The organism is Pseudomonas sp. GL93 (assembly GCF_003408955.1).
In the GTDB taxonomy this organism is placed as follows: Bacteria; Pseudomonadota; Gammaproteobacteria; order Pseudomonadales; family Pseudomonadaceae; genus Aquipseudomonas; species Aquipseudomonas paracarnis.
Map to the genome: position 1 here is coordinate 1 of NZ_NKRF01000016.1, position 50,978 is coordinate 50,978.

Genomic DNA, 50,978 nt, shown 5'->3' on the forward strand with positions numbered 1-50,978 from the left:
ACGGGGCCCAGGCTCAGGCGCCACAGGACCAGGCCCAGGGCAAACACCGCCGCGCCGTAGCCCATCCAGGTGCTTGAGGGAATAGGCAGCAAATCGCGGCGCAATACCCGCAGCGGCGGTACCCGCCCCAGTGCGGCCAGGGGCGGGAGGGCGAAGCGCGCGAGGGCGCCCAGCCCGGTGCCAACCCCCGCCACGGCCGGTAGCAACCCGCCCGGCGGTACGTCGGCGGGCAGCAGGTCGTGCAGGAAGTAGAACAGGCCAAATTGCGCCAGCCAGCCGAGCAGGGCGCCAGCCAGGCTCGCCAGCAAGCCCAGTACGCTCAGTTGCAGGCTGAACAGCAGCATGGCTTCACGGCGCGACAAGCCCAGGCAGCGCAACAAAGCGCTGGCATCGAAGCGTCGACTGGCGAAGCGGTTGGCCGACAGTGCCACGGCCACGCCAGCCAGCAGCACGGCCACCAGGCTGGCCATGTTCAGGTAGCGTTCGGCCTTGCCCAGCGCGCCGCCGATCTGTTGGTTGCCATCGCGGGAGTCCTGCAGGCGCTGGTTGGCGGCCAGGCCCGGTTTGACCAGGTCGCGATAGGTTTGCAGCGCTGTGCTGCCTTGTGGCGCACGCCATAGTTCGCGGTAGCTCACCCGACTGCCTGGCTGGACCACACCGGTGGCGTCCAGGTCAGCCAGGTTGATCATGACCCTGGGCGTGAGGCTGTAAAAATTGCCGGCGCGGTCGGGCTCATAGGTCAGGATGCGCGCCAGGCGCAGGGTCTTCATGCCGACATCGATGCTGTCGCCGACTTTCAGGTCCAGCGCTGTCAGCAACCGTGCTTCCACCCAGGCTTCACCAGGTTCGGGGCCACCGCCCGGGGTTTGCGTACCGAAGGGCTCGGCGCTGCTTTTAAGCTCGCCGCGCAAGGGGTACTGCTCGTTGACCGCCTTGATGCTGGAGAGTTGGATGCCGTTATCGGTGGCGATAACGCTGGAGAACTCCACGATGCGAGCGTGATCCAGGCCCAGTTCGGTCCCAGATTTGATTTGCTCGGGACGGGCCGGCGAGCTGCCTTCGAGCACCAGGTCGGCGCCGAGGAATTCGGTGGCGCGCAGCAGCATGGCGCCGTTGAGGCGCGCACCAAAGTAGCCGATGGCGGTGCTGGCGGCCACGGCCACCAGCAGGGCAAAGAACAGCACGCGCAATTCGCCGGCGCGGGCATCGCGCAGTAACTGACGCATGGCAAGACTGAACAGACGCAACAGCGGCAAACGTGCCATCAAGGCTCCAGGGGCGCGACCATCAGGCCGGCTTCAAGGCGGATCAGGCGTCGGCAACGGTGGGCCAGGCGCTCGTCATGGGTGACCAGTACCAGGGTCGTACCGCTCTCTTTATTCAACTCGAACAGCAGATCGCTGATGCGCTCGCCAGTATGGCTGTCGAGGTTGCCGGTGGGCTCGTCGGCAAACAGCACGTCCGGTTCGGCGGCAAACGCGCGGGCAATCGCCACTCGTTGCTGTTCGCCACCGGAGAGTTGGCGGGGCGAGTGGGTCAGGCGTTTGCCGAGACCGACGCGCTCCAGCAGATGGGTAGCGCGCTCGCGGGCATCTTTGCGACCGTCAAGTTCCAGCGGCAGCATGACGTTTTCCAACGCGTTGAGGCTGTCGAGAAGCTGGAAGGATTGGAATACAAATCCCACATGCTCGGCACGGATGCGCGCGCGCTGATCTTCGTCGAGGGTGCTAAGGGCTTGCCCGGCCAGGGTTACTTCGCCGCTGCTGGGCAGGTCGAGGCCGGCCAGCAGGCCCAATAGTGTGGATTTGCCGGAACCGGAGCTGCCGACGATAGCCAGGCTATCGCCCTTGTTCAGTTCCAGGCTCAGTTCGTGCAGGATAGTCAGTTCACCTTCCGCGCTGGGAACCACTTTGCTAAGGTTTCGCGCGGTGAGAATGCTTGCGCCCATGGAGAATCCGATGCGAGTGTGGTTTTTGAGTGCTGGCCTGGCCTTGATGTGCATGGCCCAGAACGCAGCGGCGGGTACAGTCCTGATCGTTGGCGATAGTATCAGTGCCGGTTTCGGCCTGGATACCCGCAAAGGGTGGGTCGCGTTGCTGGAACAACGGCTCAAGCAGGAGGGTTTTGACGACAAAGTGGTCAATGCTTCCATCAGTGGTGACACCAGTGCAGGAGGCCTCGCGCGGCTGCCCGCGGCGCTTGCAACGCACAAACCGGACGTGGTGGTGATCGAGTTGGGCGGCAACGATGGCTTGCGCGGCCAGCCGCCGGCGCAATTGAAACAAAATCTTGCGTCGATGATTGACCAGTCCAAGGCCGGCGGTGCCAAGGTGCTGCTGCTGGGTATGCAGTTGCCACCCAATTACGGGCCTCGATACACCACCGCATTTGCAAAAGTCTATGGTGCATTGGCCGAGGAAAAAGACATTCCTCTGGTGCCGTTTTTCCTCGAGGGCGTGGGCGGTCATCCAGAGCTGATGCAGGCTGATCAATTGCACCCAGCGGTCGCGGCGCAAGGCAAGTTGCTGGAAAATGTCTGGCCAACGCTGAAACCGCTGTTATGACGCTTTTCTACCGGCAGGCTTTCGGCTAAGGTGGCGCCCCCCCGATTTGGAGCCCTCGATGTCGCGCCCTGCCTGGTCCCTGTTTAACTACCAACTGATCGAGCCGGACGAGCAGCTGGACCTGTTCGCCTGCCAGGAAGTGCGAGTGCATTTGGTGGCGCGTCAATTGGAACTGGGCGGCTCGATCGATCGCACGCTCTGCGGCACTTTATTGCCCGCACAGCCACGCTGGTCATCGGTCAACCGCTCGATTTTCCAAGACCAGCGACTCTGCCCGTTATGCCGGGCGATTCTCGAATCGCAAAAGCGCGGCACGCCGCCGATCTGGCCGGAGCTGCGCTTCGAGTTATAGAAGCAGCTGCAAGCTTCAAGCTATAAGCTGTAAGCTAGCGGCTGAAAGCTTGTAGCTGGCTTTTAACCTACCCGTCGTCTTGCGAAGGATTTTCCGGATGTTGTCGCGCCTTTCCGTCGTCACCTGCTGCCTGTCTCTTGCTGCGCTTTGTGCGGCGGGTTCGGCGGCGGCCTTGCAGTTGCCCTTGCCTCCGCCCGGTGAGGACATCGTTGGCCAGGTCCAAGTGATCAAGGCCAAGTACGAAGACACCTTTGCCGACCTTGGCACCACCTACGACCTGGGCTATTCGGAAATGGTTGCGGCCAACCCGGGTGTCGATGCCTGGTTGCCGGGTGCGGGCACCGAGATTGTGCTGCCGACACGCTTTATCCTGCCGCCCGGGCCGCGGGAAGGCATTGTGATCAACCTGGCGGAATACCGGCTCTACTACTATCCAAAAGGCCAAGACGTCGTCTACACCTTCCCCCTGGGCATCGGCCGTGAAGGCTGGGGTTCGCCGATCGCCCATACCAGCATCATCGCCAAGACGCCCAACCCGACCTGGACGCCACCGGCCTCGATCAAGGCCGAGCACGCCGCTAACGGTGACCCGCTGCCCAACGTAGTGCCTGCCGGCCCAGACAACCCACTGGGGCCGTTCAAGTTCACCCTGGGCACGCCGGGTTACCTGATCCACGGCTCCAACATGAAATTCGGGATCGGCACGCGTACCAGCCACGGGTGCTTCCGCATGTTCAATAACAACGTGTTGGAAATGGCAGGCATGGTGCCGGTAGGCACGTCAGTGCGCATCATCAATGACGCGTACAAGTTCGGCAGCAGTGGTGGCAAGGTCTACCTTGAGGCCCACACGCCGTTGAATGATGACGGTACGCCATCGGTGGTCGACAAGCACACCGCGGTTATCAATGCGTTGCTCAAGCGCGAAGACCTGTCCAATAACCTGCGCGTCAACTGGGACCAGGTGCGTGATGTGGTCGCCGCCGAGGATGGCTTGCCGACCGAAATTGGTGTGCCAGGCGGCGCACCTGTGGCGTCCAGCACCCCGCTTGATCTTCAATAATAAGCCTGAGCGAATATCCCTGTGGGAGCGGGCTTGCTCGCGAAGACGTCGGCCCGGCAAACATTGATGTTGACTGATCCACCGCTTTCGCGAGCAAGCCCGCTCCCACATTGCCCGATCATTCCCACGAGCGTGGGAACGACCAACAAGTGGCACGGGCCAAATCAAAGGCAAAAAAAAGCCGACCCATAAATGGATCGGCTTGATAACAACCCCGAAGGATTATTACTTGCGGCTTGCTTTTTCAAGCATGCGCAGAGCGCGCTCGTTAGCTTCGTCAGCAGTCTGTTGTGCTTTTTGAGCAGCAGCCAGAGCTTCATCAGCTTTACGGTAGGCTTCGTCTGCACGAGCCTGGGAGCGAGCTGCTGCGTCTTCAGTTGCAGTCAGACGAGCTTCGGTTTCTTTGGAGACGCTGCTGCAACCGGTAGCCAGAACTGCGGCCAGAGCCAGAGCAGAGAATTTCAGAACGTTGTTCATCGTGTTCCCCTTCAAGGACTTTCAATTTAATGGCTACTTTCTCAGAGTGAGCTAATAGCCGGCGTACATACTACCCATTACTTGTAGTAAGTAAACTGACGTTGCGCAAGAAGCAAAAAAATTTCCTGTGCCGAATCTATTTTGGCTAATCTTTTGGCGGTTTGTATGAAAACTGTCCAATTTTTTGCACCTCGACGGACATTGGATCCAGGCTGAAAGGGCCGGCCCGCATGTGTTAAGCCTTGTAAATAGATGAAATTTTATATAACGAAGCGGGGCACTTTGGTTACGCTTGGCTTTACTGCGGCGGGCATCTTTTGCGCATCTAGAGGTGACTTTAAGAGCGCCAGTTCGTCTCAAGGTTCAACTGCCGGCAATGTTCAGGCTATCGGTCACCGGTTGATCGAGGCCCTTTCTATATCCACCAGCGGTGGGGAATGACGAGTGCGCCTTGAGCAATTTCAGGATTGGTGCCTACTATTCCCTATGTGCTGGTTGTGAGCGCTCACGGTTTTCTCGTTGTCGAAACCGGCACGGGGTGGCGTAGATGTTCCTTCGCCGGAAAAACATCGGTAAGGTAGGGTCGTTAATTCAGACCCGCGAGGAGTAGTGATGAGCGAGGCGTTGTCCATCCACCATGACCAGGCTGGTCATCAGTTCGAGACCAATGTGGACGGTCATCGTGCCTACCTGACCTACATGGACCTCGGGAAGCAGACCCTGGATATCTATCGCACCTTCGTGCCCAACGCACTGCGGGGGCGAGGCATTGCGGCTGCGTTGACCGAGGAAGCCTTGAAGTTTGCCGAAGAGGCTGGCTACACGGTGATCCCGTCGTGCTCCTATGTCGAACGCTATATGGAGCGCCACCAGCGCCATGCCGCGAAGCTGTAACTGACCAGTTGCCAATAAAAAACGCCGGGCTTAGCCCGGCGTTTTTGTGTGCGCGAAACCGGTACAGACTCAGGTGCGCTTGCGCTGGGGCAACACGTCCTTGAGCTTGGCATGCATGCTGCGCAGGGTGGTTTCGGTGGCGGACCAATCGATACAGGCATCGGTGATCGACACGCCGTACTGCAAGTCGGCCAAATCTTTTGGAATCGCCTGGCAACCCCAGTTCAAATGGCTCTCGACCATCAAGCCGATGATCGACTGGTTACCTTCCAGAATCTGGTTGGCAACGTTCTCCATCACCAACGGCTGCAAGGCAGGGTCTTTGTTGGAGTTGGCGTGGCTGCAGTCGACCATGATGTTTGGCTTGATCTTGGCCTTGTTCAACGCCTGTTCGCACAGCGCGACGCTGACCGAATCATAGTTGGGCTTGCCATTGCCGCCACGCAGCACCACGTGACCGTAGGCGTTGCCCTTGGTCGTCACGATGGACACGCCGCCTTCCTGGTTGATACCCAGGAAACGGTGAGGGCTGGAGACCGATTGCAGCGCATTGATCGCCACGGTCAGACCGCCGTCAGTGCCGTTCTTGAAGCCTACGGCCGAAGACAGGCCGGACGCCATTTCGCGGTGGGTCTGGGATTCGGTGGTGCGTGCGCCGATGGCCGACCAGCTGATCAGGTCCTGCAGGTATTGCGGGGAGATCGGGTCGAGGGCTTCGGTTGCGGTGGGCAGGCCCATTTCAGCCAGGTCCAGCAGCAGCTTGCGACCGATGTGCAAGCCGTCCTGGATCTTGAAGGAGTCGTCCAGGTACGGGTCGTTGATCAAGCCTTTCCAGCCGACGGTGGTACGCGGTTTCTCGAAATAGACGCGCATGACCAGGTACAAGGTGTCGGACACCTCTGCCGCCAGCACCTTGAGGCGCTCGGCATATTCGTGGGCGGCCTTGAGGTCGTGGATAGAGCAGGGCCCGATCACCACGAAGAGGCGGTGGTCGGTGCCGTCGAGAATGTCACGGATGACTTCGCGGCCCTTGGTGACGGTCTGCAGGGCAGCGTCGCTCAGGGGGATTTCGCGCTTGAGCTGATCGGGGGTGATCAGGGTCTCGTTGGATTCAACGTTAAGGTCATTGATCGGTAAATCAGCCATCGTGTTACTCGCCAGGGTCACGGGTGCCGGCCGCCAGCTATCCCCGTGCGGCGGGCACAGCATGATTTGAATGCAGGGGGGAGGAACCTTAGCGCGTAACACGGGCCCGCGACAATGGGCAAAGCCCGGTTTAATCCAGCGCTGGCTGCACAACCGCCTCATGGGAGAACTCGCCGGCATGGCGCGATACCCAGTCACGAGCCATGGCTTCAAGTTGTGCAGGCGTTGGCTCGGCGTCTTCGTGCAGGCGGCAGTAACGCTCGATCTGGCACACTTGCTCGCCCATCCGTGCACCGAACAAGGCGTGTTCGTCGGTAAAGCAAATACCAATGCGATAGCCCTGTTCGACTTTGCGGCACCAGGCGACATAGCCTGGATAACGGGCGCTGGGCCCCAGGGAAGGGATATACAGGTCAACCGCCGTGCCGGCGCGCCAGGCACGCGGCCAATTGCAGGCGACGCCGCCGCGGCCGATAGTGTGCAGGCGTTGGCGGGGCAGTGCGGGAGAGGGGCGTTGGATCAACTCGACAGCGACATCATCAGGGTGAGGTAAAAAACGACCCATGTACACGGACTCCGAGCGCCGTCCAGTTGACGGCAATGGCAGCAGTATAGTGAAGGAACTGGAATTGACCGACCTGGATATTGACCAGCAATTGCTGGGATTGCCAGGTATTTCGCTGGTAGTGTTCACCAGTGTCGGTTGTGCCAGTTGCCGCTGGGCACGCCAGCAGTTGCCCGGCTGGCACTTGCCGGTGGACCGCGTGTGCTGGGTGGATGCCGGGCACAACGGCGGTGCGGTGGAACGCTACCAGATCTTTCATTTGCCGGCGTTGTTCCTGGTATGCGAGGGTCAATTCTTTGGGCAATTACAGACACGTCTTACAGCATCCGACCTCGCCGAATGCGTAAACCAGGCGCTCAACCGAACACCAGAGGATTTGCCATGACAGCAGTTGCAGCCCCGTCGCCACGCATTGGCATTATTGGCACCGGTGCCATTGGCGGTTACTACGGACTGATGCTGGCGCGTGCCGGCTTCGATGTGCATTTCCTGTTGCGCAGCGAATATGCCGCGGTGAGCAGGCATGGCCTGCACGTCAACAGTACGGTGCATGGGCAACTGCACCTGCATCCGGTTCAGGCCTATGCCAGCGCCGCCGACATGCCGCCGTGCGACTGGCTATTGGTGGGCACCAAGTCCACCGGTAATGTGGACCTGGCGCCAACCATCGCCCAGGTGGCGGCGCCGAATGCCAAAGTGGTGCTCCTGCAAAACGGCCTCGATGTGGAAGACAGCCTGCGTGAACACCTGCCGCCGTCGCTGCATCTGTTGGGCGGCCTGTGCTACATCGGTGTGCACCGTTCGGCCCCCGGCGTGGTCGAGCATCAGGCGCTGGGCCGGGTCAACCTGGGCTATCACAGCGGCACGGCGGCCAACGACGAGGTGCAGCAACAGGCGATTGTCGAAGCCGGCGCCGGGCTGTTTCATCAAGCCGGCATCGAGTCCCAGGCCATGGCCAATGTGCATCTGGCGCGTTGGCACAAGCTGGTCTGGAACGTGCCGTTCAACGGCCTCTCGGTGTTGCTGGGCACGGGCACCACGGCCATGATGGCCGATGAGTCCAGCCGCGAGTTGATCCAGGCGCTGATGGCCGAGGTGGTGCAGGGCGCTCATGCCTGCGGGCATGAAATTGCTGCCAGCTACGCCGGGCAGATGTTCGCCATGACAGAAACCATGGACGACTACCTGCCCAGCATGTATCACGACCACCTGCACAAGCGACCGTTGGAGCTGGCGGCCATCTACGCCCGTCCCTTGGCCGCTGCCAAAGCGGCCGGTTGCGAACTGCCACGCATGCAGGCGCTGTACCAGGCCTTGAGTTTTATTGATCGGCACAACCGCTGATTGGGGGGAACCATCATGGCGAAGGGATTGGGTGACAAGCTGGTGCTGGCGATTTCCTCACGAGCGCTGTTCGACCTGAGTGACAGCCACAAGGTCTACCTGGCTGAAGGGGTCGAGGCTTACCGCAAATACCAGATCGAGCACGAGGAAGAAACCCTCGAGCCTGGCGATGCCTTCCCGCTGGTCAAGAAGCTGCTGAGCCTGAATGCCAGCCTGGGGCGTGCGCGGGTCGAGGTGGTGTTGGTGTCGCGCAACAGTGCTGATACCGGGTTGCGGGTGTTCAACTCGATTCAGCATTACGGCCTGAATATTTCCCGCGCCGCTTTCGTAGGCGGGCGTAGTCCCTATCCCTATTTGGCCGCCTTCGGTTGTCATCTGTTTCTCTCCACCCACGCTGAAGATGTGCGTAGCGCCCTCGATGCAGGGTTTGCGGCGGCGACGATTCTGTCGGGCGGCGCGCGCCGCGCTTCCAGCGAAGAGCTGCGCATTGCATTCGATGGCGATGCCGTGCTGTTCTCCGATGAGTCCGAGCGCGTCTACCAGGCCGGCGGGCTGGCAGCCTTCCAGGCCAGCGAGCGGGAGTCGGCGCGCCAGCCTTTGCACGGTGGTCCGTTCAAGGGCTTCCTGGCGGCACTGAACCTGTTGCAGCGTGAGTTTGCCGATGAGGCCTGCCCGATTCGCACCGCGCTGGTCACGGCGCGTTCGGCACCGTCCCATGAACGTGTGATCCGCACGTTGCGCGAGTGGGATATCCGCCTGGACGAGTCGCTGTTCCTCGGTGGCCTGGAAAAATCCGCGTTCCTGGAGGCCTTCGCCGCCGATGTGTTTTTCGATGATCAGGCCGGCCATTGCGAGAAAGCCAGGGAGGTGGTGGCCACGGGGCACGTGCCCCATGGCATCAGTAACGAGTTGAGAATCCAGACCGAGAGCTAGCTGCTAAGCTCATTCAATCCCCGCCATCCTGGCAGCCCAGGAGGTTTTATGATTCGTTCGATGCTGTTTGCCACGGACCTCGGTCTGTATGCGCCCTACGTGATGCAACATGCGCTGGCGCTGGCGCGAACGTTCAAGGCTGACTTGTATGTGATCCATGTGGTTGAGCCCATCGGGTTGTTCGCTGAATCGGTGTTGCAGAGCTACCTTGATGAGACTGCCCTGAGCGAATGGCAAAGCAAGGGGTTGAGCACGGTGATGGCGACGATTGAACAACGTGTGCTGGACAGCTTTCGCGAGGAGTGGGGGGAAGGGGAGCAGGACCTGCAATGGATTCGCTCGGTCAAGGTGATCCAGGGGGACCCTTGCGAGGTGATTCTCGACCAGTTGCGAAAACTGTCCGTCGACTTGCTGGTCGTAGGCAGTCATAGCCAGGCAACCGGTGTGGCCGTCCCCCTTGGACGTACCGCCGCACGGGTGTTGCAGTTGTCCCCCGTGCCGGTTTACCTGGTGCCGTCGCTGCAGCGGCGGCGCAGTGACGATAGTTGATCGGTAAAAACGATAAAAAGTTCTAGATTTATCCGTCAAACCTTTAATATAGTTATATACCGTCGCTGATACCCGTGGCGTCTATCTGCTTTGAGGGATTCATATGAAGCTTCAACAACTGCGCTACATCTGGGAAGTGGCGCACCACGACCTCAACGTTTCCGCTACCGCTCAAAGCCTCTATACCTCGCAACCTGGTATCAGCAAGCAGATCCGCCTGCTCGAAGACGAGTTGGGCGTCGAAGTCTTCGCACGCAGCGGCAAACACCTGACTCGCGTCACTCCAGCTGGCGAGCGCATCATCACCACCGCCGGCGAGATCCTGCGTAAAGTCGAAAGCATCAAGCAGATCGCCCAGGAATTCTCCAACGAGAAGAAAGGCACCTTGTCGATCGCCACCACTCACACCCAGGCGCGCTATGCATTGCCGCCGGTGATCCGTGATTTCATCAAGCAATACCCGGACGTAGCCCTGCACATGCACCAGGGTTCGCCGATGCAGATTGCCGAGATGGCCGCTGACGGCACCGTCGATTTTGCCATCGCCACCGAGGCCCTGGAATTGTTCGGCGACCTGGTAATGATGCCCTGCTACCGTTGGAACCGCTGTGTGGTTGTGCCCCAGGGGCACCCTTTGGCCAAGCTGCCGAAGCTGACCCTGGAAGCCTTGGCTGAATACCCGATCGTGACCTACGTGTTCGGCTTTACCGGCCGTTCCAAGCTCGACGAAGCGTTCAGCCATCGCGGCCTCACGCCCAAGGTGGTGTTCACCGCTGCCGATGCCGACGTGATCAAGACCTATGTGCGCCTCGGCCTGGGCGTCGGGATCGTCGCCAAGATGGCGGTCGACACCAACCTGGACAAAGACCTGGTGGTGCTGGATGCCAGCGAATTGTTCGAGTCCAGCGTGACCAAGATTGGTTTCCGCCGCGGTACCTTCCTGCGCGGCTTCATGTGCGACTTCATCGAGAAATTCGCACCGCACCTGACCCGCGAAGTAATGGCCAAGGCGATCCAGTGCCACAACAAGCAAGAGCTGGAAGAGTTGTTCGACGGCGTTGAACTGCCCGTCCACTGACCGCGATGACCTTGTAGGAGCGAGCTTGCTCGCGAAGATCGCCAACGTTAACGCGGGGTGCCAGGTTGTATGCGGCGCCCTTGCATTCCTTCGCGAGCAAGCTCGCTCCTACAGGGGCTGTAGGTTATCTGGCCTCGGTCACCGTAAAGAGCTGCCGAGCGCCGGCCACCAGAATCTCCACCTCTTCATCGATACGCTTGCCTAACAGGCCTTTACCCAACGGCGAGCGCGGCGTGATGCCGGTCACCGGTTGCCCGACCACATCCACTTTCAAACCCGCCGCATCCGGCGCCAGGAACAGCCATTGCTGACGACCGTCCTCGTCTTCCAGGCCTACCAGCGTGCCTATCTCTATCCCGCGTTGATCATCGTACGCACGTAGCTGCAGTTGCTGGCACAGCACCAGCGATTGCTTGATCTCCTCCACTCGCCGGGCCTGCCCGGTGGCCAGGTACGAAGCCTCCAGGCCGAGGGTGTCGTATTTGTTTTCGGCAATGTTTTCTTCGTGGGTCGCGGTTTCGTAGGCGGTCTGCGCGGCGCGTTGGACGATGTCGAGGTCGACGGTGAGCTTTTCCAGGATCAACTGGAGCACGGCGTGTTTATTCATGGCGGTATCTGGCATCAATCGCAGAATTGCAGGACATTGGCCCGCGTCTTTTCATTGGGAGCGTTCTGGTCTTGTTGCAGCCAGAACTGGCATTTGGGGTTGGACAGGTTACGCGCGTTGCTTCGGGCCTGTTCCAGAGCCTGTTGTTGTTCCTGTTTATGCAGGTTCTGTTGGTACTGTTCGAACAGGCGGTTCGGTGGCTGCGGCTCAACCATCGCCGGTTGGCCCCATTGTTGAACCGCCTGTGCCACCGGCGCCAGGCTCTGGGGGAATAGGTAGCGAGACGCCAGCCAGGTGGTCAGCGCAATGGCGATAAACCCTAGCCACACGCCTGCGGCAATCGCGATGCAGAGCTTGAACAGCGATAACGGACGGTCAGACATAAGGGCCTCCTGGCAGGCATTGACGGCATGGCGGTGATTGTCGCACAGCCTCCGTGCAGAATAATCGCGATCAAGCCTTCTGCATCCACGCATTTATGCGGACAATCGAACCTTTGATCGATGGAGCCCGGAATGAAAGCCCGCTGGGATATTTTTTGCAGTGTCGTCGACAACTATGGCGACATCGGCGTGACCTGGCGCCTGGCCCGGCAGTTGGTGGTGGAGCATGGCTGTGACGTGCGCTTGTGGGTCGACGACCTGCGGGCTTTTGAGCGCATGTGCCCGGACATTGATGTGCAGGTAAGCCAGCAATGGCAAGAGGGCGTCCAAGTGCGTCACTGGCCGGCCGAATGGCCAGGCGCACACCCAGCGGATGTGGTGATTGCCGCGTTCGCGTGCCAGCTACCGCCTGAGTACATGGACCGCATGGCCGAGTGTGAGCGTGCGCCGTTGTGGATGAACCTGGATTACCTCAGCGCTGAAGACTGGGTGGTGGGCTGTCATCGCTTGCCTTCGGTGAAGTACAAAGGTGTGCAGAAATACTTTTTCTTCCCGGGTTTTCGTCCTGGCACCGGCGGCCTGTTGCGCGAAGCCGGCTTGTTGGAGCGACGCCGGGCATTTCAGCGGGATGATGTTGCGCAGCGACAGTTCCTGCAAAGCCTGGGCGTTGCTCCGACGGCCGGCGCGCGTTTGATGTCGCTGTTTGCCTATGAGAATGACGGGTTGGCCGGCTGGCTGAACGTATTGGCAGCCGATGGACGTGGGACGCACTTGCTGGTGCCGGAAGGGCGCATTCTGGGGGATGTGCAACGCTGGCTGGGGGTGAGCAGTTTGTCGGCGGGAGACATTCGGGTGCGCGGCACGCTGACCGTTCAGGTCATTGCATTCGTGCGTCAGGAGCAATATGACCGATTGCTATGGTGCTGCGAATTCAACGCCGTACGTGGCGAAGACTCGTTCGTGCGTGCCCAGTGGGCGGGGAGGCCATTGCTGTGGCACATCTACCGCCAGGACGAAGACATCCACCTGGACAAGCTCGATGCTTTCCTGGAACTGTACACCGCCGCACTTTCACCGGCCGCCAAAGCTGCCGTCGTCACGCTCTGGCAAGCCTGGAACGCTGATGGCGATATGGCACAGTCCTGGAAAATGCTGCTGGAACATTGGCCCGAGGTCAGCCAACACGCGCAGAACTGGTGTCTGGAACAAGGCTTGCAGGCCGATCTTGCGACGGCGCTGGTACAGTTTTATGAAAGTTGGATATGATACGCCACCTTGATTTTTGTCAATCCCATCCAAATTTCGGATATACGCAATGAAAACTGGTAAAGAACTGAAACCCGGTACAGTGATCCGTCTCGAAAACGACCCTTGGCTGGTTCAGAAAGCTGAGTTCACCAAGTCTGGTCGTAACAGCGCAATCATGAAGACCAAGCTGAAGAACCTGCTGACCGGTTACAAGACCGAAATCGTCTACAGCGCCGATGACAAACTGGACGATGTGATCCTCGACCGCAAAGAAGCGACCCTGTCCTTCATCAGCGGCGACACCTACACGTTCATGGACACCACTGACTACACCATGTACGAGCTGAACGCCGAAGATATCGAAGCCGTTCTGCCGTTCATTGAAGAAGGCATGGAAGACGTCTGCGAAGCTATCTTCTTCGAAGAGCGTCTGGTTTCCGTAGAGCTGCCGACCACCATCGTGCGTAAGGTTGCTTACACCGAAGGCTCCGCTCGCGGCGACACTTCCGGCAAGGTGATGAAGCCTGCCAAGCTGAGCAACGGTACCGAGCTGCAAGTGGCCGATTTCATCGAAATCGACGACCTGATCGAGATCGACACCCGTGAAGGTGGTTCGTACAAAGGTCGCGCCAAGAAGTAATTCTGGCCCCGGCGATACGAAAAAAGCCCGACCTTGAGTCGGGCTTTTTTGTGGGCGTCTACTTGATCACTTCAAGTGTTGTTTCAACTCATCTGATGCTTGCAGTAAGGCCGAACGTACCGCAGGCACCTGGCTGACCACATTGAGCAAGCCGTAGTCGTGGATCATGCCGTTGTAGCGTACGGCCGTCACCGGTACACCGGCCTGATCCAGCTTGCGGGCATAAGCCTCACCTTCGTCACGCAGCACGTCGGCCTCGGCGGTCTGCACCAGCGCAGGCGGCAAGCCTTTGAGCTGCGCAGTTGTAGCCCGCAATGGTGAAGCATAGATCTCGGCGCGCTGAGTGGCATCGGTGGTGTAGTTGTCCCAGAACCATTTCATCATGTTTTTGGTGAGGAAGTGCCCCTCAGCAAACTGGTTGTAGGAGCCTGTGTCGAAGTTGGCGTCCGTCACCGGCCATAGTAGAAGTTGGAACTTGATGGCTGGCGTGCCCTTATCCTTGGCCATCAGGCTGACCACCGCCGCCATATTACCGCCGACGCTATTGCCTGCCACGGCGAGACGTTTGCCATCAACATTGATCTCCTTGCCGTGTTCAGCGACCCACTTGGTTGCACCGTAGGCCTGGTTGATCGCCACTGGGTAATGCGCTTCCGGTGATGGCGTGTAGTTGACGAATACCGCGACCGCCCCCGAGCCCACTACCAGATCACGTACCAGGCGTTCATGGGTCGGGTAATCCCCTAGCACCCAGCCGCCCCCGTGGAAAAACATAAACACCGGCAAAGTGCCCTTGACCCCGGCCGGTCGCACGATGGTCAGGTCAAGTGGCTGGCCGTCGACTTGAATGGTCTTCTGGCTCACATCCGTCTTGGGCAGGGTCAGCTTCACCCCGGCCTGGGCGCCAGTCAGCACCGCGCGCGCCTCTTGGGGCGTCAGTTGTTCCAGCGGCTTGCCGGTACCCGAATTCAATACATCCAGGAAGGCCTGGGTGTTGTGCTCGATATCACCGTTAGCGGCGAAGGCGCTGGTGATAGACAGGGCAAGCAGGGTGCCGGTGAGCATTTTGCCGATCTTTTTCATGTTTCCTCCTGGGGGTGGTAGTGGTCGTTACACGGCTACGTGCAGGCGCACATCAACGTTGCCGCGAGTAGCGTTGGAGTACGGGCAGACTTGGTGGGCGGCGTCGACCAGGCTTTGCGCATCGTCCTGGGCCAGGCCCGGCAGGCTGATGTGCAGGTCGATGTCCAGGCCGAAACCGCCGGGGATCTGCCCGATGCCTACATGGGCAGTGATCGATACGTCATCCGGGATATTGCGTTGGGTCTGGCTGGCGACGAATTTCAGGGCACCGATAAAGCAGGCCGAGTAGCCGGCAGCGAACAGTTGTTCAGGGTTGGTGGCCTGGCCACCGGCGCCGCCCAATTCCTTCGGGGTGGACAGTTTGACGTCAAGGATGTTGTCGCTGGAAACAGCACGGCCATCACGGCCGCCGGTGGCAGTGGCTACGGCGGTATAGAGAGTTTGCATGGGATTTTCCTCGCGGTTGATTTGCGCAAAATATTTGCGCGCTAAGTAATTTGTAGCGAATATATTCCGCTAATATTTTGCGCGCAAGTTAAATTTTAAAAAGCCGAATTTTTCCGACTGCCGCGCTTAGGTTGTAAGAAGAAAGTGCTTTATGACGTGAGCAATACGGCTCGGACTATAGGACTAATCTGAGCCGTTTAACTGGAGAGGGGGAGTGATGGCTCCGGGCGGTATTACAGGCTGTCTTGAAGGTTGCCTCTCAGCGCCAGCAGATCGTTTTGCAGCGTGCGCAGTTGTTCGATGTCCAACCCGCTGGCGCCGAGGATGCATTGGGGAACATCCATGGCCTTCCCTCGCAACGCGCGGCCGGCGTCCGTCAGTTCCACTACGACCACCCGCTCATCTTCGCGGCTGCGGGTGCGGCTGAGCAGGCCCTCAGCTTCCAGACGCTTGAGCAGCGGCGTCAGCGAGCCAGGGTCGGTCAGCAGGCGGCTGCTGATTTCGCCGACGGTCAATCCATCCTCTTCCCACAGCACCATCATGGCCAGGTATTGCGGGTAAGTCAGGCCCAGGGCTTGGAGCAGGGGCTTGTAGACCTTGGTCATCAGCAGCGAGGTGGAGTGCAGGGCGAAGCACAACTGGTTATCCAGCAGCAGGGATTGGCAGGGGTCAGGGTTTTTACTCATTGTGGTGCCTCGAAAAAACGTGTCTGTGCTGGAATCTAGCGGGCGAATCTTTAATGCGCCAGATAATTCTATCCAAGTGGTCAGACCAGGCCGCTTTGCAATGCCTGATCCCAGGGCGGCACCGGGCTGAAACGGGATTTGAGGTATTCGAGCAATAATCGGCTACGTGCGTTGGGCTGTTGTTCGAGGCGCAGCGCGTAAATGCCGGCGGTTTCGGGGCTGGGCAAGCCGTTTTCACAAAACAGCGGCAACAGTTCTCCACGCACCAGATATTCACTGGCCAACCAGGTCGGCAGGTGCGCGATGCCCAGCCCGGCCAGTGCGCCCGAAAGCAGCGCCTCGGCGTTATTGGCGCTCATGCGGATGCGCCGGGGGCGATAGGTCGTGCGGCGCCCGTCCATTTCAAAGCGCCAGGCGAACATCGGTGCCAGGCCATCCCAATCGAGGCCGTCATGCTCGCTCAGTTCCCGAGGATGGGTGGGTGTGCCGCGGGTTTTCAGATAGGTCGGGCTGGCACAGGCAATGCGCACGATGCTCGCCAGGGGTGTAGCGATCCGACGAGTGTCGACGATATGCCCGGCGCGCAGCACCAGGTCTACCTTGCCAAGGTGTGCGCCTTGCATATCGACAAAGCTGTCGATCAAGTGCAGGTGCACATCCAGCCCTGGATACACGTTCAAGAAGTCCGCGATCACCGGCGCCAGGTGGCGGCGACCAAACGCTGCCGGTGCATCTACCCGGATCAACCCTTCCGGCGCATGGCTCAGGGACACCGCTTCGGCCCGCGCCAATTGCAGTTCACTGACAATCCGCCGCGCGCGTTCGGCAAAGGCCAAGCCGGCAGGTGTAGGCACTACCGCGTGGGTGCTGCGCTGGAACAGGCGGCTACCCACTGAACCTTCCAGGCTGTCGATTCGACGCGCTACTGCCGAGGGCGTCAGTGGATGACGTCGTGCGGCAGCGGAAAAGCTGCCGGTTTCCATCACATCGAGAAACAGGCTCAGTTGATCGGTCAGAGTATTGGGGTTCATAGGCGAGCGCTTGTGCGAGATTGGCACAGCCATTGTGCGTTGCTGTGCGTTTCCACGCCAGAGTGGACTGCGTAGCATGCCAATCTTGGGATTTCGGAGGTGTGAGCGGTGTTGGATCTAGTGATGTACCTGCTATTGGGCGCGGCTTTGGGTACGGTGGGCGGGCTGTTTGGTATTGGCGGTGGGCTGATTGCTATCCCAGTGCTCGGCGTGCTGTTCGGCCTGGATCAGCAAATTGCCCAAGGCACCGCGCTGGTCATGGTGGTGCCCAATGTGATGCTCGCCCTGTGGCGCTATCACCAGCGTAATCGCATCGAATTACGCCACGCCTTGCCGCTGGGCGCGATGGGCTTCTGCTTTGCGTGGCTGGGGTCGATCTGGGCGGTGGGGCTGGATGCCGGGGCAATGCGCATCGGCTTTATTGTTTTCCTGGTGGCGTTGTCGGCCTACAACCTATTGCGCATGTTCACTCGCAACGCGCCGCCCACCACGCAAATGCGTTATTCCTGGCCTTGGCTTGGCGTCTTGGGCGCGGCATCCGGTTCCATGGGCGGGTTGTTCGGGGTCGGCGGCGCGGTGGTCGCCACGCCGGTACTCACCAGCGTCTTCGGCACTACTCAAGTGGTCGCCCAAGGCTTGTCGTTGGCCTTGGCGTTGCCCAGCACCGGTGTGACCCTGGTCACCTATGCCTGGCACCACGAGGTGGACTGGATGATCGGCCTGCCGCTGGCGGTGGGGGGCCTGCTGAGTATCAGTTGGGGCGTGAAAGTGGCGCATGCCTTGCCGGAACGTCTGTTGCGCGGCCTCTTCTGTGGCTTTTTGGTGGTGTGCGCGGTGATGCTGACCTTTAAAGTTTGAAGCCTTCGACGATGTAGTCCGCCAGGCATTCGGTGATCGGCGAGGTCATCTGCGGGTTACGCAGCAAGCGCAGGTTCATCGACGGCAAAGGCGGGAAGCCTTCGTCGCTGCCGAGTACTCGCAGGTCGTCGGTGACCAGGCTTTCCATGCTGACCATCGCCGCCAGTCCCGCGCTGACCACTGCCAGGATCGCTGCTCCGTTAGAGCTGTGATAGGCCAGGCGATAATCTCGTCCGGCCGCGTCCAATGCGGCACGTGCCCAATGAGTGTACAGGCACTCGTCGCCGGACACCGCCAGGGGCAGGGCATCGTGCTCCTCCACACAAAAGCACGGTGAGGCTGCCCACACCATGCGTTCGGTACGCAATAACTCACCCAGATCATTGCCGGGCTCGCGGCTGATCACGGTCAACGCCAGGTCGCGCCGTTGCATCAATACGGTCGATGCTTCGCAGTGCATTTCGATCTGGATCAGTGGGTAGGCTTTGGAAAACTGCTTGAGGATCCCTGGCAGAAAACGCATCACGTAGTCATCCGGCGTGCCAATGCGCACCAACCCCACCATATGCGGCTCGCGCAGGGTATTGAACACTTCGCTGTGCAATTTCAGGATGCGCCGCGCATAACCCAACAGCACCTGGCCTTCGGGCGTGAGCCGTACCTGGCGGCCATCGCGCTCGAACAGTTTGCGCTGCAGCACGTCTTCTTCCAGGCGTTTCATCTGCATGCTGACCGCCGATTGAGTGCGGTTGACCTGCTCGCCGGCGCGGGTGAAACCGCCCTGGTCGGCAATGGCGACGAAGGTGCGAAGCACGTCTGTGTCGATGCTGGGATAGGCGGACAATTGATCAATCTCCGAGATGTATTGCATAAGAAACATTCGTTGGATTGATCATAATGCCCGGCACACACTGTCGTCATCCCCACTGGAGGGCGAGAAGATGAAAGGTCAAAAAGGTTTCATATCGACGGATAAATGGCCGTTTGCCGGGTTGTTTCACACATTCGCGCGTTGGCAGCTGTTGCACCAGGAGCGCCAGATGTTGGCGACCTTGAGCGATGAAGCACTCAAGGACATCGGGCTCAACCGCGCCGATGTCGCGCAGGAAAGCCACCGGCATTTCTGGGAAGATCCGCTGCGCAAATAAGCCAGGATGCAGTAGGGTAGGGGGCGAGCTTCTATGGAGATTGCCATGCCCGCCGCCCTGTGTTTTTCACTCAAGCAAGCTCGACGGATGGCGCTGGCGGCCCAGGGGTTTTCCGGGCGCCAGGCGCCTGCACAGATAAAGGCCGCGCACCTCAACCGCCTGATCGAACGCCTGGGCGTTTTACAGATCGACTCGGTCAATGCGCTGGTGCGTTCCCACTATCTGCCGGTGTTTTCCCGCCTTGGTTCTTATTCCCCGTCGATCCTTGAGCAGGCCGCCTGGAGCCAGGGGCGGCGACGCTCACTGTTCGAATACTGGGGGCATGAGGCGTCGCTGCTGCCCATGGCGCTGTATCCGTTGATGGGTTGGCGCATGGAGCGTGCCCGGCAAGGGCGGGGGATTTATGCGCAAATGGCACGTTTTGGCCGTGAACAGCAGGCGACGATTCAGCGCGTGTTGCGCACCGTCGAACAGCAGGGCGCCTTGGGGGCGGGTAGCTTGTCGACCCGCGAGGAGCGTGCCGGGCCCTGGTGGGATTGGAGTGATGAAAAGCACGCGCTGGAATGGCTGTTCGCCGCTGGCTTGGTCACGGGTGCCGGTCGTCGAGGATTTGAGCGGCTGTATGATTTGCCCGAGCGCGTTATTCCTGCCGAGGTGCTCAAGGTTTCCATGAGCGAGGGTCAAGCGCAGCGCGGCTTGCTGTTGCACAGTGCGACGGCGCTGGGTGTCGCCACCGAAAAGGACCTGCGCGATTACTATCGCCTCGACCCCGCCGACAGCCGCAACCGCTTGGCCGAGCTGGTCGAGGATGGGCAACTGCTGGCGTGCCAGGTGCGGGGCTGGAAACAACCAGCGTACTGCCCAGCGGCGCCGAAACTGCCGCGCACAGTGCCGGCCAGTGCATTGTTGTCGCCGTTCGATTCGCTGATATGGGAGCGCAGCCGCACTGAGCGTTTGTTCGACTTTCGCTATCGGCTGGAGATCTACACCCCGCAAGAAAAACGCGTGTATGGCTATTACGTGTTGCCGTTTCTCCACAACGAACGCATTGCCGCGCGCGTCGACCTGCGGGCCGAGCGTGCCCATGGGCGCCTGGCCGTGCATGCCGTACATGAGGAAGAGCCGGGGCTGGATGAGGAAGGCATGCTGGCGCTGGCGCTGAACCTGCGCAAAATGGCCGACTGGCTAGGGCTGGAACAGGTCCAGCTCAATTGCCAGCGACCCAGTGCTGCCCGATTGAGGGCTGCGATGCTTAACTGGGATGTCAGCCTTTAAGGCCCTATCGCGGGCAAGCCCGGCTCCCACAGAGAAACGCGTTCAAATGTGGGAGCCGGGCTTGCCCGCGATGGCGTCATCCCAGTCGATAAAGCGTCAGCGTTTGACCTGTTTCAAGGTCTCGGCAATCAGGAACGCCAGCTCCAGCGACTGATCAGCATTCATCCGGGGGTCGCAATGGGTGTGGTAGCGGTCTGACAGGCCGTCTTCGGTGATCGGCCGTGCGCCGCCGATGCATTCGGTGACGTTCTGCCCGGTCATCTCGATATGGATCCCGCCGGCATAGCTGCCTTCTGCCTGGTGCACCTGGAAGAAATCCTTCACTTCGCCAAGGATCTGCGCAAAGTCGCGGGTCTTGTAGCCGCTGCTGGCCTTGATGGTATTGCCGTGCATCGGGTCGCAGCTCCACAGCACTTGCTTGCCCTCGCGCTGCACGGCGCCGATCAGGTTGGGCAAATGGTCGCCGACCTTGCCTGCACCCATGCGGGCGATGAGGTTGAGGCGGCCGGGGTCGTTATCCGGGTTGAGGATGTCGATCAGGCGGATCAGGTCGTCCGGGTTCATGCTCGGTCCGACTTTCACGCCGATCGGGTTGTTCACCCCGCGCAGGAACTCGACATGGGCGCCGTCCAACTGACGGGTGCGGTCGCCGATCCACAACATATGCGCCGAGCAGTCGTAGTAGTCGTTGGTCAGGCTGTCGCGGCGCACGAAGGCTTGTTCATAGTTGAGCAGCAACGCTTCGTGGGCGGTGAAGAAGCTGGTTTCGCGCAATTGTGGAGAGCTGTCCATGCCACAAGCGCGCATGAAAGCCAGGGTTTCGTCGATGCGGTCGGCCAGTTGGCTGTACTTTTCAGCGAGGGCGGAGTTGGCGATGAAATCCAGGTTCCACTTGTGCACTTGGTGCAGGTCGGCAAAACCGCCCTGGGCAAAGGCGCGCAGCAGGTTGAGGGTGGCGGTGGACTGGTGGTAGGACTGCAACAGGCGGTCCGGGTCTGGCACGCGGCTTTTTTCATCGAAGCCGATGCCGTTGACGATATCGCCACGATAGGCGGGCAGGGTGATGCCGTCGATGGTTTCATCGTTGGCCGAACGTGGCTTGGCGAACTGGCCGGCCATGCGCCCGACTTTCACCACCGGGCAACCGGCGGCGAAGGTCATGACAATAGCCATCTGCAGCAGCACCTTGAAGGTGTCGCGAATCTTCGCGGCGGAAAACTCGGCAAAGCTTTCGGCGCAATCCCCGCCTTGCAGCAAGAATGCCCGACCCTGGGTCACTTCGGCAAACTGACGGCGCAATTCGCGGGCTTCCCCGGCAAACACCAGAGGCGGGTAGCTCGCCAGGCTTTGCTCCACTTGCAGCAAGTGTGCAGCGTCCGGGTATTGGGGTTGCTGCTGGATCGGCAGGGCTCGCCAGCTATCGGGGCTCCAGGGTTGGCTCATCATGAACTCGTTTGTGGGTGGATGTTGGGGCGTCAATGTTAGCAGCAATTAGTGCGTGACCTGTGGCTGCCGCTTGGCCGACAATCGCGCCTTTGTCGTGCGGTAGACCCTTTTAGGAGTAGTGATGAGCGAGGAGCGTGTCGAGCGCCTGCTGGCCGAAGTCCATGATGAATTCGGCATGATCCGTGTGCTTGAAGTGGCCGATTACCGTTTTCTCGAATTTGGCGACGCCATCGAGCAAAGCTGTGTGTTCACCGCTGATCCGAGCTGGCTGGAGTACGACTACACCCGCGCGATGCTGATCGGCGCGTTGTGCCATGAGCAGGCGGAAAGTGCGTTGTTCCTGGGTCTGGGCGCGGGCACGTTGACCCAGGCGTGCCTCAAGTTCCTGGCGCTGGAAGATGTCGAAGCCATTGAGCTGCGCCCTGATGTGCCGCGCCTGGCCATCGAATATCTTGGGCTGGATGACGACCCGCGCTTGTACATCCGCATTGGTGACGCGTTGCAATTGCTCGACAGTGCCGAATCGGCCGATCTGATTTTCGTCGACCTCTACACCGATGTCGGCCCGGGCGTGGGGCATCTGGCCTGGACCTTCCTGGAAAACTGTCAGAAGAAACTCAACCCCGGCGGCTGGCTGGTGATCAACCAGTGGGCCACCGATGATGGCAAGCCGTTGGGGGCGGCGTTGCTGCGTGGGTTGTACCACCGGCATTACTGGGAGCTGCCGGTGAAGGAGGGCAATGTGATTCTATTGGTGCCTTCGGAGCTGGATCAGGTACTGGACCTGGATGCCCTGTCCGCCCGCGCCGAAGCCTTGGCGCCGCGATTGGGGTACTCGTTGCAGCCGTTGATCAAGGCGATTCGGCCGGCAACTTAGTTGCCAGTTCGGACGCTTTCGCGGGCAAGCCCGCTCCCACAGGGGATTGCATTTCAACAGAGAATGCAATTCAACTGTGGGAGCGGGCTTGCCCGCGAAGAGGCCCTCACTGCCGACCGCTAATTCAGTTCGTTCAAATCCCCTTGAACACCCCCGGCCGCTTCTCGATCATCGCCCGAACACCCTCCTTGGCATCCTCACTGTTGAGCAGTTTATCCACCATAGGCGGCAGCGCGGCGGCTGCGACGGCCTCACCCTCCATACGCGCCAGCCGCGCCGACATCAACGTGGCCTGCACACCCAGCGGCGCCTGGCGCGCAATGCGGTTGGCCAATTCAAGGGCGCGGGGCAATAGGTCTTCACTGGCCATTACTTCCTGCACCAATCCCAGGCGCAGAGCTTCATGGGCATCGAATTCGTCGCCGGTGAGTAGCCAGCGCATTGCATTGCCCCAGCCGGCAATCTGATGAAAGCGCAATGTCGCGCCGCCAAACGGAAAGATCCCGCGTTGCACCTCCATCTGGGCAAAGCGGGTATTGCTGGCGCAGAGGTTGATATCCGCCGCCAGCATCAACTCGATACCAATGGTCAGGCAGTACCCCTGCGCCGCGACGATCACCGGCTTGCTCACGCGTGGGCCGGCAAACACCCCCCACGGGTCGCACCCTCCCAGCGGCGGTTGCCAGCCACCCGCCATCACGCTGCTGACATTGGCCAGGTCCAGCCCGGCCGTGAAGTGGTCGCCATGGGCAAACACCACGGCCACCCGTGCGTCATCGTTTCGATCAAATTCGCCATAGGCCAGGCTCAGCGCATTGAGCAAATCCAGGTCGAAGGCGTTGCGCTTGGCCACACGGTCCAGGCCCAGCAATAGAACATGACCCTCAAGTGCGCGGCTGACACGGCTACTGCTGGCTTGATTCATGGGGTGTGCCCTCGGGGCGCGGGTAGGGTTTCAGACCAAAGGGTCTCAATGGGTGGGTGAACCGTTTAAGCTCGATGACCAACAGGGCCGGGCCTTTGAAAAATAGACCCTGGCGCACGGATCTGCAAAGCGCGTGACGCAGCGCGGTTTATCGGTGCCTGGCGATAAAAAAAGCTCCCTTTTTCAGCTATTTCCGGTATAGTGCGCGCCGGCCTTTAACCGGGCCGCGTTTAGGTAGCGCAATTCCCCGAAGTCAGCTTCGGCTGCACGTCCGCACAGCGGACTCTTCCTTGACGAATCTTTTTCATTCATTCGTTTTCGCAAATCCCCGCCGACAAAGCAGCCAGGGCGACTCTTGAGTCTCAACACGGCATGCGCAGCTTTGGAGCATGGGTCTTTGCGGATGCACTTAGAGGCAGACCCATGACCCAGGAAACCGGCGGCTTCGCCGCTTTTAATCTTAACCCGAATATTCTTGCAGCCGTCGCAGCGACCGGCTACGAAGAACCTTCGGCGATTCAGCAGCAATCGATCCCGATCATCATGGCCGGTAAGGACATGATTGGCCAGGCGCAAACCGGTACCGGTAAAACCGCCGCGTTCGCCCTGCCTATTCTGCACTGCATCGATCCTGCCAAGCGCGAGCCGCAAGCCCTGATCCTGGCGCCAACCCGTGAGTTGGCGCTGCAAGTAGCAACCGCCTTTGAAACCTACGCCAAGCAAATGCCGGGTGTAACTGTTGTGGCCGTTTACGGCGGCGCGCCTATGGGCCCACAACTCAAGGCAATCCGTAATGGCGCACAGATCGTTGTCGCCACTCCGGGCCGTCTGTGCGACCACCTGCGTCGTGACGAAAAAGTCCTGTCGACCGTGAACCACCTGGTTCTGGACGAAGCTGACGAAATGTTGAAGCTGGGCTTCATGGATGACCTGGAAGTCATCTTCAAGGCACTGCCCGCGACCCGTCAGACCGTGTTGTTTTCGGCTACCCTGCCGCAGTCCATCCGTGCCATTGCCGAACGCCACCTGCGCGATCCGGAGCACGTGAAGATCCAGACCAAGACCCAGACCGTTACCGCGATCGAACAGGCTCACCTGTTGGTTCACGCTGACCAGAAGACCTCGGCTGTATTGAGCCTGCTGGAAGTCGAAGACTTCGACGCCCTGATCATGTTCGTGCGCACCAAGCAAGCGACCCTGGACCTGGCCAGCGCCCTGGAAGCCAAAGGCTACAAAGCCGCTGCGCTGAACGGTGACATTGCCCAGAACCAGCGTGAGCGCGTGATCGACTCCCTCAAGGATGGCCGTCTGGACATCGTTGTGGCGACCGACGTTGCCGCCCGTGGTCTCGACGTTCCACGTATCACCCACGTGTTCAACGTTGACATGCCTTACGATCCAGAGTCCTACGTTCACCGTATCGGCCGTACCGGCCGTGCCGGTCGCGAAGGTCGTGCATTGCTGCTGGTGACTCCGCGTGAGCGCCGCATGCTGCAAGTGATCGAGCGTGTTACCGGCCAGAAAGTTGCCGAAGTCCGCCTGCCGGATGCCCAGGCCGTTCTCGATGCACGCATCAAGAAACTGACCAACAGCCTGGCGCCACTGGTGGCTGACGCTGAATCGACCCACGGCGACCTGCTGGACCGCCTGACCGCCGATATCGGTTGCACCCCGCGTGCCCTGGCTGCAGCTCTGCTGCGCAAAGCTACCAATGGTCAGGCCCTGACCCTGGCAGCCATCGAAAAAGAACGTCCACTGGTTCCGAACAGCGCGCCACGCGGTGATCGTCCAGAGCGTTCCGGTGACCGTCCAGACCGTGGTGACCGCGAGCGTCGCGCTCCAGTGCCATTGGCTGAAGGCCGTGCTCGTTGCCGTACCGCGCTGGGTGCGCGTGATGGTATCGCTGCCAAGAACCTGCTGGGCGCTATCCTCAACGAGGGTGGCCTGGCACGTGAAGCCATCGGTCGCATCCAGGTGCGTGACAGCTTCTCCCTGGTGGAGCTGCCGGAAGACGGCCTGGAAAAACTGCTGGCCAAGCTCAAAGACACTCGCGTTGCCGGTAAGCAGCTCAAGCTGCGTCGCTACCGCGAAGATTGATCCGCCCTTGGGCTGATTGATCGCACATAAAAAATCCCCGACTGGTTCGGGGATTTTTTTTGCCTGATGTTTTAGTCTCCGATGCGATCAACTGTGGGAGCTGGCTTGCCCTGCGATAGCGGTAAGTCAGCAAGCCAGTCTGTGACTGCTATCGCAGGCAAGCCAGCTCCCACAGGGGTAACGGTGTCAGCCAAAACGATAGATATCCATGCCAAGGGCGCCCAGAGTGAAGCCCTGGTGCGCCACACTGAAGTCACCCCCGGCACCCCGCGCAAAGTACAGCGGCAGCAAATGCTCATCGCTGGGATGGCTGCGCACGGCATGGGGCGCCTGGCGGCGATAGTCATGCAAGGCGGCGTCGTCATTGGCCGCCAGTCTGTCGACCACCCAGTTGCGAAACGCCCGCGCCCACGGGGTGATCGTTTCCGGCCCTGCGCGCCAGTCCAGTTCGCCCAGGTTATGGGTGATGCTGCCGGAGCCAATCAGCAGCACACCCTGTTCGCGCAGGCTGGCGAGCGCATGCCCCACGCGGGTTTGCAGGGCGGGGCCCAGGCGGCTGGGCAGCGAGACTTGCACCACCGGGATGTCCGCTGCTGGGTACATCAGCGACAGCGGGACCCAAGTGCCATGGTCGAAGGGCCGATGTTCATCAATGCTGGCAGCCAGACCGTCGGCGTGCAGCAGCTCGACGATCTTACTGGCCAGTTGTGGGTCACCCGGCGCTGGGTATTGCACCGCAAACAGCTCGCGAGGGAAGCCGCCGAAGTCGTGCCAGGTTTCGGGTGCAGCACTGCCGCTGACTAGCAGTTCCGGGCTTTCCCAGTGCGCCGATACCACCACAATGGCTTTGGGCCGTGGCAGCTCGGCAGCCAGGCGCTGTAGCGCGGGGCCACTGGCGCCGGGTTGCAAGGCCAGCATGGGCGAGCCGTGGGAGATAAACAGGCTGGGGAGCATGAGCAGGGTCCTGAGAGTTAAGATGGAGCCATCTTCAATCAGATCATTGATCTAAATCTAATATAAGTTTTAGCGTCTTTTGATCGAATTTTCGGAGTGATTCATGCAGCCTGAATTTTGGCAGGACCGCTGGGCGAGCAATCAGATCGGTTTCCATCAGCGCGAGGTCAATCCCTACTTGCTACGGCACTGGCCCTTGCTGGGGTTGCCCGAGAGGGCAAAGGTGCTGGTGCCGTTGTGTGGCAAAAGCCTGGACTTGGTATGGCTCGAGAGCCAGGGGTACCCGGTAATGGGCGTGGAGCTGTCGGAGCAGGCGGTTGAGGCGTTCTTCAGCGAGCAGGGGCTTGTGCCGCACGTCAGTCATAAGGGCGCCTTCAAGGTCTACCAGGCGGGCCTGATCGAACTGTGGTGTGGCGATTTCTTCAGCCTGGATGCGCAGGCGCTGGTCGGTTGCCGCGGCGTATATGATCGCGCCGCGTTGATCGCATTGCCGCCGCTGATGCGTGCGCAATACGCCGAGCACCTGAATGCCTTGCTGCCGTCAGGCTGCCAGGGGTTGCTGATTACTCTCGATTACGACCAGGCGCAGAAGGCCGGCCCACCCTTTGCTGTTTCGGACGAGGAAGTGCAGGTGCTGCTGGGACCGCATTGGGCGTTGGAGCGGCTGGAGGAGCGGGACATCCTGGGGGAGAGCTGGAAGTTCGTGCAGGACGGTGTTACTCGCCTTGAAGAGCGTGCTTATCGGCTGGCCAGGCGCTAAAAGGGCTTTTTCTTTTGTAGGAGCGAGGGGGACGCCTAGTTCTTGCTCGCGAAAGACGTCAACGATAACGCGTGCTTGCTGAATGAACGCGGCGCCTGCGAGTTTTTCGCGAGCAAGCTCGCTCCTACAGAGAGCGGTGAAATCAGCGGGCACAAAAAAGGGGCGATCAGATCGCCCCTTGTCGAGTCATCCGGCTATCAGCCGCGGCGACGCAATGCGTCAATCCGCTCTTCCAGCGGCGGGTGGCTCATGAACAGGCGAGCCAGGCCCCGCTTGATGCCGCCGTTGATGCCGAACGCGGTCAGGCTGTCGGGCATATGTACCGGCAGGCCCTGTTCGGAGCGCAAGCGTTGCAGTGCGCCGATCATGGCGCTGGTGCCCGCCAGGCGTGCGCCAGCTTCGTCGGCGCGGAACTCGCGTTTGCGCGAGAACCACATCACGATGGCGCTGGCCAGGAAGCCCAGGACCAACTCGGCGAAAATGGTCGCCACGAAGTAGGCAATGCCGCGGCCTTCTTCGTTCTTGAAGATGACCTTGTCGACGAAGTTGCCGATGATCCGCGCGAAGAACATCACGAAGGTGTTCACCACGCCCTGTACCAGCGCCAGGGTGACCATGTCGCCGTTGGCCACGTGACCGATCTCGTGGGCCAGCACCGCCTTGACTTCGTCGGGCGAAAACCGCTCCAGCAGGCCCTGGCTCACGGCCACCAGCGCGTCGTTCTTGTTCCAGCCGGTCGCAAAGGCGTTAGCCTCGTAAGCCGGAAAGATCCCCACTTCGGGCATTTTGATGCCGGCTTCTTGAGACAACTGCTCCACGGTTTGCATCAGCCATTGTTCATGGCGAGTGCGGGGTTGAGTGATGATCTGGGTGCTGGTGCTCATCTTCGCCATCCACTTGGAGATGAACAGCGAGAACAGCGAACCGGCAAAACCAAAGACCGCACAGAAAATAAGCAGCTGATTGAGGTTCAGATCAACCCCATTGGCCGCCATGAACCCGTTGAAGCCAAAAAGGCTCAGGGTGACGCTGGCAATCAGTACGACCGCCAGGTTAGTGGCCAAGAACAGCAGGATGCGCATCATGGTTGTAGAATTCTCCTCATGCTTAATATGTCGCTCACTGCGGGGTATATAAGGTGCGGCATGGGGTGATTCAACCGGGGGACTATTTCAAACTGTGTCCTACGCCTCGGGCGTAGGGCCTTGAAGGGATTTTCCGACCTGTATTGTCAGCCTTGATCAACCCGATGCTACCTCGCCGCCCCGTGATTATAGGGGGTACGTCATCGGCAGAGGCTAAATGAAGTACAACCGCAAGTAAGTGACGCAGAAGTGTTGCCAGATAATCGCTGTACGACCCCAAGTGAGTCGTACAGCGTCAATGGCCTTACTGGCGATAGGACTTCAGGAAGTTGCCGATGCGACCAATGGCCATTTCCAGGTCATCCACGCGTGGCAAGGTCACTACGCGAAAGTGATCCGGCCACGGCCAGTTGAAGGCGGTACCTTGCACGACCAGCAGCTTTTCCGACAGCAGCAGGTCGAGCACGAACTTCTCATCGTTGAGGATCGGGCAGACTTTCGGGTCGATCCGCGGGAACGCATAGAGCGCACCCATGGGCTTCACACAGCTCACACCCGGGATAGCGTTGAGCAACTCCCAGGTGCGGTTACGCTGCTCCAGCAGGCGGCCTTGAGGCAAGACCAGGTCATTGATGCTCTGGTACCCGCCCAGGGCTGTCTGGATCGCGTGCTGGCTCGGTACGTTGGCGCACAGGCGCATGTTGGCCAGCATGTCGATGCCTTCAATGTAGCTTTGCGCATTGTGCTTGGGCCCGGAGATGGCGATCCAGCCGGAGCGGAAGCCCGCCACGCGGTAGGACTTGGACAGGCCATTGAAGGTCAGGCACAGCAGGTCCGGAGCCAGGGAGGCGGTGCAGATATGCACGGCGTCATCGTAGAGGATCTTGTCGTAGATCTCGTCGGAGAACACCACCAGGTTGTGCTGGCGCGCCAGTTCCAGCATGCCCAGCAACACTTCCCTGGAGTACACGGCGCCGGTGGGGTTGTTCGGGTTGATGATCACCAGGGCCTTGGTATTGGGAGTGATCTTGGCCTTGATGTCGGCCAGGTCCGGGAACCAGTCGGCGCCCTCATCACACAGGTAATGCACCGGGTGGCCGCCCGCCAGGGTCACGGCGGCGGTCCACAGCGGGTAATCCGGTGCTGGCACCAGGACTTCATCGCCGTTGTTGAGCAATGCCTGCATGGACATCACGATCAGCTCGGACACACCGTTGCCCAGGTAGATGTCCTCGATGCCGACACCTTCGACCTGCTTCTGCTGGTAGTACTGCATCACCGCCTTGCGCGCGCTGAACAGGCCTTTGGAATCGCTGTAGCCCTGGGCGGTCGGCAGGTTGCGGATCACATCCTGGAGGATTTCATCCGGCGCTTCGAAACCAAACGGTGCCGGGTTGCCAATGTTCAGCTTGAGGATGCGATGGCCTTCCTCTTCCAGGCGTTTGGCGTGCTTGAGCACCGGGCCGCGAATGTCATAGCAGACGTTGGCGAGCTTGTTCGATTTGCTGACCTGCATGGCGATGTGATCCTGAAAATGAACGATCCCGACGGCGTAGGCACTACCGTAGGGTGAAGCCTGCACAGCCCGCACCCATAAATACGTTTGAATGCCGATGGCGCGGGTGCCAGACTGGCGTTTTGAAGAGGCGCAATCATACGTGCCGCCTGATCCATGGAAAAGACACAGATCAGGGTTTTTCAGTTGCCGAGGTGTACCGATGGACAAGTTGCAGAAAACTGTAGATGAATGGAAGGCGATGCTCGATCCGGAGCAGTACAACGTGTGCCGTCTCAAGGGTACCGAGCGACCGTTCAGCGGCAAGTACAACGCCACCACGACCGACGGCGTGTACCTCTGCATCTGCTGCAACGAGCCGCTGTTCGATTCCAGGGCCAAGTTTGATTCCGGCTGCGGCTGGCCCAGCTTCTATGAGCCGATTGCCGACAGCGCGATGGTCGAGATCCGCGATGTCAGCCACGGCATGATTCGTACCGAAGTCACCTGCGCCAAGTGTGACGCACACCTGGGGCATGTGTTCCCGGACGGCCCTGCGCCGACGGGCCTGCGCTACTGCATCAACTCGGTATGCCTGGAGCTGGTGCCGCGCTAGGCTTGCATAGTTCCTGTAGGAGCGAGCTTGCTCGCGAAAAACGTCAACGATAACGCGGGTTTCCTGAATGAACGCGGCGCCTGATAGTTTTTCGCGAGCAAGCTCGCTCCTACAAATAAGGTTCTTCTTTCCCTGACTTGAGGCATTGCCATGAGCGACTCCCTGCTGAGCATCCCTTGCACCACCATCAAGGGTGAACAAAAGACCTTGGCCGATTTTGCCGGCAAGGCCATTTTGGTGGTCAACACCGCCAGCAAATGCGGCTTCACCCCGCAGTACAAGGGCCTCGAGCAGCTTTGGCAGCAATACAAGGACCAGGGCCTGGTGGTGCTCGGCTTTCCCTGCAACCAGTTCGGCAAGCAGGAACCGGGCAACGAAGGCGCGATATCCGAGTTCTGCGAGCTGAACTTCGGCGTCAGTTTTCCGCTGTTCAAGAAAATCGACGTCAATGGCAGTGATGCCCACCCGTTGTTCGTGCAGTTGAAAAAACAGGCCCCGGGGCTACTGGGTTCCAAGAACATCAAGTGGAACTTCACCAAGTTCCTCATCGGCCGTGATGGCCAGCAGGTCAAGCGCTTTGCGCCAACCACCAAGCCCCAGGACTTGACCCAGGAGATCGAAGCCCTGCTCAAATGACTTAAGCATTGCGGGTACCCCTCAGAGGCTGGTGGTCTTCGGTACCCACAGTTCCAGCAAGGCGTTGAGTTCTTCCCGGCGAAACGGCTTGGCCAGGTAATCGTTCATTCCCGCGGCCCGGCAACGCTCGCGTTCTTCGGCCATCGCGTTGGCGGTCAAGGCCACGATGGGCAAGTCCGGCCACCGCCCGCTGCGGCGAATTTGTCGGCTGGCCTCATAGCCATCCATCACGGGCATGTTGCAGTCCATCAGCACCATATCGAAGCGCTGATCCTCCAGCAGCTTGAGGGCTTCGCCACCGTGGGCCGCGACGATCACCTCGCACCCGAGCTTGCTGAGCATGCCCTTGGCCACCAGTTGGTTGACCGCGTTGTCCTCCACCAGCAGGATGCGCGCGCGGTGCGCAAGCGGTGCGGCTTCTATCTGCACCGGATCGAGGACCAGTTGCGCGTCGCTGCGCAGGTTGCGTTGCAGGATCTGGTACAGCGCGTTGCGGCTCAACGGGCGGGCTTGTTGCTGCAGCGGCGCCAGGGCCGCGACTTCAGCGCTGGGCAAAAAGTTGCCGTAGGCGGTGACCAGCAGAATCGGCGCGCTGATGCCCGGGCGCAAGCGGAACAGGCATTCAGGGCAGTCGGTGATCAACAGGTCCGGCGCCAGCCCGCTCAGATCATCGTCCTGGGAATAGCAGCGCGGCGTCAGCCCCCAAGAGGGCAGCAGGGTGGTGAGCAGCTCCGTCAGCCCGCCGCCGGCGTTGGTGATGGCGACCACCTCGCCGGTGAGCGGCGCATAGCGTGTGGCAGGCAAATGCGCAGGCAGTGGGAGGTCGGCGCAGAACTGGCTGCCAAAGCCCACCTCCGAGCTGATACTCAAGCGACCTTGCATCGCTTCGCACAGGTTATGGGTCAACGCCAGGCCCAATCCCGTTCCACCAAACTGGCGGGTGATGCCAGCGCCGGCCTGGGGGAACGGTTGGAAAATTTTCACCTGGGCTTCCTGGGCGATGCCAATGCCGGTGTCGCACACTTCGATGCTGACCCGGCCTGCCGAGGCGCGCAGGCGCACGTCGACGCGGCCAAAGCGGGTGAACTTCAAGGCATTGGAGAGCAAGTTGCTGACGATTTGCCGCACACGGGTTGGGTCGCCGATCACCTGGGCGGGAAATTGCGGGTCGATCAGGCAGGTCAGCTCCACACTCGGCGCAGCGTTTTGCGACAGCAGGTTGGCGGTGTCCTCCACCAGGGAGCCCAGGTCGAACGGGATATGCTCCAGCTCCAGTTGCCCTGCGTCGAATTTGGACAGGTCGAGGATATCGTTGAGCAACTCCACCAGCACTTTACCTGAGTCATGGGCAATGGACAGTTGCTGGCGCTGTTCGGCGGTCAGCGGGCTGTCCAGTGACAGGGCAATCATGCCCAGCAGCCCATTGAGTGGCGTGCGGATTTCATGGCTCATATTGGCCAGGAATGCCGCCCGCGCCTGGGCCATGCCCAACGCCGTCATTTTCGCCGCCTCCAGCTCATCGTTGGACTGGCTCAAGCGTTGGTTGCTGGCCTTGAGTTCAAGGGTGCGCGCCGAAACGATATTTTCCAGTTGCCCCAGGTACTCCGTGAGGCGGTCTTCGGCGTGGCGCCGTTGCTGGATCTCGGTTTCCATGTTTTCAAATTGCTGGTTGGCGACGTTGACCAGCACGCCGATTTCATCGTGCTCATGCCCCGCAGGGCAGTCCAGCCGCGCCTGTTTGCGTGTGCTCAGTTCTCGAATAATGCGCACCAGCGGTTGGGTGAGCATCACGTAGAACAGGCCCAGCAGAATCCCGGTGAGCAGCAGGCTGCGGGCGAAGCCGTTGAGCAGCGTGATCTCGGCGCGATGCAGGAAACGGCTGCCAAAGGCATAGGTATCGACGTCCAGGCGTAGCACACCCAGGGAGTCGTTGGGCATATGGCTGAGAAACAGCCGGTCTTCGAACTGGCGATTGGCCCCAAACAGAAAATCGCTGACGGGCCGATAGTTGCTTTCTTTGCGCGGGCGATTGACGTCGGCCAGCACCACGCCGTTGTTGTCGATCAACTGCGCGCGGATGATGGCAGGGGAGTGCAGCAGGCCCAGGGTCAGTTCCTGGGCGAGTTCGGCATCGATGTTGTAGGCGATGCGTGACGCCGGGTTATGGCTGATTTCAATCAGTGAGCGTATTTCACGGTTGATGGATGCGTCTTCACTGGCATAATCAATACCGATTTGGATCAGGCTGAGCAAGGTTCCCAACACGAAACCGACCAGCACAGTCAATCTGGCTTGTTTATAAGACAAGCGGTGGGCGAACTTGATATCCATCGAGTGTTGAACCACTTAGCGTTTCCCTTCGCCCGGCAAGCATAGCTGAACATCTACAAGCTTTGGCTTGCCCGGCATGAATCGTTTGTTTGATGCAGCCCATGCAGTGTGCCGCAGGGTTGCCAATACGCCATCTTTTGCAAGAACTTGCCAGAGGAATAGCTGTGGATTCTCGATTGAATGCCTTTCTTGAGCGTGCCGATGCGGTGCTGGCTCGCCTGGAACCGCTGTTACCCGCACCGCGCCAAGCGATCGACTGGAACCAATGCCTCGCCGCCCGTTGGCAGCGCGAAGGCCGCAGTGGTTTTCTATTGCCGCTGGAGGTGAGTCTGGACATGCGCCTGTCGGACCTGATCGGTGTCGACAAGCAACGTGAGCAACTGGCGCGCAACACCCAACAGTTCCTCGACGGTTTGCCCGCCAACCATGCGCTGTTGTGGGGTTCGCGTGGCACCGGCAAGTCTTCCATGGTGCGTGCCTTGCTTGCCCAGCACGCCAAGGCGGGCCTGCGCTTGATCGAGATCGAGCGTGACCACCTGGCGGACCTGCCGCGGGTGGTCGAGCAACTGATCAAGCTACCACAACGCTTTATTTTGTTTTGTGATGATCTGTCGTTCGAAGCCGGTGAAGGCGACTATCGCGTGCTCAAAAGCGTGCTCGATGGCTCCCTGGAACAGGCGCCGGAAAACGTGCTGCTGTATGCCACGTCCAACCGCCGCCACCTGGTGCCGGAAAACCAGAGCGACAATGACAACTGGAAACGCGTGGATGGCGAGTTGCACCCCAGCGAGGCGGTTGAAGACAAGATTGCCTTGTCGGATCGTTTTGGTTTGTGGCTGTCTTTCTACCCGTTTAGCCAGGAGCATTTCCTGGATGTGGTGGAGCACTGGATCGGCGAGTTGGCCAGCAAGGCCGGCTTGCAGTGGCAGCGCGATGAACAGCTTGATGTCCTCGCGGTACGCTGGGCCACTGGGCGCGGCAACCGCAATGGCCGGTGTGCCTATCAATTCGCCCGTTACTGGGTGGGTCTCAAATTGCTGGAACGTCAACCATGATCGATCTACAACAGGCCGGCAGCGGCCTTGATGGCTATGCCATGCTGTGCGCGCAACTGGAGTCGCTGTTGGCTGATGAGCGCGATTTTATTGCCAACAGTGCGCAGTTTTCCGCGTTCCTGTTCAACCAGCTGGATGACTTGAACTGGGCGGGTTTTTACCTCAATCGCAATGAAGAGCTGGTGCTTGGGCCATTTCAGGGGCAGATCGCCTGTGTGCGCATTCCATTCGGTCGTGGCGTGTGTGGTGCGGCTGCGGCAACGCGGCAAACCCAGCGCGTGGAGGATGTGCACGCGTTCCCAGGCCATATTGCCTGTGACAGCGCTTCGAACAGTGAATTGGTGGTGCCCTTGGTCAAGGACGGTCAATTGATTGGCGTCCTGGACCTCGACAGCCCCTCGCTGGCCCGGTTTACCCCCCAGGACCAAGTGGGGATCGAGCGGTTGGCGGCGATTTTCCTGCGATTGACCGACTGCTGAAGCGGCGGGTGCTTATGCCGGTAGCGCAAGGAGCGCGTTTGCTCGTTCCTTGGGCTACCGGCCGTTGCGCTTATTGGCCTGGCAGCTCATCCAGCTGAACTTGCAACATCTTTTCCAATTCCTGCATGAGTTGTTCCAGGGCCTTGATGCCACTTTCGATCACGGCCCATTCCTCATTGCGAGAGCAGGTTTGCTCCAAGGCTTCGCATTGCGCCGCCAATGAGTGGGCTTGCACGATACGGGCCGCGCCTTTGATCTTGTGAGCTTGCTCAATGATGTCTGAGGGCTGCGCGTGTCGATCCAGCAGTTCGATAAGCAGCTGGCGGTCGTGAAGGCTGCTGCTCAGCAGTTCCTCCAGCAAGCGTCGACTCAAGTGGGGATCACCGCCGGTCAGCGCTTCCAGGCATTCGAGGTCCAGCCGTGGGTGCACGGGTTTAGGGACGATGTGTGTCAGTTGGCGCTCCAACACGGTAAGGCTGATGGGCTTGAACAGGCAGTCATCCATGCCGGCTTGCACGCACCGTTGCTTTTCCTCTGGCTGGGCGTTGGCGGTAAAGCCCAGTACCACGCAGGGCACCAATTGTTCGCGCTGCTCATACTCACGGATTGAGCGACTCAGTTCATAGCCATTCATGATGGGCATGTTGCAGTCGGCAATCACCAGGTCGAAATGCTCTTTACGCCAGGCCTGGAACCCCGCCGCACCGTGCTCGGCAGCGGTGAATTTATGGCCCAGGTAGCCCAGCTGCTGGCACATCAGCAGGCGGTTCGCCGGGTGATCGTCGACCACCAGTACGTTAAGCACCAGCGCGGTAGCCGGCTTTTGCGGCGTGTGGTCACCTACCGGCCGGACCGCTTGCAAGCGGGGCATGCTCAGGTTGACGTGCACCTGGGTGCCCACCATGGGCACGCTGCTCAGGCTCAGTTGGCCGCCCATCATCGCGCACAGGCTGCGGCAGATCACCAGCCCCAGGCCCGCACCACTGCGGGCCAGTTGCCCGGAATTGTCTGCTTGCGCAAAGGGTTCGAACAGGCGCAGTTGGTCCTCCCGGCTGATGCCGATGCCGGTGTCTTCCACCACCAGTTTCAGCTCGATCTGCTCCGGTGCCTGGGTAGGCTGCAGTTCAACCTTGATCTTGACCTGTCCCTGTTCGGTGAACTTGATCGCGTTGCTCACAAGGTTCGAGAGCACCTGCTTGAAGCGCAGCGGGTCTATCAGCACCTCGATATCGTTCAGGTCGGGCTTGAACTCCAGCAGCAGGCTGAGGGTTTTTTGCCGTGCGAGACCATCGAACACGCGCACCACAGATTCAATGACCTCCCGCAGGTTCACGCGCTCCGGCGCCAGGCTGAGGCGGCCCGACTCGATACGCGCGATGTCGAGGATGTCACCGATCAGCTCCAGCAGGTCTCTGGCCGAGTTGTACGCCACTTCGATTGCCGGACGGTCAAGGTGCCCTTGGTCGGCGCGCTTGAGCGTCAGTTCGAGCATGCCGATCACGGCGTTCATCGGGGTGCGAATCTCGTGGCTCATGGTGGCCAGGAACGTGCTCTTGGCGCGGTTGGCCTCGTCGGCACGCTCCTTGGCGGCGCGTAGTTCATCGAATAGCTGGCGTCGGTCACTGATATCGATCCAGCCACCGATGATGCCCTGGACTTCACCCGTGGAGTCGCGGTAGGGCAGGATCCAGTGGTAGATGGTCAGTTTCCTGTCGTGGATATGCAGGCTGCGATCGAGGATCAGCGGGTTGCCCTCGGCCACCACGCGCAGATAATCAGCATGGTACTGGGCTGCCTCCGACTCCAGGGCCATGCTCATCTGGGTCACGCCTTTGCCGATCACGTCTTCGCGCTTGACGTCGAACACCTGCAGGTAGCTGTCGTTGCAGGTCTGCAGCAGGCCATTGCGGTCGCGCACGTAGATCGGATGCGGCGTCTCATTGACCAGCGCGCGCATGAACTCGAACTGATCGTTGAGGGCGCGTTCGGCCATTTTTCGATGCTTGATCTGGCGCCGCATGTAGGCGTTCCAGGCCAAGGAAATCAACAGCAACAGGCCGGTGCCGATGATGATGCGCGCGATCAACTGATGGTAGTTTCGCCAGTAACTGTCGGACGCGGCAGTGTAGCCACGCCAGCGGCTGTTGATCACGCCCATTTCATCCGGGGCAATGCTGAGCAGGGCCTTGTCGAGGATCGAGCTCAATTCCGTGGCTTGGCGCGAGGTGGCCAGAGTGAACGTTGCGGGGGTGGTGCCAATGCTGGCGCTGATTTGCAGGCGGTCCTGGAAAACCTGAGAAGACAGGAAGTAGTTGGCGATCACCAGGGTGTTCACGGCCCCATCCACTTGTCCCTGTGCGAGCAGCTCGGATGCTCTGAATGTATCATTGGTTTCCACCAGGTGAATCTCAGGAAAGTCCTTGCTCAAGGTTGCGGCCAAGGGGTTACCCTGGGTTATCGCCAGGCGTTTTCCGGCCATTTGCTCCATGTTCGACGGCGCTCCCGGCTCTTTGCGCGTCAACAGCACATAGGAGTTTTCGAGGTAAGGGCGGCTGAAATTAAGTTGTGAGTCTCGTTCGTTGCTGGGAACGATGGCCCCGATCATATCGACTTTCTGGGTCGCGACCTGGTCGATCATCGCGTTGACATCGCGCCCACGCTGTACCGAAAAACGCAGGCCGGTGCGTAGGCGGATCAATTCCAGCAGGTCGGCGGTGATCCCGCGAAAGTTGCCGTCCGCATCGAAGAATGTCAGTGGCGCGAAGGTTTCGTTGACGATGACCGTCACCACCGGGTGGTCTTTGAGCCAACGCTCTTCGCGCTGGGTCAGTTGCAGTTTCTTGTCGGTCAGCAGGATATCGCTGCCGGCGCTCCAACGCTTGGCGATGCTCTCTCGTTCATTGATGGGCACCGAAGCCAGCGCTGAATCGACAATGCTCAAGAGCATCCGGTTGTCCTGACGCGTGGCAAAGCTGAAACCATAAGCTTCATGCTTGCCGAAGTTGGCCATGCGAATGTTTTTGAGGTAGCCCTTGTTGATCATGTAATGGGTGGAAATGGTGTCACCGAGAAACACATCCGCCTGGTCGAAGGCCACCGCATTCAAGGCATTCTGATAAGAGGGGTAGGCGCGGATGATCGCCTTGGGGTACAGCTTTTCCACCTCATTGAGCGGCAGGTAGTGATAGACAAGGCTCAGGCGCAGCCCGTCGAGGCCTTCACTGAGGCTGCGGGTTTCTCCCTCGCGTGTGACCAGGACTGGCTGGTCTACCGCATAGGGTTCGGAGAGGATCAGATTCGGCGTCGCAGCCTCAAAGCCATTGGAGGAGCCCAGCAAGTCAATTTCCCCGGCTTCCAGGGCGCGAATGGCAGCCGCCCGGGACGGGTAGCGCATCACAGTGATGGGCAGGGAGAGTGCCTTGGCCAGCAATCCCGCGTAATCGGCGGTAAGGCCTTCATAATCATGGCCGCTGGAAGTGAGGTCAAAGGGTGGGTAGTCAGGGCTGGATGTACCCAGCGTTAGTTCACGTTTGTTATGCAGCCACTGGCGCTGGGCCTTGTCAAAATGAGTGTCCAGTTGTACAGCTCCCGCACGACTCAAGAGGGTGAAGCGTTCCGGGCTGGTTTGGTGCTCCGCCAGCACAGTTGTGCTGAAGTACAAACCGGCACTTAATATAATCAGATAGTCCTTTATACGCCTGGGCATCCGCTTTCTCACACTAGCGCGTTTCGTTTTGCCATCTCGATGAGGTCGACCAAGGATTTGGCTTGGAGTTTTTGCATTAATCTTTTCTTATAAGTACTGACGGTCTTGTTACTCAAGAACATACCTTTGGCGATTTCCTTGTTAGTGCGGCCTTGTGCAAACAGTTGCAGGACCATTAGCTCCCGGTCGTTGACGGTCTTGAACAGTTCCAGCTCTTGAGCATCCATGCCTTCCGTTCCGGGGCCATTCAAGGCCTGGCTGGGGAAGTAGTTGTAGCCGGACAGCACCGCGCGGATGGCGCTCAGCAACTCGCTCAGGTCACCCTCCTTGCACACATACCCCTCTGCCCCCGAGCGCATGCACCGCGTGGCAAACAACGTCGGGCATTGAGCCGTGAGGACCAGGGTTTTCATCGAGGTGTTCATGGCGTTGAACCGGCAGAGCACCTCAAGGCCGTCAAGTTTCGGGATGCTGATGTCGAGAATCACCAGATCTGGGAGGCATTCACGCACCATCTGTATGGCATCGCACCCGTTATCTGTTTCGCCGACGACTTTGTAACCTTCATGTTCCAGCAACATTCGAATGGCAAGCCGGATAACGGGATGGTCGTCGATAATAAAAACTGAGTTCATAGTCACATTCCATGCAGGTGCAGATAAAGCGGGCACATTAGCTCAGAAGGTGAGTGCGCAGTATGAAGCTCGCAAGGAGTAGATGCAGAACAGGAAAGTTCCTACATTTAAAAAGGTATAGACCTACAAGTTGTTAGGTAATCGTGACAAGGCATGTGAGCGTTTCGAGGCCGATCATGACAAGACGCAAGGCTGGGGAATTTACGGCGGGCCTCGTATCGCTTTTCGTTGAAAGGGATGTTTAAAATCCTACATGAGGGGGTCGAAAGTTAAGCCGATTAATTTTTCAAGATCATCTTTGTTCAAAGGTTTTGGCAAATAGCCAAGGAGGGGGAGACTTCGTTGCGCGGCTTGTGTCGTCAGGTTGACCAGTTCTGGCGTAGGTAAGCCGCTCAACAGGATGGCGCTGCTGATGAAGCGCCGGCGGCTGGCGATTTCCACCAGTTCAAGCCCGGGCAGGTCTGGCAGGCATTGGTCGCATAACATCAGGTCGAAAGGGTGTTCGGACTGGCTCATCGCGCGTATGGCCTGCTCGGCGTTTTCCACCGCGGTCAGTTGGTCGAAGCCGAAGCTTTTGAGCAGGCACTGGGTGGCCAGGAGTTGAAAGGGGTGATCCTCCACCAAAAGAATACGAAGAGAATAGCTGGGCATAAAGAGCACACAGTAAGGCAAGCGTCGATGGGGGCGGTAGGAATGACTCGGCGGGTCCGTTGGGAGCACGCGTGATTATTCTTCGGGTGCCTGTACGAATTCGATCAGGCCGCTCTGTTCCCGTCGTAGGGCAATTCGCTTCAGGGAACAGGCTGCTTGATGAAGTCGTTATTGGGGGCCGGAGCGCCCGGTCATTTCCCGTGCCATTTCGGTGGCGTAGCTGTCGGTCATACCGGCGATGAAGTCGATCATCCGCAGGAACGAGGCGTGCAGTGACCAGGCGGGGTCTGGCGCGCTATTGCCTAGCAGGTCGAGAATGCGCCGGTTCTTGAATGACGGGGTGCGCCCGCCATGTTGTTCAAGGGCCGCGCCGCAGAAAGCGTTCAGCAGGATTTCCAGGGTGGTGTAGGCCCCGATTTCATGCAACGTCTTGCGTTTGTCCTGGAAGATTTTCTTGCGCGCCATGTCCTTGGCATCCAGCACGCAGCGCTTTGCCGGGCCGTGCATGTGCTCCACCAGATCCCCCGGCAGCGTGCCGGCCAACAGGGCGTCCTGTTGTTCGACAAACGCCTGCGCCGCTGCGTTGGTCAGGTGCTCGATGGCTTTGCCGCGCAGGATCGCCAGCTTACGGCGGCGCGAGTCCATTGGCCCCAGTTGGCGATAGGTTTGTGGCAGGTCATCGCCGACCAGGTCCAGCAGCAGTGACTCGACTTCGGCGTACTCCAGCAACTCCATTTCCAGGCCGTCTTCCAGGTCGATCAACGCATAGCAGATGTCGTCGGCGGCCTCCATCAGATACACGAGCGGGTGACGCGCCCAGCGTTGTTCCTCCAGCTGGGGCAGCCCCAGCTTGTGGGCGATCTGCTCAAGAATCGGCAGCTCGCTCTGATAGCAGCCGAACTTGTGTTTCTTGTAGCCCAGCGAGTCGGCGTGGCGGGCGGTCCAGGGGTATTTGAGGTAAGTGCCCAAGGTGGCGTAGGTCAGCCGCGTGCCGCCGTCGAACTGGTGGTATTCAAGTTGGGTGAGTACCCGAAAGCCCTGGGCATTGCCTTCGAAGTTAAGGAAGTCATTGCGTTCGGCGCTGCTCATGTCATCCAGCCAGCCGCGCCCGGCGGCCTGCTGGAACCAGTGGCGAATGGCGTCTTCGCCAGAGTGCCCGAACGGTGGGTTGCCGATGTCATGGGCCAGGCAGGCCGATTGCACCACCATGCCCAGGTCGCTCGGGTCGCACCAGTCGGGCAGGGCGCCGCGCAGGGTTTCGCCTACGCGCATGCCCAGGGAGCGCCCCACGCAGCTGACTTCCAGCGAATGGGTCAGGCGGGTGTGGATATGGTCGTTGCTCGTCACTGGATGCACTTGGGTCTTGCGTCCCAGGCGCCGGAACGCGCCGGAGAAAATAATGCGGTCGTGATCTTTGTGAAAGGGACTGCGGCCCAGTTCTTCAGGGCTGTGCAGGGTTTTTCCAAGACGTTCGCGGGTCAGCAGGGTGGGCCAATCCAAGGCGCGGGCTCTCCGTAAGGTGAATGACAGTGCCAGCTTCCCGGTTCGGCCTTTATGGGGCAAGCGAATCCAGCGGCCGGCCGTGTCGGTATCAATTAACAGGCAGCGCAAAAAACCGCAATGACCAGCAGGTGTCTGGTCATTGCGGTCAGCGGCTCACAAGGGTCAGCTTTTGCGCGAAGCGCCTTGCATGGCCAACTTGATCAGCGGGATTAACCCGGCACCCAGCCGCACCAGGCGCGTAATACTGCTGATACTGCCGCCCTTGGCGCCCTTGCCGGTAAAAAAGCCCATCAGCGTGACCGCCGCCACGCCCCACAACGGCGCGTGCTTGATGCCCAGGCTGTCCTGCCAGTTGTGGCGCATGTTGCGCATTTTGTGCAGGGGCGCCATGAGTTGTTGGGACTCATGACGGATTTCCTGGCGGTGCATTTCCATGCGCAGGCGGATCAAGGCTTTGCGCATTTCCCGGCGTGACGTGTTTTGCGGGATCTCAGTCATGCTCATGGCAGCAGGCGCTCCCGGTCATTGGCCAGTTCTTCGAGCGTGGCGTGGAAGGGCGTGGACTCATCGAACACCGCCGCCTTCAAGCGCACGCCGCAGAACGCAGCGGCCAGGCTATAGAACACGCAGAGGCAGATGATACCGGTCAGGCGATAGCCTGTGTCCCACACCAGGATCATCACCAGCGTCGACAACCCCACCAGCAACAGCAGGGCAAACACCAGCGCCAGGCCGGCAAACAGCAACAGGCTGACGGTACGGGCCTTTTGCTCTTGTAATTCGATGCCAAACAACTCGACATGACTGTGCAGCAAGCCCAGCACAGCTGCGCCCAGGCGTCGGGAAGTTGAACCGCTTGCTGAGGAATGTGCGCTCGTGGATGAGCTGGATTCGCCGATAGACATGGTTAGCGCCTTGTAGCCAGCAGACCGATCAAAAAGCCTACGCCGGCAGCAATGCCGACCGACTGCCATGGGTTGGCTTGCACGTAATCTTCGGTGGCAGTGATCGCCGCCTGGCCGCGCTCGCGCAATGAGTCTTCGGTCAGTTGCAGGGTCTCGCGGGCCTTGAGCAGGCTCTCGTGGATCTTGGTGCGCAGCTCGTCAGCCTGGTCACCGGCCAGGACGGCGGTGTCGTCCAGCAACTTTTCGGTATCGCTGACCAGGGTTTGAAAATCCTCCATCAGTATCTCTTGAGCAGTCTTTGCTGTTTTACCGGCCATGGTTATCTCCGTGGGTAGCTGATCTGTACGTGTGGTTTCGAGTCGCGGCGTTCGCTGAAGGTTCAGTGCAATTGTGTGGTACAGCTTTTGCTTTGCCTTGGTGCGCAGGCCCTGGAGCCTGCGCTGAATCCGGGCGGTCGAGGTGGAAACCTTGGAAAACCTTACCCTAAATCACTTAATTTCGCGGAAAAACCCTGTCGGCAACGGCCTGTTGTGTTGATCGCTGCGCTAAAGCGGTTCACGCCCTCTGAAGAGGGGCGAAGCCGGCGGTGCCAATTTAGTGCGCGAAACCCTGGCTTGAACCGCTTTGGTGCTTTTTGCCTTGATGCAGGCCTGCCAACCTCCATGGAAAACTTGCAAAGTGCGGTGGACACCCTCGTCCACAGTTCGAACACCCTGTTCATCCTGATTGGCGCGGTCATGGTGCTGGCCATGCACGCCGGTTTTGCCTTCCTTGAAGTCGGGACGGTGCGCCAGAAGAACCAGGTCAACGCCTTGTCGAAAATCCTCAGTGATTTTGCGATTTCAACGCTGGCCTATTTCTTTATAGGCTATTGGATCTCCTACGGTGTGAGCTTCCTGCAACCGGCCGCCGTGATCAGCGCCGATCATGGCTACGCCCTGGTGAAGTTTTTCTTCCTGCTGACGTTTGCCGCGGCGATTCCGGCGATCATTTCCGGCGGGATTGCCGAGCGTGCGAAGTTTGCGCCGCAGCTGTGTGCCACCGCGCTGATCGTGGCGTTTATCTACCCGTTCTTCGAAGGCCTGGTGTGGAACGGCAACCTTGGCCTGCAAGCCTGGCTGCTCGCAACCTTTGGCGCCAGCTTCCACGACTTTGCAGGTTCCGTGGTGGTGCACGCCATGGGCGGCTGGCTGGCGCTGGCGGCGGTGTTACTGCTGGGCCCGCGCAATGGGCGGTATCGCGAAGGGCGCCTGGTGGCGTTTGCGCCATCGAGCATTCCTTTCCTGGCGCTGGGCTCGTGGATTCTGATCGTGGGCTGGTTCGGCTTTAACGTGATGAGCGCGCAAACCCTCAATGGCGTCAGTGGCCTGGTGGCTGTCAATTCGCTGATGGCCATGGTCGGTGGCACCGTGGCCGCCCTAGTGATTGGCCGCAACGATCCCGGTTTCCTGCACAACGGTCCCCTGGCCGGGTTGGTGGCAATCTGCGCCGGTTCCGACCTGATGCACCCTGTGGGCGCGCTGGTCACGGGCGTGGTGGCTGGCGGCCTGTTCGTGTGGTGCTTTATCGCTGCCCAGTCGCGCTGGAAGATCGATGACGTGCTGGGCGTGTGGCCATTGCATGGCTTGTGCGGTGTGTGGGGCGGCATTGCTTGCGGCATCTTCGGGCAGGCCGCCCTGGGTGGGCTGGGCGGCGTGAGCCTGATCAGCCAGTTGATCGGTACCGGGTTGGGGGTGGTCGTGGCGTTTGGCGGCGGCTTGCTGGTGTACGGCGTGATCAAGCGCGTGCAAGGGCTGCGCTTGAGCCAGGAGCAGGAGTATTACGGCGCGGACCTGTCGATCCACAAGATCGGCGCGGTCAGTCAGGACTGATCGGCGCGTCTTCGTCAGTGTGTGGCGGTGGGGAGAAACCGTGTAGCAGGCGATAGTGGTTGCGCCGTACTTCGTTCACTCGCGCCTGCACCTGTTGGTCCGGCAGGCCCAGCAGGATCAGGGCGTGGGAGGCGAGCATCAGGCTCGACTCCAACAACTCGGGCACCACTTCGCTGGCGCCCGCGCCCTTGAGTTCGGCCAACTGGCTGTCATCGCGAGTGCGCACCAGGATCGGCACGTCTGGGTTGATCTGCCGTGCCTCCTTGAGCACCACCAGCGCGACATCGCTGTTGTCCACCGCGATCACCACCAACCGCGCCCGTTCCAGGCCGACGGCGCTGAGCAACGCGCCACGGCGACAGTCGCCGTAATGCACGCTGCTGTCCTCGGTGGCGGCTTCCTGCACCCGTTCGGGGTCATCATCCAGGGCGATAAATGCCTGTTGTTCGCGGCGCATAAAGCGCCCGATGGACTGGCCTACCCGGCCATAGCCGCAAATCACCACGTGCCCATGCAGTTGGGCGTTGAGCGCAGTGATGTGTTCCAGTTGCACTTGCTGGTTGGGCTTGCGGTGCAGGCGCAGGGCAATGGCCGGTGCCGCCCGCAACAGCAGCGGTGTCAACAGCATCGAGCAGAAGGTGGCAGCCAGGAGTAGGCCGTTGAACTCATCGGGAATCAACCGGCTCTGCTGCATCTGCGCCATCAGTGCAAAACAGAATTCACCGCCCTGGGCCAGTGCCAGGCCGCTGCGCCAGGCCGTTTCGGTGTCGCTGTTACGCCACTTGACCAGCGCCGCGACGACCATGCCTTTGACCAGCATCAACGTAAGCGTCAGGCCGAGGATCAACAGGCTGTGGCTGACGAACAACTGCAGATCGATGAGCATGCCGATGCTGACAAAAAATAGCCCCAGCAGAATGTCGCGAAACGGGCGGATATCCGCTTCGATCTGGTGTCGGTAATGACTTTCCCCCAGCAACATGCCGGCCAGGAATGCACCGAGGGCAGGGGACAGGCCCAGCAGGTGGGTGAGCCAGGCGGTGAGCAAGACAATCACCAGCGCCAGCAGCACAAACAACTCCGCCGAGTGCGACGCGGCGACTTCACGGAACAGGCGCGGCAGCAACCAGCGGCTGGCGAACAACAGGCCCACGAACAGCACCACGGTCTTGCCCAAGGTCAGCGGCAGCGCCCAGTACCAGGCTTGGTCACTGCTGCCGGCAAATACCGGCACCAATGTCAGCAGCAACACCGCCACGACGTCCTGGAACAGCAACACGCCTATCGCGTTCTGGCCATGGCTGCTGAAAATTTCACCGAGGCTGGTGAGTTCCTTGCTGACAATGGCCGTGGACGACAGCGCCAGCCCTGCGCCCAGCAATAATGCAATGCCAGGCGCGAGGCCAAAGCTCATCAACAAAACGCCCAGCAGTGCCCCGCACCCCAGCACCTGCAGGCTGCCCAGGCCAAATACCACGCTGCGCAGCGCCAACATTTTCGACAGGGAAAACTCAAGCCCCAGGGAAAACAGCAGGAATACCACGCCCATCTCGGCCAGGTCCGGCAGGTCTTCGTTGTCATTGACCCAGTCCAGCGCGGTGGGGCCCACTGCCAGGCCTACGCACAGGTAGCCCAGCACGGGCGGCAGCTGCAGCCGGCGAAACAGCGCAATCACCACCAGGGATGAGGCCAGAATAATCAGCAGGTTGGCGAACACAGGCATCTCCGTTGCAGGGCGAGCGGCAAAAAAGCCGCGAGAATCGCTGAATCAGTTATAGGCCATGGTGATCTGGATCAGGCTTTTTGCATCGTAGGAGCGAGCTTGCTCGCGAAAAACGTCAACGCCAGCGCCGTGCTCTGGGGAGTCCGCGCTGAACTCGGGTTTTTCGCGAGCAAGCTCGCTCCTACAAGGGGCTTGTTGGGCTTAGAATGGAGATTCGTTTTGTGACCGAGTCCTTTCATCATGCTTCCTGAATGCCAGCTGTTCGGCACCCTGGGTTGCCATCTGTGTGAGATCGCCGAAGCCGAAGTCATGCCGCTCGTCGAACACGGGCTGTTGGTGGAGCTGGTGGATATCACCGATCCCGAGGACCTGACAGATGTCTACGGCCTGCGGATTCCGGTGCTTCGCCGCACGGACACCGGGGCGGAACTGGACTGGCCTTTCGATACCGCGCAGGTGGTTACCTTCCTAAGCTGATATTTATGCGATGGCGGCTTTCCAAATATTAAGTTACTGTATATTCGTACAGCGATTGAATAGAGGGAACGCCCGTGGTGAATGTTGAACAACTTAAAAGCAGCGTCAATCGCATGTCCGCCGATGTGGTGCGCGACGCGGTGAACGAGCTGCGCCTCGATGGCCTGGTCACGGAAGGCAAGACACCGTTTAACAAAGTGCATTTCAACACCTGCTTCGCGGAAATCGAGGCGCTGTTCCAGCGCGCCGGTTATCACAAACAGCTGGATGTGGTGGGTTATCAGGGCTTGCTCTACGCGCTGTATGACCCAGGCCGTTGGGAAGCGGTGGACGTACTGCGCTGGCTCAAGGAATTCACCGAGGCGGCAAGCGCCTCGCCGGTGCTGCGCGCTCAACTGGCCAAGGCCTGAGATAGGCCCTAGGCAATCGCGCGCCATGGGCGATAATGCCCGCTTGTTTCCAGGCTTTGAGCGTCGGCATGTCCACTTGCGTTTTTTCCCCCTCCCAGCACCAAGCCAGCACCCTGTACTTGCCGCCGGGCTCCTGGGTGACGGTGCTCGATTGCCTGTGCGCACACTTCCCGGCCATTGGCCGTGAACAGTGGCTGGACCGCATTGCCCGCGGCCGGGTGCTGGATGTCAATGGCAGCCCGATCAGCCTGGGCCTGGGCTACAAGGAAGGCTTGTGCATTTATTACTTTCGCGAAGTGCCCAACGAGAAAGTGATCCCTGTGCAGGAAAACATCCTGTACGCCGATGAGCACCTGGTGGTAGCGGACAAACCGCATTTCCTGCCAGTGACACCCGCTGGCGAGTACGTCGAGCACACCTTGTTGCGGCGCTTGATCCGGCGCCTGGACAATCCCGCCCTGGTGCCTCTGCACCGTATCGACCGGCATACGGCGGGGTTGGTGCTGTTCTCGGCCAACCCGCACAGCCGTTCGGCCTATCAGCAATTGTTTCCCACGCGACGTATCGACAAGTTCTACGAAGCCATCGCACCGGCCTTGCCGCACCTCAGCTTCCCCTTGGTGCACAAAAGCCGTTTGGTGGATGGCGAGCCTTTCTTTCGCATGCAGGAAGGGCCGGGTGCCAGCAACACCGAGACGGCGGTAGAGGTGCGCGAGAAAAACGCTGATCTATGGCGCTACGGCCTGTTCCCGGTGACCGGCAAGAAGCACCAGCTGCGCGTGCATATGACGGCGCTCGGGGCGAGCATCTGTAATGACCCGTTCTACCCCGAAGTGATCAAGGATGCCGAGGACGATTACGCCAAGCCACTCAAGCTACTGGCCCAGGGCGTACGCTTTATCGACCCGGTGAGTGGTCAGGAGCGCAGCTTTTGCAGCCAGATTACCCTGGACTGGTAAACCCCAGGAACAACAAGGCCCGCGCGAGGCGGGCCTTGTGTGCAAGCGCTTAGGCTTACAGGTCTTTAACGGTGCGAACCTGATCTTTGTTGATACGGGTGTGCTTGCCGTCCAGTTGTTCGAATTCGTAGAAGCCCGAATCTTCATCGTACTTCGGGGTGTCGACGGCCTGGATTTCGCGACCGTCATTCAGGGTGATCACTGTTGGCGAAGCGCAACCGGCGAGGGTGGCGAGGCCCAGTGCAAGCATGAGAGCGGCGATGGTCCGTTGAGTCATGAGTTTGTCTCCGAGAGAATACTTTTAAATTGCTGACCTTGTGACGTACGGGACGCCGGCAAAGTTCCTTGTGCAGGGTTCATTCTGACATGCCAGCCCCGGGGTGCAACAGCTCGGGCGTATTAAGATTGGCCAGGCGCGGGTCATCGGCCGGGCATTCCAAGGCCACCGCGCCCAGTTGCAGCCAGAGCTTGCGCGGGCTGCGCTCACCCGCTTGCCATGCCTGTTCCACTTGGTTTTTCAGGCTCGTGGGAATGATGCACAGCAAGGGTTCCCAGCATTCACCCTGGCGTACCATCACCGGCGCCTGCGGGTTGCGTCGTGCGGTCGCACGCAGGTCGGCGAGCAGTCGCGCATCGATCTGCGGCACATCGCAAGGCAAGATCAGCAGATGCTCATGGCGTGCGACGAAGAGTCCCGCACGGATACCGGCCAGCGGGCCGGGGAAGTCCGGGTTGTCATCGCTCACCTGTTGGTCTGCATAGGGTGTGTAGCGTTCATGGTTGCGGTTGCACGAGATGATCAAGTCATCGGTGAGCGGCCGGGCCAACTGGTGCAGGTGAGCGATCAAGGGCTGGCCGTGCCATTCAAGCAGCCCTTTGTCCTGGCCGCCCATGCGTTGGCCGCGACCACCGGCGAGCAACAGGATCGAACACGGCAGGGAGGAAAATTCAAAAGTCATGGCGGTTGCGCTGCGGCAGGTAAACAGGGGCCTGTGATATAACATCGGGCTGTTCCTTCGACAACCGGACCGTGCCATGAAAGCCAAGGCCGATGCGCCCTTTGTACCCCTCAATATTGCTGTATTGACCGTCAGCGACACCCGCACCCTGGAGACTGACACCTCCGGCCAGGTCTTCGTCGACCGCCTCACCGCCGCCGGCCACCGCCTGGCCGAGCGCGTGCTGCTCAAGGACGACCTCTACAAGATTCGCGCCCAGGTGGCCCACTGGATCGCCGAAGACGTGGTGCAGGTGGTGCTGATTACCGGCGGCACCGGCTTCACCGGCCGCGACAGTACCCCTGAAGCGGTGAGCTGCCTGCTCGACAAGCAGGTCGATGGTTTTGGTGAGCTGTTCCGCCAGATCTCCGTGGCCGATATCGGCACCTCCACCGTGCAATCGCGCGCCTTGGCGGGGTTGGCCAACGGCACCCTGGTGTGCTGCCTGCCGGGCTCCACCAATGCCGTGCGCACTGGTTGGGACGGCATCCTCGCCGAGCAACTGGATAACCGTCACCGCCCATGCAACTTCGTCCCGCACCTCAAGCAGGCCGAACCTTGTGAATCCCGTGGATAAGCCCGGTAAAACCGGCGCCCTGATGCCGGTGGAAGCAGCCTTGCAGCGTTTACTGGACATGGCCGCCGCTGCGCCGATCCGCGAGCAGCAAATGCTGCCCCTGGCTGAATGTGATGGCCGGGTATTGGCCCAGGACCTGATCTCCACACTCGACCTGCCGCCGTGGCCCAACAGTGCCATGGACGGCTACGCTGTGCGCCTGGCGGACTGGACCGGCGAACCCTTGGTGGTGAGCCAGCGTATTTTCGCCGGCACTGCACCTGAACCCTTGGCGGCGGGCACCTGTGCGCGCATCTTTACCGGCGCGCCGGTGCCCCAGGGCGCTGACTGCGTGCAGATGCAGGAAAACGCCGTGGTACATGCCGACCAGCGCGTGAGTTTCACCGAGCCATTGCAGATGGGCGACAACATCCGTCCCCAGGGCCAGGAGACTACCGTCGGCGAGACTGTACTCAATGTCGGAACACGCCTGGGCCCCATCGAGCTGGGTTTGGCCGCGTCTCTTGGACGTGATCGACTCGAGGTGGTGCGGCGCGTGCGCGTGGCCGTGCTGTCGACCGGTGATGAACTGATCGAGCCGGGGTTGCCGTTGGGCCCTGGGCAAATCTACAACAGCAACCGCCGCGTGCTGTGCAGTTGGCTGGTGCGCATGGGCTGCGAAGTGATCGATGCCGGGATTCTGCCGGATGACCTGGAACAGACCCGCACGCGCCTGGCGGGCCTGGGCAGCGTTGATCTGATCCTCTCGACCGGCGGTGTGTCGGTGGGCGAAGCGGACTTCCTCGGCATCGCCCTGCGGGAAGAGGGGGAGCTGGCGCTGTGGAAGCTGGCGATCAAACCGGGCAAGCCGCTGACCTTCGGGCATTTTCGTGGCGTGCCGGTGATCGGCCTGCCGGGCAACCCGGCCTCGACCCTGGTGACCTTTGCACTGTTGGCGCGCCCGTATCTGCTGCGTCGCAAAGGCGTGGTGGAGGTGCAGCCGCTGCGCTTTGAAGTGCCGGCAGGGTTCGTCTGGACAAAGGCTGGCAACCGCCGCGAGTACCTGCGCGGGCGGATCGAACAGGGCAAGGCGATCATCTACCGCAACCAAAGCTCAGGGGTGCTGCGCAGTGCGGCTTGGGCCGAGGGTTTTGTGGAGGTGATGGAAGGCATCACGCTGGCCATCGGTGACCGGGTCAACTTCATTCCTTTGAGTGAAGTTCTGAACTGAGCGCGCGCTAAAAAATGTGGGAGCTGGCTTGCCTGCGATAACGGCCTGCCAGCCGGCACCTCTCTAGCTGATGCACTGCGATCAACTGTGGGAGCGGGCTTGCTCGCGAAGGCGGCCTGGCAGTCAGCACAGTTGGATTGTGTACATATCCATTTCGCTACATCGTTGTATCAGGGGCAAATGGGCAAACTGAACCACCGCTATCGCAGGCAAGCCAGCTCCCACA

At 60.1% G+C, this 50,978-nt stretch carries 56 protein-coding genes and 1 pseudogene; 27 read left to right on the top strand and 30 right to left on the bottom strand.

Annotated features, from left to right (window positions below; all coding sequences use genetic code 11):
• On the bottom strand, positions 1-1,265 hold a 1,265-nt coding region (locus CER19_RS03820; protein ID WP_133298304.1), incomplete at its 3' end, for an FtsX-like permease family protein.
• Positions 1,265-1,948, bottom strand: a complete 684-nt coding sequence (locus CER19_RS03825; RefSeq protein ID WP_116665465.1) for an ABC transporter ATP-binding protein — start codon at positions 1,946-1,948, stop codon at positions 1,265-1,267. The genes CER19_RS03820 and CER19_RS03825, both read right to left, overlap by 1 nt.
• 10 nt (positions 1,949-1,958) lie before the next feature.
• On the opposite strand from CER19_RS03825, the gene CER19_RS03830 reads away from it, so the two are divergent.
• From CER19_RS03830 to CER19_RS03840, 3 genes are all read left to right on the top strand, one after another.
• The gene (locus tag CER19_RS03830; protein WP_165861593.1) at positions 1,959-2,564 is read left to right on the top strand and encodes an arylesterase; all 606 of its coding nucleotides are present in this window, start codon (positions 1,959-1,961) and stop codon (positions 2,562-2,564) included.
• A gap of 58 nt (positions 2,565-2,622) precedes the next feature.
• Positions 2,623-2,916 carry a hypothetical protein gene (locus CER19_RS03835; protein ID WP_003189866.1) on the top strand — a complete coding sequence of 98 codons (294 nt, stop codon included), beginning with the start codon at positions 2,623-2,625 and terminating at the stop codon, positions 2,914-2,916.
• A 97-nt stretch (positions 2,917-3,013) separates the two neighbouring features.
• A complete protein-coding gene (locus CER19_RS03840) occupies positions 3,014-3,979 on the top strand; it encodes a L,D-transpeptidase family protein (RefSeq protein WP_116665467.1) in 966 nt (321 codons plus the stop codon).
• A 225-nt stretch (positions 3,980-4,204) separates the two neighbouring features.
• Here the strand turns inward: CER19_RS03840 and oprI are convergent, their stop codons facing one another.
• On the bottom strand, positions 4,205-4,456 hold the full coding sequence (gene oprI, locus CER19_RS03845; protein WP_003172710.1) for an outer membrane lipoprotei OprI: 252 nt from the start codon (positions 4,454-4,456) through the stop codon (positions 4,205-4,207).
• A gap of 612 nt (positions 4,457-5,068) precedes the next feature.
• Between oprI and CER19_RS03850 the strand changes: the two genes are divergently transcribed.
• Entirely contained in the window at positions 5,069-5,350 is a 282-nt protein-coding gene (locus tag CER19_RS03850) for a GNAT family N-acetyltransferase (RefSeq protein WP_003189869.1), read from the top strand.
• A gap of 69 nt (positions 5,351-5,419) precedes the next feature.
• Here CER19_RS03850 and CER19_RS03855 read toward each other — a convergent pair whose 3' ends face one another.
• Together CER19_RS03855 and CER19_RS03860 are read right to left on the bottom strand one after the other, a co-directional pair.
• Positions 5,420-6,496, bottom strand: a complete 1,077-nt coding sequence (locus tag CER19_RS03855; protein WP_003189871.1) for a 3-deoxy-7-phosphoheptulonate synthase — start codon at positions 6,494-6,496, stop codon at positions 5,420-5,422.
• A 130-nt stretch (positions 6,497-6,626) separates the two neighbouring features.
• A complete protein-coding gene (locus tag CER19_RS03860; RefSeq protein WP_116665468.1) occupies positions 6,627-7,061 on the bottom strand; it encodes a PilZ domain-containing protein in 435 nt (144 codons plus the stop codon).
• Here CER19_RS03860 and CER19_RS03865 point away from each other — a divergent pair.
• The 5 genes from CER19_RS03865 (at position 7,060) to cysB (ending at position 10,965) form a co-directional block, all read left to right on the top strand.
• Positions 7,060-7,446: a thioredoxin gene (locus CER19_RS03865; RefSeq protein ID WP_116665469.1), complete on the top strand. Its 387-nt coding sequence runs from the start codon at positions 7,060-7,062 to the stop codon at positions 7,444-7,446. The two genes, CER19_RS03860 and CER19_RS03865, sit on opposite strands and share 2 nt — an antisense overlap.
• On the top strand, positions 7,443-8,405 hold the full coding sequence (locus CER19_RS03870; RefSeq protein ID WP_116665470.1) for a putative 2-dehydropantoate 2-reductase: 963 nt from the start codon (positions 7,443-7,445) through the stop codon (positions 8,403-8,405). The genes CER19_RS03865 and CER19_RS03870 overlap by 4 nt, the downstream gene beginning before the upstream one ends.
• A 15-nt stretch (positions 8,406-8,420) precedes the next feature.
• Positions 8,421-9,338 (top strand): 5'-nucleotidase, encoded by a 918-nt coding sequence (locus CER19_RS03875; protein ID WP_116665471.1) that lies wholly within the window; start codon positions 8,421-8,423, stop codon positions 9,336-9,338.
• 48 nt (positions 9,339-9,386) lie between these two features.
• A complete protein-coding gene (locus CER19_RS03880) occupies positions 9,387-9,887 on the top strand; it encodes a universal stress protein (protein WP_058410332.1) in 501 nt (166 codons plus the stop codon).
• Between the two features lie 103 nt (positions 9,888-9,990).
• A complete protein-coding gene (cysB, locus tag CER19_RS03885) occupies positions 9,991-10,965 on the top strand; it encodes an HTH-type transcriptional regulator CysB (protein WP_003189876.1) in 975 nt (324 codons plus the stop codon).
• Positions 10,966-11,089: 124 nt separating this feature from the next.
• Here the strand turns inward: cysB and CER19_RS03890 are convergent, their stop codons facing one another.
• Both CER19_RS03890 and CER19_RS03895 read right to left on the bottom strand, forming a co-directional pair.
• On the bottom strand, positions 11,090-11,572 hold the full coding sequence (locus CER19_RS03890; protein WP_116665497.1) for a transcription elongation factor GreAB: 483 nt from the start codon (positions 11,570-11,572) through the stop codon (positions 11,090-11,092).
• Between the two features lie 14 nt (positions 11,573-11,586).
• Positions 11,587-11,955 (bottom strand): hypothetical protein, encoded by a 369-nt coding sequence (locus CER19_RS03895; RefSeq protein WP_116665472.1) that lies wholly within the window; start codon positions 11,953-11,955, stop codon positions 11,587-11,589.
• Positions 11,956-12,087: 132 nt separating this feature from the next.
• On the opposite strand from CER19_RS03895, the gene earP reads away from it, so the two are divergent.
• Both earP and CER19_RS03905 read left to right on the top strand, forming a co-directional pair.
• Entirely contained in the window at positions 12,088-13,221 is a 1,134-nt protein-coding gene (gene earP, locus CER19_RS03900) for an elongation factor P maturation arginine rhamnosyltransferase EarP (RefSeq protein ID WP_116665473.1), read from the top strand.
• 49 nt (positions 13,222-13,270) lie between these two features.
• Positions 13,271-13,843: an elongation factor P gene (locus tag CER19_RS03905; protein ID WP_003172723.1), complete on the top strand. Its 573-nt coding sequence runs from the start codon at positions 13,271-13,273 to the stop codon at positions 13,841-13,843.
• 66 nt (positions 13,844-13,909) lie between these two features.
• On the opposite strand, the gene CER19_RS03910 is transcribed toward CER19_RS03905, so the two are convergent.
• The 4 genes from CER19_RS03910 to CER19_RS03925 form a co-directional block, all read right to left on the bottom strand.
• On the bottom strand, positions 13,910-14,926 hold the full coding sequence (locus tag CER19_RS03910) for an alpha/beta hydrolase (RefSeq protein WP_116665474.1): 1,017 nt from the start codon (positions 14,924-14,926) through the stop codon (positions 13,910-13,912).
• A gap of 27 nt (positions 14,927-14,953) precedes the next feature.
• A complete protein-coding gene (locus CER19_RS03915) occupies positions 14,954-15,373 on the bottom strand; it encodes an organic hydroperoxide resistance protein (RefSeq protein ID WP_003189884.1) in 420 nt (139 codons plus the stop codon).
• 233 nt (positions 15,374-15,606) lie between these two features.
• Complete coding sequence (locus tag CER19_RS03920) at positions 15,607-16,059, bottom strand: MarR family winged helix-turn-helix transcriptional regulator (protein WP_003189887.1); 453 nt, start codon at positions 16,057-16,059, stop codon at positions 15,607-15,609.
• 80 nt (positions 16,060-16,139) lie between these two features.
• A complete protein-coding gene (locus CER19_RS03925; RefSeq protein ID WP_116665475.1) occupies positions 16,140-17,090 on the bottom strand; it encodes a LysR family transcriptional regulator in 951 nt (316 codons plus the stop codon).
• A 108-nt stretch (positions 17,091-17,198) separates the two neighbouring features.
• Here CER19_RS03925 and CER19_RS03930 point away from each other — a divergent pair, with 108 nt between their 5' ends.
• Positions 17,199-17,948 carry a sulfite exporter TauE/SafE family protein gene (locus CER19_RS03930; RefSeq protein ID WP_116665476.1) on the top strand — a complete coding sequence of 250 codons (750 nt, stop codon included), beginning with the start codon at positions 17,199-17,201 and terminating at the stop codon, positions 17,946-17,948.
• Here the strand turns inward: CER19_RS03930 and CER19_RS03935 are convergent.
• The gene (locus CER19_RS03935; RefSeq protein WP_032892730.1) at positions 17,938-18,819 is read right to left on the bottom strand and encodes a LysR family transcriptional regulator; all 882 of its coding nucleotides are present in this window, start codon (positions 18,817-18,819) and stop codon (positions 17,938-17,940) included. The two genes, CER19_RS03930 and CER19_RS03935, sit on opposite strands and share 11 nt — an antisense overlap.
• A 70-nt stretch (positions 18,820-18,889) precedes the next feature.
• On the opposite strand from CER19_RS03935, the gene CER19_RS03940 reads away from it, so the two are divergent.
• Together CER19_RS03940 and CER19_RS03945 are read left to right on the top strand one after the other, a co-directional pair.
• On the top strand, positions 18,890-19,096 hold the full coding sequence (locus tag CER19_RS03940; protein ID WP_116665477.1) for a DUF1127 domain-containing protein: 207 nt from the start codon (positions 18,890-18,892) through the stop codon (positions 19,094-19,096).
• Positions 19,097-19,141: 45 nt separating this feature from the next.
• The gene (locus CER19_RS03945; RefSeq protein ID WP_116665478.1) at positions 19,142-20,371 is read left to right on the top strand and encodes a winged helix-turn-helix domain-containing protein; all 1,230 of its coding nucleotides are present in this window, start codon (positions 19,142-19,144) and stop codon (positions 20,369-20,371) included.
• A 96-nt stretch (positions 20,372-20,467) separates the two neighbouring features.
• On the opposite strand, the gene CER19_RS03950 is transcribed toward CER19_RS03945, so the two are convergent.
• A complete protein-coding gene (locus CER19_RS03950; protein ID WP_116665479.1) occupies positions 20,468-21,814 on the bottom strand; it encodes a class II 3-deoxy-7-phosphoheptulonate synthase in 1,347 nt (448 codons plus the stop codon).
• Positions 21,815-21,938: 124 nt separating this feature from the next.
• On the opposite strand from CER19_RS03950, the gene CER19_RS03955 reads away from it, so the two are divergent.
• Positions 21,939-22,694, top strand: a complete 756-nt coding sequence (locus CER19_RS03955) for a spermidine synthase (protein ID WP_116665480.1) — start codon at positions 21,939-21,941, stop codon at positions 22,692-22,694.
• Positions 22,695-22,827: 133 nt separating this feature from the next.
• On the opposite strand, the gene CER19_RS03960 is transcribed toward CER19_RS03955, so the two are convergent.
• Positions 22,828-23,619, bottom strand: a complete 792-nt coding sequence (locus tag CER19_RS03960) for a crotonase/enoyl-CoA hydratase family protein (protein ID WP_116665481.1) — start codon at positions 23,617-23,619, stop codon at positions 22,828-22,830.
• Between the two features lie 423 nt (positions 23,620-24,042).
• Here CER19_RS03960 and CER19_RS03965 point away from each other — a divergent pair, with 423 nt between their 5' ends.
• Positions 24,043-25,716 carry a DEAD/DEAH box helicase gene (locus CER19_RS03965; RefSeq protein WP_014717677.1) on the top strand — a complete coding sequence of 558 codons (1,674 nt, stop codon included), beginning with the start codon at positions 24,043-24,045 and terminating at the stop codon, positions 25,714-25,716.
• 186 nt (positions 25,717-25,902) lie between these two features.
• Here CER19_RS03965 and CER19_RS03970 read toward each other — a convergent pair whose 3' ends face one another.
• Complete coding sequence (locus CER19_RS03970; protein WP_116665482.1) at positions 25,903-26,670, bottom strand: class III extradiol ring-cleavage dioxygenase; 768 nt, start codon at positions 26,668-26,670, stop codon at positions 25,903-25,905.
• Positions 26,671-26,773: 103 nt separating this feature from the next.
• Here CER19_RS03970 and CER19_RS03975 point away from each other — a divergent pair, with 103 nt between their 5' ends.
• Positions 26,774-27,430 carry a thiopurine S-methyltransferase gene (locus tag CER19_RS03975; RefSeq protein ID WP_116665483.1) on the top strand — a complete coding sequence of 219 codons (657 nt, stop codon included), beginning with the start codon at positions 26,774-26,776 and terminating at the stop codon, positions 27,428-27,430.
• 197 nt (positions 27,431-27,627) lie between these two features.
• Here the strand turns inward: CER19_RS03975 and htpX are convergent, their stop codons facing one another.
• Both htpX and CER19_RS03985 read right to left on the bottom strand, forming a co-directional pair.
• A complete protein-coding gene (gene htpX, locus CER19_RS03980; protein WP_116665484.1) occupies positions 27,628-28,515 on the bottom strand; it encodes a protease HtpX in 888 nt (295 codons plus the stop codon).
• Positions 28,516-28,819: 304 nt separating this feature from the next.
• Entirely contained in the window at positions 28,820-30,031 is a 1,212-nt protein-coding gene (locus CER19_RS03985) for a pyridoxal phosphate-dependent aminotransferase (RefSeq protein ID WP_003209058.1), read from the bottom strand.
• Positions 30,032-30,233: 202 nt separating this feature from the next.
• Between CER19_RS03985 and msrB the strand changes: the two genes are divergently transcribed.
• Both msrB and CER19_RS03995 read left to right on the top strand, forming a co-directional pair.
• Complete coding sequence (gene msrB / locus CER19_RS03990; RefSeq protein WP_116665485.1) at positions 30,234-30,626, top strand: peptide-methionine (R)-S-oxide reductase MsrB; 393 nt, start codon at positions 30,234-30,236, stop codon at positions 30,624-30,626.
• A 150-nt stretch (positions 30,627-30,776) separates the two neighbouring features.
• Entirely contained in the window at positions 30,777-31,262 is a 486-nt protein-coding gene (locus CER19_RS03995) for a glutathione peroxidase (protein ID WP_014717681.1), read from the top strand.
• 21 nt (positions 31,263-31,283) lie between these two features.
• On the opposite strand, the gene CER19_RS29345 is transcribed toward CER19_RS03995, so the two are convergent.
• From CER19_RS29345 to CER19_RS04000, 3 genes and pseudogenes are all read right to left on the bottom strand, one after another.
• Positions 31,284-32,030: a response regulator gene (locus CER19_RS29345; RefSeq protein WP_371921535.1), complete on the bottom strand. Its 747-nt coding sequence runs from the start codon at positions 32,028-32,030 to the stop codon at positions 31,284-31,286.
• Positions 31,930-32,154 carry a DUF2486 family protein gene (locus CER19_RS29350; protein WP_371921536.1) on the bottom strand — a complete coding sequence of 75 codons (225 nt, stop codon included), beginning with the start codon at positions 32,152-32,154 and terminating at the stop codon, positions 31,930-31,932. Before CER19_RS29350 ends, CER19_RS29345 begins: the two co-directional genes overlap by 101 nt.
• Positions 32,085-33,593: pseudogene (locus CER19_RS04000) on the bottom strand (ATP-binding protein); the annotation flags it as partial. The gene CER19_RS29350 and the pseudogene CER19_RS04000, both read right to left, overlap by 70 nt.
• 164 nt (positions 33,594-33,757) lie before the next feature.
• Between CER19_RS04000 and CER19_RS04005 the strand changes: the two are divergent.
• A complete protein-coding gene (locus CER19_RS04005) occupies positions 33,758-34,648 on the top strand; it encodes an ATP-binding protein (protein WP_116665487.1) in 891 nt (296 codons plus the stop codon).
• The gene (locus CER19_RS04010) at positions 34,645-35,127 is read left to right on the top strand and encodes a GAF domain-containing protein (protein ID WP_014717684.1); all 483 of its coding nucleotides are present in this window, start codon (positions 34,645-34,647) and stop codon (positions 35,125-35,127) included. The genes CER19_RS04005 and CER19_RS04010 overlap by 4 nt, the downstream gene beginning before the upstream one ends.
• Before the next feature lie 70 nt (positions 35,128-35,197).
• Here the strand turns inward: CER19_RS04010 and CER19_RS04015 are convergent, their stop codons facing one another.
• From CER19_RS04015 to CER19_RS04045, 7 genes are all read right to left on the bottom strand, one after another.
• A complete protein-coding gene (locus CER19_RS04015; protein ID WP_116665488.1) occupies positions 35,198-38,833 on the bottom strand; it encodes a transporter substrate-binding domain-containing protein in 3,636 nt (1,211 codons plus the stop codon).
• A gap of 8 nt (positions 38,834-38,841) precedes the next feature.
• Positions 38,842-39,468 carry a response regulator transcription factor gene (locus CER19_RS04020; RefSeq protein ID WP_116665489.1) on the bottom strand — a complete coding sequence of 209 codons (627 nt, stop codon included), beginning with the start codon at positions 39,466-39,468 and terminating at the stop codon, positions 38,842-38,844.
• A 249-nt stretch (positions 39,469-39,717) separates the two neighbouring features.
• Positions 39,718-40,119, bottom strand: a complete 402-nt coding sequence (locus CER19_RS04025) for a response regulator (RefSeq protein ID WP_116665490.1) — start codon at positions 40,117-40,119, stop codon at positions 39,718-39,720.
• A 168-nt stretch (positions 40,120-40,287) separates the two neighbouring features.
• Positions 40,288-41,619, bottom strand: a complete 1,332-nt coding sequence (locus tag CER19_RS04030; protein ID WP_116665491.1) for a deoxyguanosinetriphosphate triphosphohydrolase — start codon at positions 41,617-41,619, stop codon at positions 40,288-40,290.
• 165 nt (positions 41,620-41,784) lie between these two features.
• Entirely contained in the window at positions 41,785-42,126 is a 342-nt protein-coding gene (locus tag CER19_RS04035) for a hypothetical protein (protein WP_014717689.1), read from the bottom strand.
• Positions 42,123-42,527: a phage holin family protein gene (locus CER19_RS04040; RefSeq protein WP_005786473.1), complete on the bottom strand. Its 405-nt coding sequence runs from the start codon at positions 42,525-42,527 to the stop codon at positions 42,123-42,125. The genes CER19_RS04035 and CER19_RS04040 overlap by 4 nt, the downstream gene beginning before the upstream one ends.
• A 2-nt stretch (positions 42,528-42,529) precedes the next feature.
• A complete protein-coding gene (locus CER19_RS04045; RefSeq protein ID WP_003189926.1) occupies positions 42,530-42,844 on the bottom strand; it encodes a YqjD family protein in 315 nt (104 codons plus the stop codon).
• A 345-nt stretch (positions 42,845-43,189) separates the two neighbouring features.
• Here CER19_RS04045 and CER19_RS04050 point away from each other — a divergent pair, with 345 nt between their 5' ends.
• Positions 43,190-44,398 (top strand): ammonium transporter, encoded by a 1,209-nt coding sequence (locus CER19_RS04050; RefSeq protein ID WP_116665492.1) that lies wholly within the window; start codon positions 43,190-43,192, stop codon positions 44,396-44,398.
• On the opposite strand, the gene CER19_RS04055 is transcribed toward CER19_RS04050, so the two are convergent.
• Positions 44,385-46,121: a monovalent cation:proton antiporter-2 (CPA2) family protein gene (locus CER19_RS04055; protein ID WP_116665493.1), complete on the bottom strand. Its 1,737-nt coding sequence runs from the start codon at positions 46,119-46,121 to the stop codon at positions 44,385-44,387. The two genes, CER19_RS04050 and CER19_RS04055, sit on opposite strands and share 14 nt — an antisense overlap.
• Before the next feature lie 240 nt (positions 46,122-46,361).
• On the opposite strand from CER19_RS04055, the gene CER19_RS04060 reads away from it, so the two are divergent.
• The 3 genes from CER19_RS04060 (at position 46,362) to CER19_RS04070 (ending at position 47,967) form a co-directional block, all read left to right on the top strand.
• Positions 46,362-46,598, top strand: coding sequence for a glutaredoxin family protein (locus tag CER19_RS04060; protein WP_116665494.1), 237 nt, complete (start codon positions 46,362-46,364; stop codon positions 46,596-46,598).
• A 74-nt stretch (positions 46,599-46,672) separates the two neighbouring features.
• Positions 46,673-47,008 (top strand): hypothetical protein, encoded by a 336-nt coding sequence (locus CER19_RS04065; protein WP_003189932.1) that lies wholly within the window; start codon positions 46,673-46,675, stop codon positions 47,006-47,008.
• Between the two features lie 68 nt (positions 47,009-47,076).
• Positions 47,077-47,967 carry a pseudouridine synthase gene (locus tag CER19_RS04070; RefSeq protein ID WP_116665495.1) on the top strand — a complete coding sequence of 297 codons (891 nt, stop codon included), beginning with the start codon at positions 47,077-47,079 and terminating at the stop codon, positions 47,965-47,967.
• A gap of 55 nt (positions 47,968-48,022) precedes the next feature.
• On the opposite strand, the gene CER19_RS04075 is transcribed toward CER19_RS04070, so the two are convergent.
• Positions 48,023-48,244 carry a YgdI/YgdR family lipoprotein gene (locus CER19_RS04075; RefSeq protein WP_003189935.1) on the bottom strand — a complete coding sequence of 74 codons (222 nt, stop codon included), beginning with the start codon at positions 48,242-48,244 and terminating at the stop codon, positions 48,023-48,025.
• A 79-nt stretch (positions 48,245-48,323) separates the two neighbouring features.
• The gene (mobA, locus tag CER19_RS04080) at positions 48,324-48,926 is read right to left on the bottom strand and encodes a molybdenum cofactor guanylyltransferase MobA (RefSeq protein WP_116665498.1); all 603 of its coding nucleotides are present in this window, start codon (positions 48,924-48,926) and stop codon (positions 48,324-48,326) included.
• A 76-nt stretch (positions 48,927-49,002) separates the two neighbouring features.
• Here mobA and moaB point away from each other — a divergent pair, with 76 nt between their 5' ends.
• Positions 49,003-49,542, top strand: a complete 540-nt coding sequence (gene moaB / locus CER19_RS04085; RefSeq protein ID WP_014717696.1) for a molybdenum cofactor biosynthesis protein B — start codon at positions 49,003-49,005, stop codon at positions 49,540-49,542.
• Positions 49,526-50,752: a gephyrin-like molybdotransferase Glp gene (gene glp, locus CER19_RS04090; RefSeq protein WP_116665496.1), complete on the top strand. Its 1,227-nt coding sequence runs from the start codon at positions 49,526-49,528 to the stop codon at positions 50,750-50,752. The genes moaB and glp overlap by 17 nt, the downstream gene beginning before the upstream one ends.
• Positions 50,753-50,978: the final 226 nt, after the last annotated feature.

What these genes read in the sequence shown, in the direction of transcription:
- CER19_RS03950 (WP_116665479.1), bottom strand. Translation starts at nt 21,814, where the DNA reads ATGAGCCAACCCTGGAGCCCCGATAGCTGGCGAGCCCTGCCGATCCAG.
- CER19_RS03880 (WP_058410332.1), top strand. Translation starts at nt 9,387, where the DNA reads ATGATTCGTTCGATGCTGTTTGCCACGGACCTCGGTCTGTATGCGCCC.
- CER19_RS03870 (WP_116665470.1), top strand. Translation starts at nt 7,443, where the DNA reads ATGACAGCAGTTGCAGCCCCGTCGCCACGCATTGGCATTATTGGCACC.
- cysB (WP_003189876.1), top strand. Translation starts at nt 9,991, where the DNA reads ATGAAGCTTCAACAACTGCGCTACATCTGGGAAGTGGCGCACCACGAC.
- CER19_RS04075 (WP_003189935.1), bottom strand. Translation starts at nt 48,244, where the DNA reads ATGACTCAACGGACCATCGCCGCTCTCATGCTTGCACTGGGCCTCGCC.
- msrB (WP_116665485.1), top strand. Translation starts at nt 30,234, where the DNA reads ATGGACAAGTTGCAGAAAACTGTAGATGAATGGAAGGCGATGCTCGAT.
- CER19_RS04040 (WP_005786473.1), bottom strand. Translation starts at nt 42,527, where the DNA reads ATGTCTATCGGCGAATCCAGCTCATCCACGAGCGCACATTCCTCAGCA.
- CER19_RS03940 (WP_116665477.1), top strand. Translation starts at nt 18,890, where the DNA reads ATGAAAGGTCAAAAAGGTTTCATATCGACGGATAAATGGCCGTTTGCC.
- CER19_RS04035 (WP_014717689.1), bottom strand. Translation starts at nt 42,126, where the DNA reads ATGAGCATGACTGAGATCCCGCAAAACACGTCACGCCGGGAAATGCGC.
- CER19_RS03935 (WP_032892730.1), bottom strand. Translation starts at nt 18,819, where the DNA reads ATGCAATACATCTCGGAGATTGATCAATTGTCCGCCTATCCCAGCATC.
- CER19_RS04060 (WP_116665494.1), top strand. Translation starts at nt 46,362, where the DNA reads ATGCTTCCTGAATGCCAGCTGTTCGGCACCCTGGGTTGCCATCTGTGT.
- oprI (WP_003172710.1), bottom strand. Translation starts at nt 4,456, where the DNA reads ATGAACAACGTTCTGAAATTCTCTGCTCTGGCTCTGGCCGCAGTTCTG.
- CER19_RS03975 (WP_116665483.1), top strand. Translation starts at nt 26,774, where the DNA reads ATGCAGCCTGAATTTTGGCAGGACCGCTGGGCGAGCAATCAGATCGGT.
- CER19_RS04045 (WP_003189926.1), bottom strand. Translation starts at nt 42,844, where the DNA reads ATGGCCGGTAAAACAGCAAAGACTGCTCAAGAGATACTGATGGAGGAT.
- CER19_RS04015 (WP_116665488.1), bottom strand. Translation starts at nt 38,833, where the DNA reads ATGCCCAGGCGTATAAAGGACTATCTGATTATATTAAGTGCCGGTTTG.
- CER19_RS03985 (WP_003209058.1), bottom strand. Translation starts at nt 30,031, where the DNA reads ATGCAGGTCAGCAAATCGAACAAGCTCGCCAACGTCTGCTATGACATT.
- CER19_RS04050 (WP_116665492.1), top strand. Translation starts at nt 43,190, where the DNA reads ATGGAAAACTTGCAAAGTGCGGTGGACACCCTCGTCCACAGTTCGAAC.
- CER19_RS03920 (WP_003189887.1), bottom strand. Translation starts at nt 16,059, where the DNA reads ATGAGTAAAAACCCTGACCCCTGCCAATCCCTGCTGCTGGATAACCAG.
- CER19_RS03835 (WP_003189866.1), top strand. Translation starts at nt 2,623, where the DNA reads ATGTCGCGCCCTGCCTGGTCCCTGTTTAACTACCAACTGATCGAGCCG.
- CER19_RS03830 (WP_165861593.1), top strand. Translation starts at nt 1,959, where the DNA reads ATGCGAGTGTGGTTTTTGAGTGCTGGCCTGGCCTTGATGTGCATGGCC.
- CER19_RS03925 (WP_116665475.1), bottom strand. Translation starts at nt 17,090, where the DNA reads ATGAACCCCAATACTCTGACCGATCAACTGAGCCTGTTTCTCGATGTG.
- earP (WP_116665473.1), top strand. Translation starts at nt 12,088, where the DNA reads ATGAAAGCCCGCTGGGATATTTTTTGCAGTGTCGTCGACAACTATGGC.
- CER19_RS03840 (WP_116665467.1), top strand. Translation starts at nt 3,014, where the DNA reads ATGTTGTCGCGCCTTTCCGTCGTCACCTGCTGCCTGTCTCTTGCTGCG.
- CER19_RS03970 (WP_116665482.1), bottom strand. Translation starts at nt 26,670, where the DNA reads ATGCTCCCCAGCCTGTTTATCTCCCACGGCTCGCCCATGCTGGCCTTG.
- CER19_RS03890 (WP_116665497.1), bottom strand. Translation starts at nt 11,572, where the DNA reads ATGAATAAACACGCCGTGCTCCAGTTGATCCTGGAAAAGCTCACCGTC.
- CER19_RS03910 (WP_116665474.1), bottom strand. Translation starts at nt 14,926, where the DNA reads ATGAAAAAGATCGGCAAAATGCTCACCGGCACCCTGCTTGCCCTGTCT.
- CER19_RS04010 (WP_014717684.1), top strand. Translation starts at nt 34,645, where the DNA reads ATGATCGATCTACAACAGGCCGGCAGCGGCCTTGATGGCTATGCCATG.
- CER19_RS04025 (WP_116665490.1), bottom strand. Translation starts at nt 40,119, where the DNA reads ATGCCCAGCTATTCTCTTCGTATTCTTTTGGTGGAGGATCACCCCTTT.
- CER19_RS03875 (WP_116665471.1), top strand. Translation starts at nt 8,421, where the DNA reads ATGGCGAAGGGATTGGGTGACAAGCTGGTGCTGGCGATTTCCTCACGA.
- CER19_RS03955 (WP_116665480.1), top strand. Translation starts at nt 21,939, where the DNA reads ATGAGCGAGGAGCGTGTCGAGCGCCTGCTGGCCGAAGTCCATGATGAA.
- CER19_RS03825 (WP_116665465.1), bottom strand. Translation starts at nt 1,948, where the DNA reads ATGGGCGCAAGCATTCTCACCGCGCGAAACCTTAGCAAAGTGGTTCCC.
- CER19_RS03995 (WP_014717681.1), top strand. Translation starts at nt 30,777, where the DNA reads ATGAGCGACTCCCTGCTGAGCATCCCTTGCACCACCATCAAGGGTGAA.
- CER19_RS03865 (WP_116665469.1), top strand. Translation starts at nt 7,060, where the DNA reads ATGTACACGGACTCCGAGCGCCGTCCAGTTGACGGCAATGGCAGCAGT.
- CER19_RS03895 (WP_116665472.1), bottom strand. Translation starts at nt 11,955, where the DNA reads ATGTCTGACCGTCCGTTATCGCTGTTCAAGCTCTGCATCGCGATTGCC.
- CER19_RS03945 (WP_116665478.1), top strand. Translation starts at nt 19,142, where the DNA reads ATGCCCGCCGCCCTGTGTTTTTCACTCAAGCAAGCTCGACGGATGGCG.
- CER19_RS04055 (WP_116665493.1), bottom strand. Translation starts at nt 46,121, where the DNA reads ATGCCTGTGTTCGCCAACCTGCTGATTATTCTGGCCTCATCCCTGGTG.
- mobA (WP_116665498.1), bottom strand. Translation starts at nt 48,926, where the DNA reads ATGACTTTTGAATTTTCCTCCCTGCCGTGTTCGATCCTGTTGCTCGCC.
- htpX (WP_116665484.1), bottom strand. Translation starts at nt 28,515, where the DNA reads ATGATGCGCATCCTGCTGTTCTTGGCCACTAACCTGGCGGTCGTACTG.
- CER19_RS03850 (WP_003189869.1), top strand. Translation starts at nt 5,069, where the DNA reads ATGAGCGAGGCGTTGTCCATCCACCATGACCAGGCTGGTCATCAGTTC.
- CER19_RS03905 (WP_003172723.1), top strand. Translation starts at nt 13,271, where the DNA reads ATGAAAACTGGTAAAGAACTGAAACCCGGTACAGTGATCCGTCTCGAA.
- moaB (WP_014717696.1), top strand. Translation starts at nt 49,003, where the DNA reads ATGAAAGCCAAGGCCGATGCGCCCTTTGTACCCCTCAATATTGCTGTA.
- CER19_RS03855 (WP_003189871.1), bottom strand. Translation starts at nt 6,496, where the DNA reads ATGGCTGATTTACCGATCAATGACCTTAACGTTGAATCCAACGAGACC.
- CER19_RS03915 (WP_003189884.1), bottom strand. Translation starts at nt 15,373, where the DNA reads ATGCAAACTCTCTATACCGCCGTAGCCACTGCCACCGGCGGCCGTGAT.
- CER19_RS03965 (WP_014717677.1), top strand. Translation starts at nt 24,043, where the DNA reads ATGACCCAGGAAACCGGCGGCTTCGCCGCTTTTAATCTTAACCCGAAT.
- CER19_RS03960 (WP_116665481.1), bottom strand. Translation starts at nt 23,619, where the DNA reads ATGAATCAAGCCAGCAGTAGCCGTGTCAGCCGCGCACTTGAGGGTCAT.
- CER19_RS04070 (WP_116665495.1), top strand. Translation starts at nt 47,077, where the DNA reads ATGTCCACTTGCGTTTTTTCCCCCTCCCAGCACCAAGCCAGCACCCTG.
- CER19_RS04020 (WP_116665489.1), bottom strand. Translation starts at nt 39,468, where the DNA reads ATGAACTCAGTTTTTATTATCGACGACCATCCCGTTATCCGGCTTGCC.
- CER19_RS03860 (WP_116665468.1), bottom strand. Translation starts at nt 7,061, where the DNA reads ATGGGTCGTTTTTTACCTCACCCTGATGATGTCGCTGTCGAGTTGATC.